The organism is Hydrogenophaga sp. PAMC20947 (genome assembly GCF_004795855.1).
Classification (GTDB): Bacteria; Pseudomonadota; Gammaproteobacteria; order Burkholderiales; family Burkholderiaceae_C; genus Hydrogenophaga.
The window spans coordinates 4,008,248-4,063,871 of sequence record NZ_CP039252.1; the positions used below are offsets into that span (position 1 = coordinate 4,008,248).

Consider the following 55,624-nt stretch of genomic DNA (forward strand, 5'->3'; position numbering starts at 1 on the left):
CGCAGTCCCAGTGGATGGGGTGCTTTTTGTCTTGACAATTCGCATTTGATTTTGCGCCCAAGCCCTTGATTAGGCAATGTTTATGGCATTTGGTGCGCACGCTCGGGGCCAAAAGTGGCGAAAATACCGACAAACCTGTCTGCTTGTCGCTTTCTGTCCTGCCCGCCAGGCCGAAGGCCATCAGGCGCGGCCGATCGCTCCGCGGTCTGCCTTGTGTGGGGATCGGCTGCTCATTCGGTTGTTCCCATGTGTCCTTTTTCCCGATCTGTTGATCTGTTGTTGTCTCTACTGCCATGACGTCTCCTGCACTGTTGCCCATTTTGTGTTTCCCGGACCCGCGTTTGCACACGGTCGCCAAGCCTGTTGTGGCGGTGGACGCGCGCATTCGCGAGCTGATCGAGGGCATGTTTGCGACCATGTACGAGGCCAGTGGCATTGGTCTGGCGGCCACGCAGGTGGATGTGCACGAGCGCCTGGTGGTCATTGACGTGAGCGAAACACGCGATCAGCGCCTGGTGCTGATCAATCCCGAGATCGAATGGGCCAGCCCGGAAACCCGCAAGGGTGAAGAGGGTTGCCTGTCGGTGCCGGGCATTTATGACGGGGTGGAGCGCTCTGTGGCGGTGCGGGTGCGGGCCCAGGATGCCAACGGCGTTGTGCGCACGATCGAGGCGGAAGACATGCTGGCCGTGTGTATTCAGCACGAAATGGACCACCTGATGGGCAAGGTGTTTGTGGAGTACCTGTCGCCGCTGAAGCGCAGCCGCATCAAGAGCAAGATGGTGAAGGCCCAGCGCGAAGCGGAGCGGGACTGATGCGCTTGGCGGTCCGCACCATGGGCCTTGGCATCGCCATGCTGCTGGCGGGCTGTTCCCTCATGCCCGAGCGTGTGCCGTTGGGAGCCACCCGCAGCGAGATCGAAAACCGGCTCGGGCAGCCGACGTCTGTGTATGCGCTGGCTGATGGCACCCGGCTGCAGTACTCGCGCCAGCCCGCTGGCCAACAGGTTTACAACCTGGACCTCGATGGCAGCGGACACCTGCGCCAGACCGAGCAGGTGATGGCCGCCGCCTGGCTGCAACGCATTGAAGTCGGCCGCTGGACGCGTGAAACCGCCGAGTTGTATCTGGGCCGGCCAGCGCTGGTCGAGCGCGTGGCAAGCTGGGACGGCGACATTTGGACCTACCGCTTTCAGGAGATCACCGGCCCGCGCCAGGTTCACCTTCATCTGGACGCCGCTGGCGTGGTGCGGCGCGTGATGTTCACCGACGAGCCCCTGCCCGAGGCTGCGGCTGACTTTGGGCGCTGAAGCACCCGCGCACCCCTTCTTCCCATTCCACCCCGACCACCGCGTTTTCGCTCCGCCTTTTCCATGAGAATCATCTTCGCCGGTACGCCCGAGTTCGCCCGAGTGGCTTTGGAGCGCCTGCACCGCGCCGGTTTTGACATTGTGCTGGTGCTGAGTCAGCCCGACCGACCCGCCGGGCGCGGGATGAAGCTGCAGGCTTCGCCCGTCAAACAATATGCGGTGGCCCACGGCATGCCGGTGGCGCAGCCGCGCAGCTTGCGCCTGGACGGCAAATACCCCGAAGAAGCGGCCGCCGCGCAGATAGCGATCCGAGACGCGCAGGCCGATGTCATGGTGGTGGCCGCCTACGGGCTGATCTTGCCCCAATGGGTGCTGGACACGCCGGCCCGGGGTTGCCTCAATATCCACGCGTCTTTGCTGCCGCGCTGGCGCGGCGCCGCGCCGATTCACCGGGCCATCGAGGCCGGCGATGCCGAAACCGGTGTGACCATCATGCAGATGGACGCGGGGCTGGACACGGGCGACATGCTGGTGTGTGAGCGCGTGGCCATTGCGCCTGAGGACACCACGGGTTTGTTGCACGACAAGCTCGCAGACCTGGGTGGGCGGCTGATGGTGGAGGCGCTGGAGATGGCGGCTTGTGGCGGCTTGACCGCAGAGCGGCAACCCGAGGCCGGTGTGACCTATGCCCACAAGATTGACAAGGCCGAAGCCGCGATCGACTGGAACGATCCTGCGCTGACCATCGCCCGGCGGGTGCGCGCGTTCAACCCGGCGCCAGGCGCTGCGGGTGTGCTGGGAGGCGAGCCGGTGAAGGTTTGGGCGGCCCACGCCGAGACAGGGGGCACCCACGCTGGTGCTGCGGGCGAGGTACTGGCGGTGGCCAGCGATGGCGTGCGTGTGGGCACGGGGGACGGTGTGTTGTGCCTGACCGAGTTGCAGCGGGCGGGCGGCAAGCGCCTGCCTGTGGCGGATTTCCTGCGGGGCCAGAGCATGGCCGTGGGTCAGCTGTTCACCGCAGCCCCACCGCGGGACGTGCGCTGATGTTTTTCCAGAAAGAATTGCGCCGCCAGCCCGAATTCTGGGAGGGCGTGCGCGAGCAGAGCAACGTGTCGGTGGGCATTGCTGCCTGGGGCCTGATGACCGGCGTGGCCATGGTGGAGTCGGGGCTCTCGGCGCTGGAAGCCGTGCTGATGACGTTGATCGTTTTTGCCGGTAGCGCTCAGCTGGCGGCGGTGCCGATGCTGGTCGGTGGTGCCCCGGTGTGGGTGATCGTGGCGGCCGCCTTCTGTGTGAACCTGCGTTTCGTGGTGTTTTCGGCCCATCTGCGGCCCTACATGATGCACCTGCCCTTGTGGCAGCGCCTGGTCAGTGGCTATGTGATGGTGGATCTGACTTACGTCTTTTTCACGCGGCGCTTTCCGGTGCCCGGCACCACGCCGCAAGAGCGGCTCAGCCAGCAGGCCTACATGATGGGCAACTGCGCCATCAATTACCTGGCCTGGATGGGCGCCAGTCTGGTCGGTATCGCCTTGTCCAGCGCTGTCCCCACCGCCTGGGGTCTGGGTTTTGCCGGCATTCTGGCGCTGGTGGGTGTGCTCGCGTCCATGGCCAGTTCGGGTCTGCGGGTGGTCTCGGCGGGGGTGGCTGGTACCGCCGCGGTGGCGGCCTGGGCGCTGCCTTTGAAGCTCAACATCGTGGTGGCGATCGCCAGCGCGGTCGCGGTGTGCCTGGTGATTGAAGCGATGCGCCCGCCGCGTGACCCATTGGGAGCGCACGGTGTTTGATCTGGACCCACGCACCCTCATCACCATCCTTGCACTGGGGGTGGTGAGCGTGCTCACACGCAGCCTGTTTTTTATCTCCAGCAGCCCGTGGACGCTGCCGCGCTGGGCCCAGCGCGGGCTGAATTACGCACCGATCGCCGCGCTGGCCGCGGTGGTGGTTCCCGAGATCGTGATGGCGCAAGGCGCATTGATCACCCCCTGGTCCGATGCCCGTGTGTACGCGACGATCGCGGGCTTGGGCTGGTTTTACTGGAAGCGCGGCGTGCTGGGCACCATCGTGACGGGCATGGCGGTGTACCTGCCACTGCACCTGGGCCTGGGGTGGTGAGCGGGCCGTGCGCGGAGGTGGGACAATGCCCAGTTGGTTCCACTGCGCGCCGCATTTCATGCGGCCTTAAGCTAGTGGCGCCAGACTGAAGGTTTTTTGCGTCTCGCTGGCGCGGCCTTGGTCCAATCCAATTTTCCCGAACCATGACTTCTTTTGCTGCCCATTCCGACGCTGCCGCGCCGCTGATCTCGGTGTTGATTCCGGCCAAAAATGAGGCGGGCAACATCGGCCAGCTGGTGGCCGAGGTGTCGGCTGCGTTGAAGCCGGTGTGTGCGTTTGAGGTGGTGCTGGTGGACGACGGCAGCACCGACGGAACCGCTGCCGAGTTCATTCAGAGCTGCCAGGAACTGGGCGCTCAGGGCCAGCTGTTGCAGCACCAGGCCAGCGTGGGCCAGAGCACCGCGGTGGCCACGGCGGCCCGCCATGCCTTGGGCCGCTTTCTGGTGACCATCGACGGTGATGGGCAAAACGACCCGGCCGATATTCCCGCTCTGCTGCGCGCGGCGCAAGAGGTGGAGCCGACGGCCGAACATTTCTGCATCGCGGGCTATCGCAAGAACCGGCAAGACACCGAGTGGAAAAAATTCCAGTCGCGCATTGCCAATGGTGTGCGCCAGCGCATCTTGAACGACCAGGTGCCTGATTCGGGTTGCGGCCTCAAGCTGATCCCCAAGCAAACCTGGGACGTGCTGCCGTATTTTGACCACATGCACCGCTTCATCCCCGCCCTGGTGTGCCGCATCGGCGGCACGATACGGGTGGTGCCGGTGAACCACCGCGCGCGCCATGTGGGCGTGTCCAAGTACACCGCCTGGAACCGCCTGTGGGTGGGGCTGGTGGACATGGCCGGCGTTGCCTGGCTGACGCGCCGGGCCAAGCACCCGGTGTTGGCGGGACACCAGCGGGTGGCGCCCGCCACCGCAGTTCATGAAAAGTCTTCTTAAGCCTTTGCTGCTGGCCCTGGTTCTGGGCCTGGCGTTTTTCTCTATCCACCTGGGCTGGTGGGGATCTGTCACGGAAGATGTGCTGCTGCAACGGCTGTTTGCCCAGCACTGGATGGTGGCCTGGCCGGTGTTCGTTCTGGGCTCCGTGGTGTACACCGCGCTGGGCGGACCGCGCCAGGTGCTGGCGCTGAGCTGTGGTGTCTTGTTTGGCGGATTCTATGGTGCGCTGCTCGGCACCCTGCTCACCGGCTTGGGGGCGTTGCTCACCATGGTGGCGGTGCAGCGTCTGAGCCTGGTCTGGGTGCGCGAACGCTATGCCAGCCGCATTGCGGTGGTGAGGGCGGTGCTGGCGGAAGACACCTGGGTGTGGGTGTGTGTGATCCGGCTCATGCCGGTGGGCAGCAACCTGGTCACCAACATCGCGGCGGCTTTGTCGGATCTGCGCCTGATTTCGGTCTTTTTTGGCAGCCTGCTGGGCTACCTGCCGCAGATGCTGATCTTCAGCTTCGCCGGCGCGGGCTTTGCGTTGCACGATGGCTCGCAGCTCTGGATCAGCCTGGGCATGCTGGTGTTTTCCACCGCGCTGGGGCTGTACCTGTACCACCACGGATTCAAACAGCGCCTGCGGCGCTTCAAGCTAGAACATGCCCATGACGCTCAGCAACCCGCTGTCTGAACCCTCGGCCCGCCGGCACACTTTCTGGTGGCTGCTGGCGCTGATCGTGGTCTTGTTGCTGGGCGTGGGCCTGCGCTACCCCTGGCCGGCGGATGAGCCGCGATTTGCCCAGATTGCGCGCGAAATGGTGGAGAGCGGTCAGTGGCTTTTCCCCACGCGCGGCGGGGAGTACTACCCCGACAAGCCCCCGGTGTTCATGTGGATCAGCGCGGCCTTCTTTGCGTTGATCGGTCACCTCAAGGTGTCTTTCCTGCTGCCCAGCATTTTTGCCGCCATTGGCACGCTGCTGCTGGTGCACGATCTGGGCAAGCGGCTGTGGAATGAGCAGGTGGCGTTCTGGGCGGTGCTGGTGCTGGCGTTCACGCCGCAGTTCTTGCTGCAGGGCAAGGCTGCGCAGATTGACGCCCTGGTCACGTTCTGGATCACGCTGGGTTGTTACGGATTGGTGCGCCATTTCATCACCGGGCCCCATTGGCGCTGGTATTTTGTGAGCTGGGTGGCAATGGGCCTGGGCATCATGACCAAGGGCGTGGGCTTTTTGCCTTTGCTGATGCTGTTGCCGTTGGCGCTGTGGGCGAAAAACCCGCTGGGCGCTTGCGGGGTCGACAAGGTCTGGCGCTGGCGGGCCGCTGCCGGGCTGCTGGTGTTGCTCCTGACCGTGGCCTGCTGGCTGGGCCCGATGCTGTGGCAGGTGCATGCGCAAGGGACAGACGACTTGCTCGCCTACCGCAACAACATCCTGTTTCGCCAGACCGCCGAACGCTACGCCAACGCGTGGGGCCACATCAAGCCCTGGCACTACTTCCTGACCCAGGCGATGCCACTGGTGTGGTTCCCGCTGCCCTTTGTGTTGCTGGCCCTGATCAAGCCGCTGGTGGCCTTGTTGCGCACCGATGCCAAGCTGCGTGTGCTGCTGGTGTGGGTGGCGCTGGTGGTGGTGTTTTTCTCCATCAGCAAGGGCAAGCGCGAGGTGTACATCTTCCCTGCGCTGCCGATGCTGGCGCTGGTGGTGGCGGTGTTGTGGAACAGCGCCCGCGCGTCCCGCCCGGCCCGGGTGCTGGCGGCGGTGCTGCCCTGGATCCTGGGGCTGGTCGCTGTGGGTATTTCGGCGCTGGGGGCGGTGATCCAGTGGGCGCCCCACAAGCTATCGGCGCGGTTGCAGGATTACAGCGAGTTGCTGGACACGCTGGGCCTGCCGCTGGTGGGTCTGGGCGTGGTGCTGCTGGTGTTGCTGGTGGCTTTGCGCCGGCGCGATCTGTTTGTGCGCATGGCGGTCAACAGCCTGGCGATCTGGGTGTTTGTGTCGCTGGTCGCCTGGCCTCGGGTAGACCCGCACCGCACGCCGCAGCAGATCATGGTGGATGTGGAAGAACACCTGCCCGCGGGCGCCGAGCTGGGTCTGTTGCAGTTCAAGGAGCAGTTTTTGCTGTTCAGCCAGCGCAAGCTGACCCATTTCAGCTACCTGTCGCCCTTGAGCGAGCAGGAACGGCGCGCCTGGGCCTGGGTGCATGAAGCGCCGAACCGGTTTGTGCTCACGCCCACCGATGCCGAGCTGGCGTGTTTTGATGTCACGCGGGCGATTTCACTGGGCGAGGCGCACCGCCGCGAGTGGGTGCTGTTGGGCACCGATTCGCTGAGCGCCACCTGTGCCCCTCCGTTGCGTGACAAGCGTTTTGTTTACCAACCCCGCCTTGAGGGGGTCTTGCCATGAGCGAACTGTCTACACCGCCTGCGTTGCAACGGGTGCTGGTCACCGGGGCGGCCGGGTTCATTGGTTTTCACCTGTGTTTGCGTCTGCTCGACCTCGGCTATGCGGTCGATGGGCTGGACAACATGAACACCTACTACGAGCCCGGGCTCAAGCGGGCGCGCCTGGCGCAGCTGCGCAACCGGCCGGGTTTTGGGTGGCATGAGATGGACATTGCCGACCGCGACGGCATGGCGCGGCTGTTCAAGCAGGGGCGGTACGACGGCGTGGTGCACCTGGCCGCCCAGGCCGGTGTGCGCTATTCGGTGGAAAACCCGATGGCTTACCTGGACAGCAACCTGGCGGGCATGCTGACGGTGCTGGAGGGCTGCCGCCACAACGGCGTTCAGCACCTGGTGTATGCCTCGTCGAGTTCGGTTTACGGCGCGGCCACGGAGATGCCGTTGCGCGAGTCGCAGAACACCGACCACCCGATTTCCCTGTACGCCGCCAGCAAAAAAGCCAATGAACTGATGGCGCACAGCTACAGCCACCTCTACCGATTCCCAGCCACAGGGCTGCGGTTTTTCACGGTGTACGGCCCCTGGGGCCGGCCGGATATGGCCATCTTCAAGTTTGTGCGCGCGGTGATCGATGGCCAGCCCATTGATGTGTACAACCACGGCGACATGCTGCGTGATTTCACCTATGTGGACGATGTGGTGGAGGCCGTGGTGCGGGTGTTGGGCAAGCCGCCGGTGGTGGTGGCGGACCGCGTGCCGCACCAGGTGCTGAATGTGGGCAACAACGGCCCGGTGCCGTTGCTGGAATTCATTGAGTGCATCGAAGCGGCCACGGGTTTGCCAGCCGTGAAAAACCTGCTGCCCATGCAGCCGGGCGATGTGCCCAAGACCTGGGCCGATACTTCGGCGCTGGAGCAGGGCTATGGCTTGCGGCCCCACACCGATTTGCGGGTGGGCGTGCAGCGCTTCGTCGACTGGTACCGCGATTACTACGGCTTGCCAGCGGCCAAAGCTTGACGCTTTGCAGCACCCCGCTGCAGCCAGGGCTGGCTGAGGCGCCAGCCGGCGATCGAGATGCCCGAGCAGATCAGCAGCGTCCACAGCGTGTGGCTGGGGTGGTGGGCCCCGCGCAAGGTCTGGGTGGCACCTGTGACCATACCCGCGAACAGGATGAGCGCCAGCCAGCGCCAGCCGGTGCTGCGCTGCCGCCGGGTGCCCGAGGGGGCGTGCAGCCAGGGCAGGCACAGCGCGAAGAAGGCGAGGGCGCTGGAGGCGTGGCCACCCGGGAAGCAGCGGCCGCCGCCGCCGTCGCCCACACCGAGCAGCCAGTGCGAGACGTAGCGGGCGTTGCCGCCAAAGGCTTGCAGATCCCAGGGGCAGCTGGTGCGGCTGTTGATCTTGACGAGGTTCACGGCGAGCAGGGACAGCAGCACCAGGCCCACCAGCAACAGCCGCTCGCGGCGGGGCAGGCCGCTGTTCTTTGAGGGCCAGACGGCCCAGACCACCATCACCAGAAACAGCATCTGCGCCACCAGGCGCAACTGGTCGTGCAGCACGGTGGAGAGCAGCCACTGATCTCTCAGGGGAAAACCTTCGTGTGTGCCGATGGCTTGCATGACCACCATGTCGAGCCCGGCGAAGTCCCAGAACAGCGTGAACGCCAGCAGCGCCAGCCAGGCCAGCGACAATGGGCGTGAGCTGTGGTGCGACAGGTGCAAAGCGCCCACGGCCGATGAGGCAGGCGTTGCGAGGGAAGGTGTTGGCATGCCCGCAGGTTAGGCGCGGTACTTTAAGGCAACCTTAACCACCGTCGGGATAATGGATCTTTTGAACTGGGGGGGCTGGTCAGGCCCGTTGTCGCCATGCGTGCACTTGTTGTGGAAGATGATCCGGGCATCGCCAGTGGGCTGAGCGACTCGCTGCGCCGCGCGGGCTATGCGGTGGATGTGTGTCCTACGCTGGACCAGGCCTGGGGCGCGTTGGTGGTGGAGCCTTTTGATGTGATGCTGCTGGATCTGGGCTTGCCCGATGGCGACGGCCTGGACTTGCTGGCCCGCGTGCGCCGCGCGGCCACCCGCAGCGGTGCACTGCCGCACCACGACATGCCGGTGCTGATCATGACGGCGCGCGATGGGGTGAGCGACCGCATTGACGGGCTCGACAGTGGCGCCGACGATTACATCGTCAAACCGTTTGATCCCAACGAGCTGCTGGCCCGTTTGCGCGCGATGTTGCGTCGGGCCGGGGGTCGCAGCAACCCGCTGATCGAGCATGGCGACTTGGTGATCGATCCCGCGGCCCACACGGTGGAGCGAGCGGGCGAGAGCGTGGTGCTGGGCGGGAAGGAGTTTTCCTTGCTGCTGGCTTTGCTGCAAGCCCGCCCCCAGGTGCTGTCGAAGTCGCGCCTGGAGTCTGCGCTGTACGGGTTTGGTGAATCGCTGGAGAGCAATGCGATCGAGGTGCATGTGCACCACCTGCGGCGCAAGCTGGGTGAAACGCTGATCAAGACGGTGCGGGGGGTCGGGTATTTCATCCCTCGTGAAGCGGGTATTGCTCCACCGCCGCCGGCTCGGGGCAAAGCGCCATGACGCGGAACAAGACCCCAGCCGCTCACCAACCCACTTTGCAGCACTATCTGCTGCGTTGGGCCATGAGCGCCGTGTTGCTCATCTGGGTGACGCTGCTGGCCGTGGCCTGGAGCACCGGGTTGCGGGAATCGCGCAAGTTTTCGGACGGCCAGCTGGTTTCAGTGGCCCGCCTGTGGTTGCAGACCGTACCCGCCTCGCAGGTGGAGCTGGACCCGGCCGTGCTGGACGCCATGCGGCACGAGTACCTGCAAGATGTGGCGGTGATGGACTGGCAGGACGGGCGGCTTGTCATCGACAGCCACCACATGGCCGATGGCCTCAAAACCAGCGATATCCCCGCGCACGGGTTTGCCACGGTGTTGCACCGATCGCCAGGGGGCGACAGCGAACGGCGGCTTTACACGGTGGCCATCGGGCAAGACGGCCATGAGCGCCGCATCGCGGTTTTCATGGACATCCAAAAGCGCGGCGAGCTGGGCAAGGACATCGCCGAGCATGTCGCCGCGCCGGCCTTGCTGATCTTTCCGCTGGTGGCCTTGTTGCTGTGGTGGGCGATTCGCCGGGGCTTGCGCCCGCTGGACCAACTTTCCAGCGAGGTGGCGACGCTGGACGCGTTTTCGGGCCAGCGCATGGACACAGCGCACCGCTTCCAAGAATTCAACAGCACGGTCGCGGCCATCAACACGCTGGTGGACAGCTTGCAGCGCCAGGCCGAGCGGGAGCGCGCTTTTGCGTCGGATGTGGCGCACGAATTGCGCACACCACTGGCGGCCATGACCTTGCAGGCCAGCGCGGCCCAGGTTGACCCCACCCCAGAGCGGCTGGCGCAGCTGGAGCAGGAGTCGTTGCGGGCCGGGCGCATACTGGCCCAGTTGCTGGATCTGGCCCGTGCCCAGCGTGTGGGGGCTCAAAGCCGTGTGAGCCACCAGCCGTTGTCTGCTGTGAATGTGGGTGAAGTGGCCCTGCAACTGGTGGCCGATCATGCGCAAAAGGCCTATGAGACCCGCCACGAGTTGTCCCTTTCGCAGCCCGATACCCCGGTGGAGCTGCCGGTTCCTTCCCTGCTGCTGGAGCTGGCTCTGCGCAATTTGATCGACAACGCCTTGCAACACACGCCGCCCGAGACGCAGGTCAACGTGGAGTTGTTGCAAAACGCTGGGGAAATCACCTTGTCGGTCTCGGACGACGGCCAGCGACCTGCGGCGCCCGGCGCGGCAGCGGATCGAGGGGGTCTGGGGCTGGGCTTGCGACTGGTCGAGCGCATTGCAGAGGAAATGGGTGCAACGCTGGTGCGTGACGAGGGCTTGGCGCCCATGACGACCCGCTTCACGCTGCGCTGGGCGGCGCAGGTGGCCAGCGGTTCCCCCGTGTAGTTCGGTTTCAGTGCGATTCGGGCCTGCGCATGCTGCGTTGCCGCGATGGGGCAGCGGTTTCTTAAGGCTGAGATAACCTGGCCCGCCTAAGCTGGCAGAGCCGGTGTGTGCTGGCGATTCCTTGTTTTGTTTTGCCATGCTCGCCTCTGACCATTCCTCCTTTCCCGCTGCCACGCCTTCCCGTCCTGCTCCTCGAGCCTGGGTGGCGGTGTGGGTACTGTCGCTCTGGCTGGCCAGCGCAGGCAATCTGCCGCTGTGGCAAAAACTGTTGGAGCTGGACCAGTCGCAGGGGCAGCGCTGGACCCTGGTGGGGCCCCTCGGGCTGATGGTGCTGGGCGGCACAGCTGCTTTGCTGTCCCTGCTTCGGTGGCCCCGCGTGTACCGCCCGTTGGCCACCGTCCTGGTGATCGTGACCGCCTTCAACAGCTACTTCATGTGGCAATACAAGGCGGTGATCGATTCCACCATGCTGGCCAATGTGATGCACACCGATGCCAACGAGGTGCGCGATCTGATGTCGTGGCGGCTGGTGGTCAGTGTGCTGCTGATCGCCGGCCCTGCGTTGTGGTGGATTTGGCGCAAGCCCATGGGCCAGCGCTCGGCATGGCAATACCTGTCGCGCAACGCCTTGGGCGCCGTCGTCGGTCTGGCGCTGGTGGTCGGGGCAGCGCTGGCGGGTTACCAGGGCCTCTCGTCGCTGATGCGCAACCAGAAGGATGTGCGCTTCATGATCAACCCGCTCAACAGCGTGTATGCCTCGAGCGTGCTGGTGGTGCAACAGGTGCCTCGCCAGGTGCTCGCGCTGCAAAAGATGGGCGAAGACGCCCAATTGGGCGCGAGTTATGCCTCGCAAACGCGTGGCCCTTTGTTGGTATTGGTGGTAGGGGAGACCGCCCGGGCCCAAAACTGGCAACTCAATGGCTACCCGCGTCCCACCACCCCCAAGCTTGCTCAGTGGCAAGCGCAGGGCGATCTGGTGAATTTCAGCCATGCGAGTTCCTGCGGCACGAACACCCAGGTTTCGGTGCCCTGCATGTTCTCGCCGCTCACCCGGGATGAGGGTGGCAACAAGCCGCCTCACGAAGAAAACCTGCTCGATGTGTTGCAACGCGCGGGCCTGGCTGTCTTGTGGCTCGACAACCAGTCGGGTTGCAAAGGCATTTGTGACCGCGTGCCCAGTGTGGACACGCGCACGCTGCAACTGCCCGGTCTGTGTGGCGATGGCGAATGCGCCGACACCGCCATGCTCGATGGGCTGGATGCGCGCATCGAAGCGCTTGACCCCGTGCGCCGTGCCAAAGGCGTGGTGCTGGTGATGCACCAGATGGGCAGCCATGGCCCAGCCTATTTCAAGCGCCGCCCGGCTGACTTGCGGCCCTTTCAGCCTGAGTGCACCAGTGCCACGTTCTCGGATTGCCAGCCCGATCAACTGGTCAATGCCTACGACAACACCATCGCCCAGACCGATGATTTTCTCGACAAAACGCTGCAATGGCTGCAGTTGCGGGCGGACCGTGGATCGAACGACACCGGTCTGATTTACATGTCTGACCACGGCGAATCACTGGGTGAAAAAGGCATTTACCTGCATGGTTTGCCCTATGCCTTTGCGCCTGAACAACAAACCCGTGTGCCCATGGTGAGCTGGCTCTCGCCGGGCTTGCAGAAGCGCCTGGGTGTATCCACCGAGTGCCTGCGCAAAGGCTCGGCAGAACCCGTCTCCCACGACAACCTCTTTCATACCGTGCTGGGCCTGATGGATGTGACGACCCAAGCCTATGCGCCGGCGCTCGATGCTTTCGCACCGTGTGGCAACGAGGCGGCGCCCGTCAAGCCGTCGCCGGCAGGCTGAGGCGCACCAGCAAACCCCCCATGGGGCTGGCCTCGAGGCTGAGCGTGCCGCCGTACAGCTGCACCAGGTCGGCGACGATGGCCAGCCCCAGCCCGCTGCCGGGCGTGCGCTCATCCAGGCGCTCGCCGCGCGCCAAAGCGGTCTCGCGCTGGGCTTGTGCAATACCGGGACCATCGTCTTCGATCACGAGGACGAGTTGGCCGTTGCTTCGGGTGGCGCTGACATGCACCGCCGAGCGGGCCCACTTGCAGGCGTTGTCGAGCAGGTTGCCGAGCATTTCCTGCAAGTCTTGTGCTTCGCCCCCAAAGGCCCATGCTTCGGGAATGGGCGTCGCTTGCAGTGCCAGTTCGCGCTCGGCATTGACCCGCTGCATCACGCGCAACAAGCCCTTCACCACGGGCGCCAAGGGTGTGCGCAGGCCGGGCAAGCGTTGGGCGGCGGCCATGCGTGAACGCGCAAGGTGCCAGTCGATGTGGCGGCGCGCAAGGGTTACCTGTTCCTGAACGAGCTGGGGCAACTCGTCGGCTTTTGCGTTGGAGTGCGACGCTTGCTCGGCCGCCTGGATCAGCACGGCCAGGGGTGTCTTTAACGCATGCGCCAAGTTGCCCGCGTGTGAGCGCGCGCGCTGCACCACGTCCGCATTGCGATCGAGCACGCCGTTGAAGTCGTCGATCAGCGGTTGCACCTCCACCGGAAATCGCCCTTGCAATCGGGCCTCTCGGCCTTCGCGTACGTCGCTCAAAGCGCCTTGTAAAGCGCGCAGAGGCGCCAGACCGACCGCCACCTGCGCCCATGCAGCCACTGCCAGCATGACACCCAGCGCGAGCAAAGCCAGGGCGAGCAGGCGGTTGAACCGCGTCGCTGCGGCCATGGTTTGCTCCAAATCGCCTGCGACGATCAGACGCCAACCCACGCCCGGGCTTTCGTCGCTTCGCACCGTGCGCTCCACCATCAAGACTTCAGCGCCTTTGGGGCCAACACCGTGGTGCACATGCAGCGATCCGGTGTTCAACGTGTCGGCTTGCAAAGTGAGCTGCGTGTCCCACAGTGAGCGCGAGCGCAGCACGCCGCTGCGCGATTGACCGCTGGCGCTCATGCGGTCAATTTGCCAATAGAGGCCGGAATAGGGCGTTTGCCAGCGGGGATCCGACAGGGCTTGGGTGTCGATCAGCGGTTGGCCCTGGGCATCGAACTCGAGCCGCGCCGTGAGTTGATCGAGTTGCAGTGTCAGCGAGGCTTCGAATTGCCGCGTGACATGGTCGCGAAACAAGCCTGAGAGAAACACGCCGGCCAGCGCCAGCGCCAGCACCAGCGCGGCGACTGTGGCGGCCAGCAGGCGGTGGCGCAATGAGGCGGCCCAGCGCCATTCATGCCTTGCCTTCGCGGCCGCCTGCGGGTTCATTTGGGCGAACGCAGACGGTAGCCCAAACCGCGCACGGTTTCGATCAGATCGGGCGCCAGTTTCTTGCGCAAACGGCCCACGAACACTTCGATGGTGTTGGAGTCGCGATCAAAGTCCTGGGCGTAGATATGTTCGGTGAGCTCGGTGCGCGAAACCACCTGCTCTGGCCGGTGCATCAGGTAGGCCAGCACCTTGTATTCGTGGCTGGTGAGTGTGATGGCCTGACCGTCCTGCGTGACGCGGCCACTGCGGGTGTCCAGCGCCAGCGGGCCGTTGTGCAACACCGGCGAGGCCAGGCCTTGCGCGCGCCGGATCAGGGCGCGCAACCGCGCCAGCAACTCTTCCATGTGGAAAGGTTTGGTCAGGTAATCGTCGGCGCCCGCATCGATGCCGGTCACCTTTTCATGCCAGTTGTCCCGTGCCGTGAGGATGAGCACGGGCATGGCCCGCCCCGCTGAGCGCCAGCGCTGCAGCACGCTGATGCCGTCGAGCACCGGCAAGCCCAGGTCAAGGATCACGGCGTCGAAGTCTTCCGTGTCACCCATGAAGTGGGCGTCGCGTCCGTTGTCCGCCTCGGCCACCGCGTAGCCGGCGGATTCCAGGCTTTCGCGCACCTGGGCGCGCAGTGTGGGTTCGTCTTCGATCAGGAGTATGCGCATGGGTCAGTGTCTGGATGCGGCGCGCACCCGCTTGCTCAACACGTCACCGGTGCGGGCGTCGACCTTGATTTTCACCAATTGGCCATCGCTTTGAAGCAACTTGATTTCATAGAGCCACTGCCCGTCGTCGTGCTCCAGCTCCACTTCGAGGACCTGGCCGGGGTGCTCGCGCGCCACCTGTTGCAGCAGACGGTCGAGCGGCATGACCTGCCCCGCGACAACGGCCGCTTGCGCGCGTTCGTGATCGTCTCGCTCTTTGGCTTGCGCCTGGGGGGCGCCGGCCAACAGCACGAACGCCAGCAGGACGCCTAGGGTCCATCGCGGTGAAAGGGAGTGGGCAGCATTCATAGCGCCATTGTCCTGCAGGATTTCTGAACGCCAGATGAACGCGGGCTTCAGCATGGATTCAAGCGCAGGGGCCAAAAATGGCTTCGTCCCTGCCCGTTTATTCCTGTTTTGAAGGCCGCACATCATGAAATTTTCTCCAAGAGTCCTGGTGCCAACAGGCTTGCTGTTTGGGCTGTTGTTCATGGCATTTTCCCCCGCTGTGTGGGCCGGTGACACCACACCCGGTGCACAGCTCCAACGCTGGAGCGCCGAAGCAGGCAAGCCCGGCAACGCAAACCAGGGGCAGGTGTTTTTCAACAGCAAACACGGCGCCGAATGGTCGTGCGCGTCTTGCCACGGCACACCGCCCACGCTTCAGGGGCAACACGCCAACACGGGCAAGTCCATTGCGCCCTTGGCGCCGGCCTTCAACCCCAAGGGATTCACAGACACCGCCAAGGTCGACAAATGGTTTCGCCGCAATTGCAAAGACGTGTTGAGCCGCGAATGCACTGCGGTGGAGAAAGCCGATGTGTTGGCCTACCTCACCGGGCTCAGGCCCTGAACCCCCGAATTTTTCGCCACAACCACATCCATTGGACTCTCAAATGAACGCAATCAAAACGACGTTTCGCACCCTCTTGCTGGTGGCAACAGGATTGTCTGCCTTGAGCCTGGCCCACGCCGATGGCGGGCGCATGATGCCGCGCCAGGTGTTGCCGGCCTATACCCAGGAATGCGCTGCCTGCCACACCGCCTATCCGCCCGGCATGCTGCCCGCCCCATCGTGGCAACGCATCATGGGCGGGCTGGAGAAGCATTACGGGACCGATGCCTCGCTCGATCCGGCCACGGTGAAACAACTCTCCGCCTGGCTGCAGACCCATGCCGGCACCTACAAGCGCGTGAGCGAAGCGCCGCCAGAAGACCGCATCACCCGGTCTGCCTGGTTTGCCCGCAAACACGACGACATTGCGCCACAGGTCTGGAAGCTGCCCAGCGTCAAAAGCGCGGCCAATTGCGCCGCTTGCCACACCGGTGCCGACAAAGGCAGTTTTGACGACGACAACCTGACCTATCCCGCAGGGCTCGACGCCCGCATGCGCCGGGCCTGGCGCGACTGATCGACACACGGAGTTCTGACATGCAAGCCCATCCCGCTATCGATGCAACCCCCTCGCGCACAGATCGTGTCGTGCAGGCGGCTCGCCGCCTGGTGACCGACGCGCCCACACGCATGTTTCATGGGCTGTTTGCGCTCAGCTTTCTGGGCGCTTATCTCACCGCCGACGGCGAGCGCTGGCGCATGCTCCATGTGACCTTGGGATACACCATGGCCGGCCTGCTGGTGTTCCGTGTTTTGTATGGCCTGCTGGGGCCTCGACAGTCGGGGCTGGGCTTGCTGTGGCGCAAGTTGTCCGGCGCCCCGGCGTGGCTGCGGTCGGCCACTGATTCGTTGCGCCAAGGTTCGTTGGCAGGCATCAACTGGCGCCAGGGACAGAACATGCTGATGGCATTGGCCGTGGCGTTGCTGATGGCGATGGTGGTCCCGATCACCCTCACCGGTTACGCCTCGTTCAACGATTGGGGTGACTTTCTGGGCGGTGACTGGCTGGGCGAGTTGCACGAATGGTTCGGCGAAGCGTACCTGTTCGTGGTGCTGGCGCACCTGGCGCTCATCGCGGGCCTGAGCTGGCTGCGTCGCCAGAACCAGGCCCTGCCGATGTTGACGGGCTGCGTGGCCGGTCGCGGTCCGGATCTGGTGAAAAGGAACCGGGTGTGGCTGGCCGTGTTGTTGCTGGTGGCGGTGCTCGCCTACGGCGCCTGGGAATGGCAGCAGTCGCCCAACGGCTTGATTCCCTCCAGCGCTTTCACTGGCGCATCCCGTGATCACGACGACCAAGACGATTGACGAGCCTTTTTGTTGAGATTTTTGTATACGCCAAGAAGGAGCAAGGCATGAACGTTTACATGTGTGTGGTGTGCGGCGTCGTGTACGACGAAGCCGCTGGCTGGCCGGAAGAGGGCATAGCGCCCGGTACGCGCTGGGCAGACGTGCCCGCCGATTGGCGTTGCCCGGAGTGCGGTGTGGGCAAGGCCGACTTCGTGATGAGCGAAATCTGAGTTTCGCATCGGGTGTTGACGCCACTTGTTGATGTAGCGCTTTGCTGACCCGCCAAGCGGGTTGTATAAACAAGTGGAGATTCCTCAACACACCGCTTGCGCATGAACCAAGACCCACCCGAAGGCCTGGACCCCGCCACCGCCGCGCAGCGCTTGCGCGATGAGGGGCCGAACGAGCTGGGGGTGAGCCAGCGGCGAACCGTGCTCGACATGGCCTGGGATGTGGTGCGCGAACCCATGTTCCTGTTGTTGATGGGGGCGGGCACGATCTACCTGGCCATGGGCGACGCCCACGAGGCCATGATTCTCCTGGGCTTTGTGGTCATCATCATGGCCATCACCGTGTTGCAGGAACGGCGCACCGACAACGCCCTGGAGGCCTTGCGCGATCTTTCGAGCCCGCGTGCACTGGTGTTGCGTGGCGGCGAGACGTTGCGCATTCCGGGGCGTGAAGTGGTGCGCGACGATGTGTTGCTGCTTGCCGAGGGCGATCGCGTACCGGCTGACGGGTTGCTGCTGCAGGCGCACGAGCTCGCCACCGATGAGTCCATGCTCACGGGCGAGTCGGTCGCCGTGGCCAAGCAACTGCCTGACGGGCAGGTCTTCGCTGGAACGATGGTGGTCAGTGGGCAGGGCATGGTGCGTGTCACCGCCACCGGTCGGGAGACGGAGCTGGGGCGCATCGGCCAATCGCTGCAGGCCATTGAACTGCAAGCCTCGCCATTGCGCGAGGAAATGGCGCGGCTCACGCGCCGCCTGGTGGTCATCGGGGTGGCGCTGTGCGTGTTGCTCGCTGCGCTGTTCTGGTGGCTGCGCGGGGGGTGGCTGGAAGCGGTGTTGGCGGGGATCACCCTGGCCATGGGCATCTTGCCGCAGGAGCTGCCCGTGATCATGATTGTGTTTCTCGCCTTGGCTGCGCGGCGGCTGGCCGTGCAACAGGTCCTCACGCGGCGCCTCAACGCCATCGAGACGCTGGGGCAAACCACCGTGCTCTGCGTGGACAAGACCGGCACGCTCACGCAAAACCGCATGGCGGTGGCGGCGCTGTGCGTGGCCGACCAGACCCTTGATACCCAGCAGCTGTTGAGCAACAGCTTGCCCGAGGCCTTTCACGAGCTGATTGAGTACGCCGTGCTGGCCAGCGAGATCGAACCGCACGATCCGATGGAGCAGGCGTTTCATCGCCTGGCGGGTGCCCACCTGGAAATCACCGAACACCTGCACCCGCAATGGACGCTGGCGCGGGAGTATGAGCTCTCGCCCGAGTTGCTGGCCATGAGCCACCTCTGGCGCGATGGCAAAAACGCCCACGATGTGGTCGCGGCCAAAGGCGCGCCGGAAGCGGTCATCGACTTGTGTCACTTGCCCGAGGCGCAGCGTGAGCAGATCGCGGCGAGTGCGGCGGCGATGGCCGATCGCGGGCTGCGCGTGCTGGGCGTGGCCAAGGCGCGCCACCGCGCGGCAAGCGGTTGGCCCGACATTCAGCACGACTTCGATTTTGAATGGGTGGGGCTGGTGGGCCTGGCCGATCCCCTTCGGCCCGAAGTGCCCGAGGTGGTGGCGCAATGTCAGCGCGCGGGCATCCGGGTGGTGATGATCACAGGCGACCATCCGCGCACCGCGGGCGCTATCGCAGTGCAGGCCGGCATCCAGACCGAGGGCGTGGTCACCGGGGACGAGATCGCGGCCATGGACGCGCCCAGCCTCGCGGCACATGTGGCCAGGACCAACGTGTTTGCGCGGGTCAAGCCCCAGCAAAAACTGGCGCTGGTGGAGGCCTTGAAGGCGCAAGGCGAGGTGGTGGCCATGACCGGCGATGGGGTGAACGATGCGCCGGCGCTGAAAGCGGCCCACATTGGCATCGCCATGGGGCAGCGGGGCACCGATGTGGCGCGGGAAGCTGCTTCGCTGGTGCTGTTGCAAGACGATTTCACCTCGATCGTGCGTGCCATTCACCGCGGTCGGCGCACCTTTGCCAACCTGCGCCAGGCCATGGTCTACACGCTGGCTGTGCACATCCCCATCATCGGTCTGGCCTTGCTGCCGGTGTTGCTCGGTTTGCCGCTGGTGCTGGCGCCGTTGCACATTGCCTTTCTCGAGCTGGTGATCGACCCGGCTTGCTCCCTGGTGTTCGAAGCCGAAGAAGGGGATGCGGATCTCATGGATCGACCGCCGCGCCGCACGTCAGAGCCCTTGCTGTCGGCCGCGCATGTGGCGCTCAGCTTGTTGCAAGGCGGGGGGGTCACCGCTGTGGTGGTGGGTCTCTATGTGTGGGTGCTGGCCCAAGGCGCGGCCACCAGTTTGGCCAGTACCGCCGCATTCGTGGTGCTTGTGGTGGGCAATGCGGCTTTGATTTTGCCCAGCCGCTCCAGCCGAACGGGCTGGGGGACCCTTTGGTCAGGCATGACCGCGGTGAGTGGATGGGTACTGGGTGGGACCGCGCTGGCCTTGCTCGCCATCACCAGTGTGCCGGTGCTGGCTGGGCCGTTTGGGTTCGAGCCGCTGGGCCCCGCCCAGTGGCTGTTGGCCCTGGCCTTGGGCGCTGGATTGTTGTTGCCTTTTCAAGCCAACAAATGGCTGCTCCGACGTCGCTAGGGGCCTTCTGCCGCGCAGGCCCCTGGTGCGGTGTTCTGGCCTGCCCGCAGGCAACCGCTCATCCCCGTTGTTTATTGGCTGGTGCTCGCGGGCGCTGAGCGTGCGGGCCGGTTTGGTTTGGGCGGTGGGATGCGGGTCAGGCGAACCACTTGGCCCGTGATGGGGTGTACATAGGCTTCCACCACGGTGCCATCGTGCTCTACCGCGTAGAACTCATGGCAGTTTTCGCTGGAGAGCTTAAAGCTCAGCAGCAGGTAGTTCTCTGCGTGAAATCGCTCGCGCGCTTCGGCTTCCGACATCCAGCTTGAACGGGGTTCGGTGGTGCAGATCACCCGCTCCTTGGGCTCGCTGGCCAGCGCGTGGCCTGGGAAGAGGACGGACAACGCGGCGGCAATGGGGCCCAGAAGCAGGATCCGGGTGTTGAATGGACGGCGGAAATTCATGGATTGCCTTGCTGGGTGTCGTCTGGGAGGGAGACTCCGATGGTGTTGGGCGTACCTGAAAGGCGCCTTAAAAGTTAGACCCCGTGATTTTTTGTTCGGTTTGTCTGCGCCATTTCCTACAATGTCGGGGTTCTAGCACCATCAACCGACTCCGCTCAGCCCATGTCCATGCCATTCATCCGCTTCTCTGATCTTTGCGCCAACGGCTCGGTCGCTGGCAAACGCGTTTTTATCCGCGCCGATCTCAACGTGCCGCAAGACGACGCGGGCCGCATCACCGAAGACACCCGCATCCGCGCCAGTATTCCGGCGATTCAGATGGCGTTGGACGCCGGTGCCGCCGTGATGGTCACTTCGCACCTGGGCCGTCCCACCGAAGGCGAATTCAAGCCCGCCGATTCTTTGGCCCCCGTGGCCGCCCGTCTGGGCGAGCTCATGGACCGCTCGGTGCGCGTGATCGCCAACTGGGTCGATGGCGATTTTTCCGTCGCGCCCGGTGAAGTGGTGATGCTGGAGAACTGCCGCCTCAACATTGGCGAGAAGAAAAACGCACCCGAGCTCGCCAAGAAGCTGGGCGCCCTGTGCGACATCTTTGTGCACGATGCGTTTGGCACCTCCCACCGCGCGGAAGGCACGACCTACGGTATCGCCGAGACCGCCCCCATCGCTTGCGCCGGCCCTTTGCTGGCAGCAGAGATGGACGCCATCGGTAAAGCGTTGGCTGCACCCAAGCGCCCGCTGATCGCTATCGTGGCCGGCAGCAAAGTCAGCACCAAGCTCACCATTCTGAAATCCCTGGCCAACAATGTGGACGGCCTGATCGTCGGCGGCGGTATCGCCAACACCTTCATGCTCGCTGCGGGTCTGAAGATTGGCAAGAGCCTGGCAGAGCCCGATTTGCTGGACGAAGCCAAAGCCGTGATCGAAGCCATGAAGGCACGCGGCGCGGCTGTGCCGATCCCGACCGACGTGGTCACGGCCAAGGAATTCAGCCCCACGGCCAAAGCCACGGTCAAGAAAGCCACCGAAGTGGAAGACGACGACCTGATTCTGGACATCGGCCCGGAGACGGCGAAGATGCTGGCAGAACAGTTGATGAAAGCCGGCACCATCGTCTGGAACGGCCCCGTGGGCGTGTTCGAGTTCGAGGCGTTCGAGAACGGCACCAAGGTCATCGCCCAGGCGATCGCAAAGTCCAGCGCTTTCTCCATTGCGGGCGGTGGCGACACGCTGGCCGCGATTGCCAAGTACGGCATTGAAAAAGATGTGGGCTACATCTCCACCGGCGGCGGCGCGTTCCTGGAAGTGCTGGAGGGCAAGACCTTGCCGGCGTTTGAGGTGTTGGCGCGCCGCGCCGCGGGTTGATTGCGCAAGCGGCGCCCTCTTTGGTGACTTCCCTGGCCTTGGTCTCTGATCGGCGGCAACAACCCCAGCTTCACTTCATGTGCGGGAAAGCGGGTGCCGGTAAAAGCGTGCTGGCCAAGGCCGTTGCTGAAGCGGCCGATGCCGTTGTGCTGTCGGAAGACGTTTGGCTTGCGAGGCTTTTCGGGGATGAATTGGTGACTTTTGACGATTACGTCAAATTTTCGCGGCGGACGCGCTTGGTCGTGGCGCCGCTGGTGATCGATGTGCTGCGCGACCGTTCTGTGGTGCTCGACTTTCCTGCCAATACGCTGGAATCCCGCACGTGGTTCCGGTCCATCTTCGAGTCGGCGAATCGACCCCACACGTTGCACTATCTGGTCGCGTCTGATGCGTTGTGCTTGCAGCGCATCGGTCGGCGCAATGTCGAGCGGCCCGAGGGCTCTCATGCGCTTTCGGAGGCGATGTTTCATCGCATCACTTCATTCTTCCAGCCGCCAGGCACAGAGGAACGGTTCAACGTGCAGCTCCATCCGCAGGGGTTGGAAGTCTTCTAGGGAAGCTCTTACATAACCCCCGCGATGCCCGTTTTGAGCCGAACCCTTGCGGGCCGTGGTTTTGCGGGCGATGCGCTTTGTTGCGAATTCAGGCCAGCCGTCCAGGCTCGCCTTGGAATTCGCGCCTCGCGCCTCATCCCGCAAAAGCCACGCCGCGCACGACGCGGGTTATGCAGCGCTTCCCTAGCGTTTCACGAACGTTTTTGCCAGTTGCAGCCACAGCACCGCCCAGGCCGATCCGAACGCCCAACCACCGATCACGTCGGTGGCCCAATGCACGCCCAGCGCAATGCGGCTGAGCCCGACCAGCAGTGTGATGAAGCCGGCGATCAGCAAGATGTAGAAACGCTCGCCGGTGCGTTTGTGGGTAGCGGCGATCAGGGCGCCGACGGTCAGGTAGGCGATGGCCGACATGCTGGCGTGGCCGCTGGGAAAGCTCAAGCCTGATGCCGCGAGTTCGGCGAACGTGAGATCGGGTCGGGTTCGGCCAAAAAAGGCTTTGAACACGCTGACCAGCAGGGTGCCCGAGATCATGGCCACCGCCACCAAGGCCGCCATGCGCCTTGAGCTGAACAGCGCCAGGTACACCACGGTGATCACTGTGAACAGGGTCAACACCGACACGCTGCCCAGCCCGGTGATGTCGCGCATCATGTCTGAGAGGATGGGGTATTGCTCGCGCAGGGCTTGAGCAAAGCGCAGGATGTGCTGGTCAAAGCCCTGGGTTTCGCCTTCCACCACTTCTGAGCCCAGCTTCAAAAAAACGAACACCATGGCCATCACGAACGAGCCGGCGAGCAAGGGGCGCCACAGGCTCCGAAAAGGGTCGCCATTCGGTGGGATGGGGCTGGGGCTTTTGGAGAGTGAGGTCATGGACACGAGGCGTTGGAGCGCGCGGAATTGATCTGCTTTTTTGAACATACAGCGAGAGAAATGCCCCGATCAAGGGGCAGAGCGGAACCGGATTCGCCAGGCCACCAGTGTGCCTTGCAGGCCGCGTCGGTGCCAGACGCACCGACTCTTCGGACGGTCCCAGGCCGAGCAGACAGGCTGGGAGCCGCGGTCCTCAACCCCCTTGAGGGGGTGACGGCGCGCAGCGCCGGCGCAGGGGTGTGTCAAAGCCTTCGGGTGGGGATGCGCAAGACCACAAAGGCCCCGATGGCGCCGGTGAGCAGCAACACCAGCTGCACAAGCAGCCGCCCGCGAAAGCTCCAGATCGAAAAACCCACCATGACCAGCATGGACAACACCGCGATGGTTTTGGTTCGCTGGGTCAAGCTGTGGTCGCGCTCCCAGTCGCGCAACATGGGACCGAACCAGCGGTGGTTGAGCAGCCAGGCGTGCAGTTTGGGCGAGGCTTTGGCGTAGCACGCGGCGGCGAGCAAGATGAAGGGGGTGGTGGGCAGGCCGGGCAGCACCACTCCGATCAGGCCCAGGGCCAGCGACACGCTGCCCGCGATCCACAACAGCACGCGCACGGTGCGCGAGCGGTGCAAGGTGGCGGTGCCGGGGGTGACGTCGGCGTGGTGGTTGGTGGGTGGTGTGGGGGGCATCAGGACCACCAGCCGAGCGGACTGTGGTGGATGGCGATGGACGCCATGAAAGCAACGCACAGCAGGGCCGCTGCGAAGAACGCCGCTTTGGCGATACGGGTGGGCGCACGCTTGAGCGCGTAGGAGCCGAGCAGGATATAGACCACCAGCAACACCAGCTTGGCCCCCAGCCAGTGGTCTTGCCAGGGGTTGAACTGGAACATGAACCAGAGTGTGCCGCCAGCGCTGAGCAGGCCCACGTCGATCCACACGCTCAGGCCCCGCCAGGCCTGGCGCATCGGCCATATCTGCCCCGCCAGCACACCGAGTCCCCGGGTTGTGAAGAGGCTGACGCTGGCAATCACCAGCGCAATGTGGGTCCAGAAAGCGAGCGGGTAGGCCCAGGCGATGGTTTCGGGTTGCATGGCCGAATGATAGGCAGGTTTCGGCGGGCCGATTCCCTGTACGGTTCGGGCGGGTCAAAACCGTGTTTGAGGCGGCTCAGCCCGTCAGCGTGGGGTAGTCGGTGTAGCCCTTGGCGCCGCCGCCGTAGAAGGTGGCCCGCTCGGCTTTGTTGAATGGACCACCGGCCATCAAGCGCGCGACCAGATCGGGGTTGGCGATGTAGGAGCGGCCATAGGCCACCAGATCATCGCCATCCTTGAGCGCCTGTTCGGACATTGGCAGGTCATAGCCGTTGTTCACCATCCAGGCCCCTTGGCCGCCGGCGCTGCGGTAGGCGGCTTTCATGGCGGCGTAGTCGAACGGGCGCTCGGGCAGGTCGCGCGGGCCACCGGTGGAGCCTTCGATGATGTGCAGGAAGGCCAGCTTGAGCGGAGCCAGCTCGCGCATCACGTATTCAAACAGCGGCTGGGGGGCGTCGTCGTCGGCATCGTTGGCGGGGGTCACTGGCGACAGGCGGATGCCCGTGCGGTCGCCACCGATGGCGTCGGTCACGGCGGCCAACACTTCGAGCAGGAAGCGGGCGCGGTTTTCGATGCTGCCACCGTAGTCGTCGGTGCGGCGGTTGCTGCCGGTTTTCAGGAACTGGTCGATCAGGTAGCCATTGGCGGCGTGGATTTCAACGCCGTCAAAGCCGGCCGCAATGGCGCTCAGGGCGGCGTGGCGGTAGTCCTGCACGATGCCGGGGATTTCTGCCGCGTCGAGTGCACGGGGCTCGGAGGTGTCAACAAAGGCGGGCAAGCCGTCTTTGAACAGCACGGTTTTGGCATTGGCGCGGATGGCCGAGGGCGCCACGGGCGCGCCGAAGTGGGGCTGCAGCTCGGTGTGGGAAATGCGGCCCACATGCCAGAGCTGGGTGACGATTTTGCCGCCCGCTGCGTGCACGGATTCCGTGACGGCTTTCCAGCCTTCGACGTGTTCCTGGGCATAGATCCCGGGCACATCGGAGTAGCCCTGGGCTTGCTGGGAGATGGCGGTGGCTTCGGTGATCAACAGGCCGGCGCTGGCGCGCTGGGTGTAGTACGTGGCCATCAGCGGGGTGGGGATGGCGTCGGGCGCGCGGTTGCGCGTGAGCGGCGCCATGACGATGCGGTTGGCCAGGTGGATGGCGCCGACTTGGATGGGATCAAACAAAGTGGTCATGGGTCGATTGGGTGCGTTCGTTGGCGGGAATGGCACAAGCCTATGCCTGTTGGCGTTTTGCCGCCAGCGCCTGGTTGACAGGGCCCGCCCTTTGTGGGGCATCTTCGCGAAGCTGGCTGCAAAGCGGCGCATAAAGTCTGACAATGCGCAGATGACATCCTTGAAATCCCTGAAAGACATCCGCCTGTCCATGCTCGATCTGGTGGCCGTGCGCGAAGGCGGCACCGTGGCCGACGCGCTGGCCATCGCTTTGCGCACCGCCCAACACGCCGAACGGCTCGGTTTCGAGCGCTACTGGCTGGCCGAACACCACAACATGAGTGGCATCGCCAGCTCGGCCACGGCCGTGCTGGTGGGGCACATCGCGGGCGGCACGGCCACCATGCGGGTGGGCTCGGGCGGCGTGATGTTGCCCAACCACGCGCCGCTGGTGGTGGCCGAAGCCTTTGGCACGCTGGCCGAGATGTACCCCGGGCGCATCGATCTGGGCCTGGGCCGCGCACCCGGCACCGACCCGATGACCATGCGGGCCCTGCGCCGCGACCGACACGAATCGGAAGATGACTTTCCACGCGACGTGGCCGAGCTGCAGCGCTTGCTGGGTGATGCGCAGCCGGGCCAGAAACTCATCGCCATGCCGGGCGCGGGCACGCATGTGCCGATCTGGTTGCTGGGCTCCAGCCTGTTTTCGGCGCAATTGGCGGCGGAGCGCGGCTTGCCGTATGCGTTTGCCTCGCATTTCGCGCCGCGCTATTTGATGCAGGCGCTGGAAATGTACCGCCACAATTTCAAGCCCTCGGCTCAGCTGGCCAAGCCCTATGTGATTGTGGGTGTGCCGTTCATTGGCGCGCCCACCGACGACGAAGCGCAGTACCTGGCGAGCAGCACCTACCAGCGTGTGCTCGGTATCCTGACCGGACGCCGTGGCCAGTTGCCCGCGCCGGTGGAAGGCTTCATGGACAACCTCGACGGCCAGGCCAAAGCCGCGATCGCCGATTTCCTGGCTTGCGCCGTGATCGGCGGACCGGAGACGGTGCGGGCCGGTTTTCAGCAACTGGCCGATGCCACACAGGCCGATGAGTTCATGATCGTGAGCGATCTGTTTGATCCGGCGTTGCGTCTGCGTTCGCTGGACATTGCGGCGGCATCGTTGCGCGACCCCGTCGCGAGCTGAGTCGCCTGCCGGCCTTTTTCGCCCCCTGTTTCTCACGCTGAAAGCCTTCATGCCACGCCCCATCCTGAACGAAGAACAATTGCACCCTGCCATTCGAGAGCGTGTGGCCCAAGACCATGCCGACATCGTGCAAGAGGTGAGCGCCGCAGTGGCGAAGAACGATGTGGTGGTGGTGGGCATGGCCATGAACCCTTTTTGCAAGAAGGCCCGCAAGCTGCTCGATGGCGCCGGTCAGACTTTTCAATATCTGGAATATGGCAGCTACACCAGCAGCTGGCGGCGGCGCAACGCGCTCAAGCTGTGGACCGGGTGGCCCACGTTTCCCATGGTGTTCGTGAAAGGCATGCTGGTGGGCGGCGCGCAGGAGCTTCAGGCGCTGGTGGAGCAAGGCGAGCTCAAGCGCTTGCTTGACCCAGCCACCTGATCTGATCCGCTTTCACCCTGGGGGGGTGAACGGTTGTCGGTGTGCGCCTTCTCAGGCATGACTTTGGGCACTGGTCTTGTGCCGCGCAAAGCGCTAGTCTCGGGTTTTGGTGAACAACCCTGGACGGGAGGTGCTGCATGTTTGATCGAACAACGCTGTTGGCCGCGGGCACGGTTTTGGCCACTTGCCTGGGGTTGCCGACGGCGGCCCTGGCTGGTGATGTGTTTGTTTGCGCGGAGTTGAAAGCGGCGGTGGCCGACGCTCAGCGGGGCTTTGCTTCGCACAAGGGCGCCTTGAACGCACGAGCCACCCCATCCAGCCCAGGCGGTGCACCCGACAAGACCTATCTGGCCAAAAAGACCATGGCCGGGGCAAAGGCTTGCAGCGTGGTGGACGTGAGCCTGGACGTGCCGAAGATGCGGGTCCGGCAAACGGGCTACAGCTGCCAGTTTGCGGCGCTGTCCAAACTCGACAAAGCACTGCGCGCCGAGTTGACGCGCTGCGTGGCCGGGGAGGTGGACGACCCTTCCGACCCCGATGACCTCACCATCTGGGTGGAGCGTGTGTCGTCGGGCGAGGGTTATCGCGGCACCGAGGTGCATGCGCAAGCGAACGCTGTGAACGGACTGACGCTGTGGGTGCGCCAGACGGTGTGCACCAACAAAGGCGACGGGCAGGCTTGCGAAGAGTGAACGAGTCGAGCCCAGCAGATCGCCAGTCTCAGTGCGTTCGAACCAGTTCAGCCGCAACAGCCATGGCGTTTTTCTGCTGTGCATCGGGTTGGTCATCGTCTTGCACTGCCACATGAAAGACATGGCCTTTGGCGATCCAGGACAGCTGGCGCCGCTTGGCTGACCATATGGCGTATTGGCCCAGCTCGGGCACGGGCGTGAGCTGTTGATTGGGGTAGCCCATCAAGACCCGTTCCCAATCCTTGGCTGCGACGCGCGAGGGCGCCCTGGTGATGGTCAACCGACCTTCTGAAGGAATCTGAACGTCGCGCCCGGCCATCTTCATGGTGTTTCTGGTTTTCGCTTTCCAGATGTAGGTGCACGACGGATAAGGCTTTTCCCGGCGTTTGAAAACCGCTTCGTTTGAGCTGTTGGGAAATAACTTTTGTACCAGGGTTGCCTCAAAAAATGGGCATGGTCCTGGTAGCGTGGCTGCGTGCGCTTGAACCCGCTCCATCATTTCCGCTGGCGTGGCCGAGTGTGCCAGCATGGGGGCACACAAGGCCAAGGCCAGCATGCCGAGTTGGTTGGGCCACCGCGTTGGGCGAGGGAATGCAGGCGTTGCCCCTGGCTCGGCAGGGAGGGTGTCGTGGTTCATTGGCAAGTGCCTCGGTGAAAGTGAAGGTCGTTGACGGCGATGTGCAAAACAAAGTCGTCTGGTTGGACCGACTTCACTTGGTAGAGCAAACTGTCCATACCGATCTTTCCCTGCGGCCTGTAGCGGTAAACCAGACCTGGCTTCATTTCCGATGCCGGGCCTGTTTGCGCCGCGAAGCTGCCGTCTGCAGCAAACCGGTAGTTGCGGTTTTCTGGAGAGCGTGTGTTGGGGAACTGGATATGGGTGTTGCACCAATCGCCTGCCAGGTAGGCCGGTGTGAGGCCCAGGTGCTCTGCAGTGGGCTCTGTGGCCGCCGCAACCATGCGCGGTTTGGCCGCTTTCGACACGGCAGGGTCCATCACGCTGTCTTTGCTTTCGCCGCAGCCGGACAGCAGCACCATGGCGGCCAGGTAAACCCCACCGATGGATAGCCAGCCTTTCTGATGGGCGGGGATTTGTGTCATTTGCAGGGACCTCTGCGAAAGTGCATGTCACCAAACACATCCAATACAAAGGCGTCTGGCTTGACCGACTTCACTTTGAAGAACCCGGCAATGGTGGCGAGCTTGATTTTTCCCTCGGGTTTGTAGAGGTAGAAGAAGCCTGACTGCATGGGCGCCGTCGCGGCTCCCCGGGTGGCGTAGGTGCCATCGGGATCCCATCGGTAGGGGGTGTTTTCTTCGGTGCGTTCCTTGGGGAACTGGATGTGGGTCTGGCACCATTCACCCTGCAGGTAGGCCGGTGTGAGGCCCAGGTGCTCCGCCGTGGGGGTGCCAGGGTCTTTGGCATGCGCGTTGCCCATGGCGAAGAAGGCCACCATGGCGATGGCCGATGCGAGCGCCAGGTCGACGACTCGACGATCAGGTGCGCTCCGGGTTGGCTGCTGGCCCATTTCGAACTTCATGTGCGGGATCCTCGTGTGTGACGGCTTCCCTAGGGTAGGTCGAAAGGCCTTGGCCCAACAGTGCCGAAAGTCATGTTTTGAGGCAGCCTGGTGTTTGCAGGGGCGCCTCAGACTTTTGCAATCAGCTTCGCCAGCGTCTGTAGCAGCACCTGCGCCACAACGGGTTTGAAGAGCACGGTGACCCCGGTGTCACGAACGCGCTGCAAGCGTTGCGGGGAAGTCTCGCCTGTCATCAACAGGAAGGGCAGGTCGGGGTTGAACGCGGCTCTCAATCGGTGAGCCGCCTCAAGTCCATCGGCGCCTTCGGCCAGACGGTAGTCACAAATCAAGGCGGCGAACGGCCGCCCTTCCTGGGCCGCCTGCCCGAATGCGTGCTCCGCAGCGGCTTCGTCGGTCACCACCTGGAGTTGCACGCCGTGCGAGCTCAACAAGGCGGCCATCGCATCGCCGATATCGACCTCGTCGTCCAGCAGCAACACCGGCGAAGGCAAGACCAGCGCCGGGGTTTGCTGGGCGGGTGCACGCGGGTGTATTCCCGACATGCTTGAGGCCGCGCCGGTGCGTGCCCCATCGGTCGCGGCAGCGATCAGGGCGGGAGGGCGGGCCTGGGCGAGCGGCAGGGTCAGGCGAAACCGCGTGCCCACGCCGGGCCGCGATGTCAGTTGCATAGGGTGGTGCAGCAAGTGGGACAGTCTGCGCACGATGGACAGCCCCATGCCAAGCCCTTGGCTGCGGTCGCGGCCGGGGTTGTGGACTTGATAAAACGCCTCAAAAACTTTTTCGCTGTTTTCGGGTGCGATGCCCCGCCCGGAGTCGATCACGTCAATCCAGACCTGGTCTTGCCTGGCCCGCACCCGCACCAAAACGCCGCCGTGGTCGGTGTATTTGATGGCGTTTTCCACCAGGTTGGCGAGCAGGCGCTGCAGCAAATGCGGGTCGGTCAGCACCCACAGCTCGGTGGTACGCAAACGCAGTTGCAGGCCTTTTTCTTCTGCCCGCGAAGCAAACAACTGGTTGAGCGCTTGCAGCATGGGCTTCAGGGGAACGGCGTTCAATTCGGGCTGCACCACGCCGGCGTCCAGGCGCGACATGTCGAGCATGGTGTCGAGCGAAGAGCCCATGACATGAACCGCTTGCATGAGCCGGTTGGCGTGTTGGCCTGCGTTGTGGTCTTGCAGCTCCCGTTCCAGAACGGCGCCAAACAGGGCGATGGCGTGCAGGGGCTGGCGAAGATCGTGGCTGGCCGAAGCAAAGAAGCGGGTCTTTTCGTCGCTCAGGCGTTGGGTCGCCGCCATCTGTTCGGCGATCTGTTCGGCCAGCGCTTCTTTTTCAAAGCGCGCCAACAGCGATTCGGTGAGCATCTTGTTGAGCGCCTGTGCGATTTGAAAAGTGGCCAGCAAATAGACCGCCACAAAAAATGCCAGAAACAGGTGGGTGTTGCTGCCGTGCCAGAGCAGGGCGCTGATCAGCCCGATGTTCATGGGCAGCACGAAGGCGAGCACCGACGGCCAGCGCGCGGCCACCGCCGGCAAACCTGTGCTGCACAGACCAACGATGACGAGCACGATCATCGACGTCATGGGCAGGTTGTCGGCGGGCATCATCATCCAGGGGAGCGCCCCCCAGATGCACGAGAAAAAGACCATTTCCTGCCAATGCCTGCGCGCCCAGAAGGCGCTGCGCTCGGCTGCGGCCGGATCGCGGTGGTAGGCCGCCTGGCTGGGGTAGCGCAACAACTCCAGGAAATGCAGGCCAACCCAAGCCAACACCCAGGGGCTGTGCAATTGCCAGTAGAAAAGCCCCCCGACCGTCCAGGCCAACAAGGCGTCGGCCACCGTGGCGCTGCCGAGCGTGGAAAAGAGCGATGCCACCTGCTCACGCAGCACCCGCTGTGCGGTGGCGGCGTCGACGACAACGGTGGTGGGGGCCTTGGGCGTCAACGCAATTGGCTGATGAGTTGGGCCCGTGAACGTGCGCCCAACATCAGCAGCAAGGTGGAGACGTGGTTCTTGACCGTGCCTTCGGTCAAATTCGCATGGTCGGCGATCTGGCGGTTGGACCACCCAGTCAGGATCCAGTCGAGCACCTGGGCCTGTCGCGCCGAGACTTGCACCCATTCCCCTGAGGCTGTGCGCACCGCTCGACCATCGGCCAATGGGGGTGTGTTCGCCGGCGTTGTTGCTGGCCGGGGCTGGCCGTTGGCCAGGAGGCTCGGGGAAGCTGCTGGGGGCAGGCTGATGAGATCCAGGGCTTCGATGTAGCGCACCACCTGATCGAGGTCGCCCGATTTGGTCAGGTAGGCGCTGGCACCCAGGGCCAGCGCGTCGCGCTGAAGGCCGGGGTCGCTGACGCCCGACAGCACGACCACATGGGCATTGGGGTAGCGGCTCATGAACGCGCTCACGCCCGACAGGCCGTGTGCATCGGGCAAGTGCAGATCAAGCAGCACCAGCTGGATGGCGGTGGCGTTTTCCGCAAACACCGCCAACGCCTCTTGCAGGCTGTGGGCTTCAAAGACATTCAACACCTGACCATGGGCCTGCGCATGGGATTGCACCAGTGTGCGAAGCCCGAGGCGGAGCAGCTCATGGTCATCGACCACCAGCAAACCCTTGATCAAGGGGGCATCGGGGTGGGGATTCGGTTCGGGGTCCATGGCTTTGCTGATATTAGATGAGTTCGCCGGCGTCACAAAGCCTCACATCTTTGGCGCCCTTGGTCGGGTCGCCCAGCGGTGACCCGCAGGTCGACTGCGTCACGCCGAGAGGTGGGGTGGTGTGCGCATTTGCTCGGGGGTGGTGAAGTAGGCCGCTGAAGCGCCCATGCGCGCCTTGGCCAGTGCCAGTTCGTGCCGCGCCACACTGCGCAGGTGCACTTCATCGGGCCCGTCCATCAAGTGCAGGGCCCGGCCCCAGGTCCAGAAATAGGCCAGCGGTGTGTCGGGCGACAGGCCCATGGCGCCGAAGATCTGCATGGCGCGGTCCATCACCCGCGTTTGCAGCCCGGCGGCCACCACCTTGATCGCAGCCACCTGCGCGCGCACGTTGGCCACGTCGGTGCGTTCGGGGAGGTCGAGCAACCAGGCGCAGCGCAACACCAGCAAGCGCGCCTGATCGATCTCGATGCGCGACTGCGCGATCCATTCCTGCACGTTGGCGTAGTCGGACAAGTGCCGCCCAAAGCTCTCGCGCTCCAGTGCGCGCTCGCTGGCCATTTCCAGCGCCAGCTCGCATTGTCCGATGGTGCGCATGCAGTGGTGCACGCGCCCGGGGCCAAGGCGCGCTTGCGCCATGGAAAAACCGTCGCCCCAGCCCCCGAGCAGGTGGTCGGCGGGCACGCGCACGTTGCGAAACACGATCTCGCAGTGCCCTTCGGGTGCGTGGTGGTGCACCACCGGAATGTTGCGCACCACCTCAACACCTGGCGTGTTCAAGGGCAGCAGCAGCATGCTGTGGCCATGGTGTTTGTCAGCTGCAGCGTCGCTGGTGCCGGTGCTTTCATCCGCGTTGCGGGCCATCACGATCAGCAGCCGGCAGTTCGGGTGTGCCACGCCGGTGATGAACCACTTGCGTCCGTTGAGCACCAGGGTGTCGCCGTCCCGCTTCACGGTGGTCTGCAGGTTGGTCGGGTCGGACGAGGCCACGTCGGGCTCCGACATGGCAAAGGCCGAGCGGATCTCGCCGTTCAGCAAAGGCTTAAGCCACTGCTTGCGTTGGGCCGGCGTGGCAAAGCGGTGCAGCAGCTCGGTGTTGCCGGTGTCGGGTGCGCTGCAGTTGAACACCTCGGCCGCCCAGGGCAAGCGGCCCATGGTCTCGGCCAACGGCGCGTAGTCGAGATTGCTCAGACGGGTGCCCGGCTCGTCATCGCGCAGACAGGGCAAGAACAGGTTCCAAAGACCCTCTTCACGCGCCAGGGATTTGAGGTCTTCCAGAAATGGAGGCGGGTAGATGCCTTGCTGAACCGACTGGTGCCAGGCCGCGTTGTGCGGCAGCACGTAGCGCTGCATGAAGGTGCCCAGGCGCTGTTGCAGTGTCTGGGCAAGGGGGCTGTGTTCAAAGTCCATGTGGCATTCTGGGCAACAGGCGGACGTGATCGTTTGCACGCCGGGGACAGTCCCAGGGGTTTGTGGCCCGGCGTTGATCTGGATCAAACCGACCTTGCCGGCAACCGCTTGCTCAGGCCTTGGGCATCGTCAACGTCAAAGGCCCAGCCGATTGGCCAGGTTGTTCATGCGCTGGCTCACCGCTGGGCTCATGCTCATCACGCGGCCCCATTCGCGTTGTGTTTCGCCCGGCCATTTGTTGGTCGCGTCCATGCCCATCTTGCTGCCCAGGCCGCTCACCGGCGAGGCGAAGTCGAGGTAGTCGATGGGGGTGTTCTCGATCATCATGCAGTCGCGCACCGGGTCCATGCGCGTGGTCATGGCCCAGATGACTTCCTTCCAGTCGCGCACGTCCACGTCTTCGTCCACCACCAGCACAAACTTGGTGTACATGAACTGGCGCAAGTGGCTCCACACACCCATCATCACCCGCCGCGCATGGCCGGGGTAGGCCTTGCGGATCTGCACCACGGCCATGCGGTAGCTGCAGGCTTCGGGGGGCAAATGAAAATCGGTGATCTCGGGGAACTGGCGCTGCAGGAGCGGGATGAACAGTTCGTTCATTGCCAGCCCGAGCACAGCGGGTTCGTCGGGCGGCTTGCCGGTGTAGGTCGAGTGGTAGATGGCGTCGCTTCGCATCGTGATGCGCTCCACCGTGAACACCGGGAATTCGGCGCGTTCGTTGTAGTAGCCGGTGTGGTCGCCGTAAGGGCCTTCCAGTGCGTGTTGCCAGCCGCTGGGGTGCGTGGCGTCGGGCAGGATGTGGCCTTCGAGCACGATCTCGGCCGAGGCCGGCACCTTGAGCGGCACGCCCAGGGCCGATGTCACTTCGGTGCGTGCACCCCGCAGCAAGCCGGCAAACTGGTATTCGGAGAGGCTGTCGGGCACGGGCGTGACCGCACCGAGGATGGTGGCCGGATCGGCGCCCAACGCGACGGCCACCGGGTAGGGCTGGCCGGGGTTCTGCTGGCAATGGTCGCGAAAGTCGAGCGCGCCGCCGCGGTGCGCCAGCCAGCGCACGATGAGCTGGTTGCGTGACAACACCTGCTGGCGGTAGATGCCGAGGTTTTGCCGCGTTTTGTGCGGGCCTTTGGTGATCACCAGGCCCCAGGTGATGAGGGGCGCCACGTCGTCGGGCCAGCAATGTTGAATGGGCAGGCGGGCGAGATCCACATCGGTGCCTTCCCAAACCACGTCCTGGCAGGGTGCGGACGATCGATCCTTGGGCGTCATGTGCCACAGGGTCTTGAGCATGCTGCTCAGACCCACCATGTCTTTCAGGCCCTTGGGCGCTTCAGGCTCTTTGAGGGCGGCCAGTACCTCGCCGAAGCGGCGCAGGTCGGCCAGTTTCCCCACGCCCATGGCGCGCGCCACGCGGGACGTGGTGCCAAACAGGTTGCCCAGCACGGGCAAGGTGTGGCCCGGCACATTTTCAAACAGCAGGGCCGGGCCCTCGGCCCGCAGCACGCGGTCGCACAGCGCCGTCATTTCCAGGTGCGGTGACACCGGTTCCCGCACACGCCGCAAATCGCCTGTGCTTTCGAGCAAGGTCATGAAGTCGCGCAGGTCTTTGTAAATCAAGGGGCTCACACTGTTTCGGAGGCCGCGTGCAAACCCGCCCAGCGGCTGCTCAGGATGTGCGGCACATCGAGGAGATCGAGCACGCGGGCCACGCTGGCGCTCACGATGTCGTCCACCGTCTGTGGCTTCAGATAGAACGCGGGCATGGGCGGACAGACGATAGCCCCCATTTCGGTCACGCTCACCATGTTGCGCAGGTGGCCCAGGTGCAATGGCGTCTCGCGCGCCATCAGCACCAGGCGGCGCCGTTCTTTGAGCATCACGTCGGCGGCTCGGGTGATCAGGTTGTCAGACAGGCCGTGGGCGATGGCCGCGAGTGTGCGCATGGAGCAGGGCGCCACCACCATGGACTGGCAGCGAAACGAGCCGCTGGCCGGGCCGGCGCCGATGTGAGCGGCGTCGTGCAGCGTGTGCACCAAAGGGCTCAGCGCGTCGGGGCCCATACCGAGTTCGTGGCGCAGCGTGAGCCAGCCTGCGTCGGACACCACCAGGTGGGGTTCGATGCCGGGTGCGCTGCCCAGGGCTTGCAGCAGGCGCAGGCCGTACACCGCGCCGCTGGCGCCGGTGATGGCGACCAGCACACGGCGGGGGACTGCCATGGGATCGATGGGGATACCCGGTTCACGCATGGGCTGAAGCGGTTCTCGCTGGGTCGGGTGCTTGCTGCAGCGGATGCTCACGCAGGTCGGCACTCACCTGGTCCAGCACGGCCGCCGCTTGCGTCGGGTCAAAGTCTTCATGCTGGCGCTTGCGCACGCCGTGGGTGTGCAACTGGTGGTAGCGGTCGGGCTGCAGACCATGGCGCGCCAGGCAGCTTTTGACGCAGGCCAGCGGGCAGCCGTCAAGCGCGACGATGGGGCGACCGGACTTTGCCGTTTTCACGAGGTGCGGCACGTCACCACCCACGCCGGCGATGCACGACATTTCGGCCAGGCCGCGCCGGTCCAGCTGCAAGGCCACATGGTTGGCGAGCTGGGCGGCGCTGGAGCAGCCCGAGCAGGCATACACGAGCGGGAGGGCTTCAGTGTCTTTCATGGAACGATGGCGCGCGGGTGGTCCGTGGGCCTTTGAATCGGGCCAGCACGGCCGAGGGTTTCCAGGCCGCCAGATCGAGCACGGGGAGCTCCATGGCGTCGAGTGCGTTCTTGACCACCAGACCCAGCTCGGTGTCCCCTTGCATGGACAGGCGGCGGTTGAAGAACAGCGTATCGGGGTCGTCCAGGCGCCGGGCCAGGCGCACAAAATCGTGGGCGTTGGCGCTCAGCGTGAGGTCGGGGGCGGTCGCCTCCGGCGACGCGGGGCGGAACCTGCCGCCGCGCCAGACAAAATCGAAATTCAGACGGGCGTCGCGCACCTCAATGCGAAAGCGCTTGTTCAGCAAGACCTGGGTGACGTCGCCAGGCAACTGCCGGGCCAGGACCAGATTCAAGCCAGTGACCAGCAGCAGAGAGCCCGGGAAGGCGGGCAGGCGGGCGAGAGCCGAGCCGATGGGTGCGGGCACCGTGGGGTGCGTGGTGTGAAGGGTCATCGGATGGATCCAGGGTAGGCGCGGGGGTTCAGGCCACGTACATCAACATCGTGAAAAAGTGGCAGGTGCTGCCGGCGAGCACGAACACATGCCACACGCCGTGGCCGTGGCGCAGTTTGTGGTCGGTGGCGTAGAAGGCGATGCCCAGCGTGTAAAAGGCGCCACCAGCGGCCAGCCAGGCGAATCCGCCGGGCGTGAGCGCCTGCCACAACGGCACCACGGCGACGACGGCCAGCCAGCCCATCAGCACATAGATCACCATCGACCACACGCGTGCGCCGCGCGCCAGCCAGACCTCTTGCGCGATGCCGAGCAGGGCCAGGCTCCAGACGACGCCCAGCAGTGTCCAGCCCCAGGGGCCGCGCAGCGAGACCAGCGCAATCGGCGTGTAGCTGCCCGCGATCAACAGGTAGATGCTGCAGTGGTCGAGCTTCTGGAACACTGCTTTGGCGCGCCCACGCAGGGCGTGGTAGAGCGTGGATGCGAGGTACAACAAGACCAGCGCCACCCCGTAGACACTGAAGCCGACGATCTTCCAGGGGTCGGCCAGCAGGGCGGCCAGGGTGATGAGCACGGTGGCGCCGATGAGGGCCAGCACCGCGCCCACCATGTGGCTGATGCTGTTGAAACGTTCGCCCACGATCATGTGTTTGTTCCCTCTTGCCGCTGGGTCAGGCAGCGACCGGCAAGCCGCCGGGCGCCACGCGGTTCAGCCCGGGTTGGCCGTGCCAGTAGCCGTTGCAATCTTCCGCTGGCAGGAGGGGCAGCAGCGCGTCCCGCGCCTGGGCGCCGCTCAGCGTCTGGCGTCGAACCGCGTCGTAAAGTGCGATCACCTCGGCGGTGTGCTGGGCTTGCGGGCTGATGCGCGCCATGTCCACACTCAGCGCCACCAGATCGTCCCAGGCGTCGATCAGGCTGTGCACCTTGGCCGACTGGGTCTGGATACCGTTGAGCACCAGGAACTCGGTGTCTTCGCGGGTTTTGAGCATCAAGCCGTCGGGGTGTTCGATGCAGCGGAACTGGCAATCGTCCTTGGGCAGATTGCAATGACGCGCGGTGAAACACCGGGCTGAGAAGGCCAGCGGCAGACGGCCGTGGGCGAACACCTCGGTCTGCAGACCCGCAGGGCGGGCGGCCTGCATCAGCGCGAGGTCGGACTTGGGCATCTCCAGCGGCGCCACCCAGCGTGTGGCCCCCATGCCGTGCATCCACTGCAGCGTCGGCTGGTTGTAGATGTTGAGGTGGGGCCCGGCGACAAAGCTGCGTGGGTGCGCATGCAAACTCTGCACCGCCCCCATGTCGTTGGCCTCGACGCCGTGCTCGGTTTGCGCGGTGATCTTGTGCATGGCACTCACGTCGGAGCCCGACTCCAGCAGCACCATGGTGGACAGCACCACCTCCTTGCCGGCCTCACGCAGCAGCGTGGCAATGTCGAACCAGTCAGACAGACGCAATTCGTGGCGTCGCGAGCAGGTCACTTCACCGAGGTAGACGGTGTCCACAGGCGTTGCCGCCATGGCCTCGTAAAAGTCGAAGGTGGTCAGACGCGGCCAGTAGTACTGCAAGGGTCCTAGCGCAAGTTTCATTTCAGTCATCCATCAAATGGCTCGAGTGCCAAATCGCGATCCGGAGCGCGTGTCCCAACCCAGCACACGCCGTGGAACCGGCTTTGCCGGGCCACAGGCGTGGTCCCCCTGGGGGGAAGCCGCGGAGCGGCGCAGGGGGGAATTCACTTCCAGGGCCGGTGGTAAGCGCCCAGCGTGTGCTGCTGGCCTTCGGCCACCTGATCGAGCGCCGACGTCCAGGCCCCCTTGGGGGCGTAGTGCTGCGGCTGGGCCAGACAGTGGTCGATGGCTTCGCGCCAGACCTTTGTCACCTGGGCCACATAGGCGGGGCTGCGCTGGCGGCCCTCGATCTTGATGGCGCGCACGCCGAACTGCAGCAGTTGCGGCAGCAGCGACAAAGTGTTGAGGCTGGTGGGCTCTTCGATGGCGTAGTAACTGTGGTCTTCTGCCACGTCAAAGCGGCCTTTGCACAGCGTGGGATATCCCGCGCTTTCGCCTGGGGCATAGCGGTCAATCAAAACGCCGTTGAGCCGCGACTCCAGCCCTTGGGGCGTTTCCTGCCAGCGCACCGCCTTGGGCGGCGAGCACACGCCGTGGGTGTTGGGGGATTCGCCGGTGACATATGAAGAGAGCGCACAGCGGCCCTCGACCATCACACACAGGCTGCCAAAGCCAAACACCTCGATCTCCACCGGCGTCTTCTGGATCACCTGGCGCACCTGGTCCAGCGAGAGCACGCGCGGCAACACCGCACGCGAAATGCCGAACTGCTGGTGGTACAGGTTGATGGCATCGAAATTGGTGGCCGAGCCCTGCACCGAGAGGTGCAAGCGCAGCTGCGGGTGGCGTTTGCAGGCATAGGCCATCAGGCCGGGATCGGCCAGGATGATGGCGTCTACGCCGAAGTTGGCCGCCTTGTCGACCGCGTGTTGCCAGCGTTCGGGCTGAGCCGCCTGCGGATACGTGTTGAGCGCCATGTAGACCTGACAGCCCCGGGCGTGGGCGTAGCTCACACCGCTGGCCATCGCTGCGTCGTCAAAATTCAGACCGGCGAAGTTGCGCGCGTTGGTGGCGTCGCGCAAGCCGAGGTAGACGCAGTTGGCGCCGTTGTCCACGGCCGCTTTGAGCGCGGGCAAACTGCCGGCCGGGCAGACGAGGTCGAGGGAGGGGGTGGGTGGGGTCGTGCGGTCTGAGGCCATGGCGGTTGCATCGTTGAGGGCGGACCTTGAGGGCCAGCCGGCGCGAAGGTAACAGGGCTGCAGCGGTTGAAGTTTGATTCAAGTCAAAGCGCGCCTGACTTGATCTGGCTCAAACCGGTGCACCTGCGGACGAATCACTCAAGCACAGCCGCAACCCGACCCACAGCCTTTTTGCACTTCAAACTGGGGGAACAACAGGTTGTTTTCCGTGTGGATGTGGCTGATCAGATCGTCTGAAAACTGGCCAATGCCGGCGTAGAGCGCGCGCCAGGTGTTGCAGGCGCCGGGGGGTGGATTGGCGTCGTTGGTCAGCGCCATCAGGCGCTCCAGTTGTGCTCCGTGGTCGGTGTGTTCGGCTCGCATCACCTGGATCGGCATATCGACGCCGCCCTGCACACCTTGCCGCAATGCCGGGAACAACACGGCCTCTTCTTTGGCCATGTGGTCCAGCAGCTCGGTCTCCATGGTCTCAAGGTGGTCGGCCAGGCCTTTGGGCACATGGGGGTTGTCGCGGTGCACCGCTTCAACACGGCGGGCCATGCGGATGAGCTCGGGCAGCTGCTCGCGGTGCACGGCGTGGAAGCGCGCCAGAATGTGATCGATCATGGCGCCGGGGGCCTGCGGCGGGGTGTCGATGTCGGGGCGGTCCAGGCGTGCCAGCTCTTCCAGCACGGCGGTTGTGTCCAGCTGCTTTTGTTCGCAAGCCTGTGCCAGCGGTATCTGGCCACCACAACAAAAATCGAGCTTCAGGCGGCGAAAGATGGCGGTGGCGCCGGGGAGCTCGACGGCGATCTGGCCGATGGCCTGCTGGGCGCGGTCGTTGTTTTCCTGGGTGGGATGTGCGGTGACTGGGTTCATGACGCTTCCTTAAACATGCATTTGAGATGAATATATTAAAAGATAAAATTCAACTCAAATGCATATTTCCTTGGAACTAGCCGGGCTATTCAAAAGAACGATGGGCGATGCCCTGGAGGGCCCCGCATGCGCTTGACCAACTGGAGTGACTACAGCCTGCGCGTGCTCATGTATTGCGCGGCTTGTGCTGCGCGTGAGCATCCCGCGACCGTGAGCGAAATCGCCAAAGCCCATGGGATTTCGCGCAGCCACCTCACCAAGATCGTGATGACACTCTCAGCCTTGGGCTGGCTGGAGACCACCCGGGGGCGGGGTGGTGGCTTGCGCCTGCTCAAGCCGGCCGGCGACATCGTGCTCGGTGAAGTGATTCGCCACACCGAGACCGATTTCACCCTGGTCGAGTGTTTTGATGCCGCCCACAACACCTGCCTGCTCGACGGTCACTGCCGTTTGAAGGGGGCGTTCAGAGAGGCCATGGATGCCTACCTGAAGGTGCTGGATGGCATCACACTGGCCGACCTGATCGCGCCCTTGTCTGCGGGCGGGCGGGGCACTCAACGGGTGCACTGGCTACCCGGTTTGCCCAGGCCCCTCGCACCCTGAGGAAAGACGGGGCGTTCAGCAAGGCACTCAGCGGGGCACCAGGAACGTGGACTTCAAGGTTTTGATCTCCGCCTGACTGTCTTCCATGGGCCGCACCACAATGCTCACCGGCAGGGTCTGGCCGGCCGCCGTCAACGCTTGTGCGGCGGGCAGCAAGAGGCGAACGGCGATCTTTCCGTCGCTGGTCGCGGCCACCGCCAGCTCATGCGCTGTGTCGAGCCGGATCCCGTCAGGTCCGGCCACCGAAATGGTGTACCGGTGGGGCTTTTCGTCGCTGTTGGTGATGTGCAGTGTGTAGGTGTTTTCAATATTGCCCGGGCCGGTCATGCGCGCGAGCGAGCCCCGGTCGCGGCTGAGATCAACCCGGAAGTCTGAGCGGTGTCCCAGGCTCCACAGGAAGCTGCTACCCAGCACCAGCAGCAGCGCGCCATAGATGAGCACACGCGGCCGAACCGCCCGCTTCAGCATTTGCGCCGCAGACCAGCCGTTTTCCATGGCGTTGCCCGAGGAGTAGCGGATCAACCCCGGTGCGTAACCCATCTTGCCCATGACGTCATCGCAGACATCGATGCAGGCTGCGCAGGCGATGCATTCGTTTTGCAGGCCGTCGCGAATATCGATACCGGTCGGGCAAACCTGCACGCACAGGGTGCAGTCAATGCAGTCGCCCAGTTCGAGGGCCTTGGGGTCGGCTTTGCGCGAGCGTGCCCCGCGGGCCTCACCACGCCCGGTGTCGTAAGCAATGACCAGCGAATCCATGTCGATCAGCGCACTCTGGAAGCGCGCGTACGGGCACATGTATTTGCACACCTGTTCGCGCAGGTAGCCCGCGTTGCCGTAGGTCGCGAAGCCGTAGAAAGCAATCCAGAAGGTGGCCCAGGGATCCACATGGAGTGCCAGCATCTGGGTGGCCAGGGCCTGAATGGGGATGAAGTAGCCGACAAAGGTGAAGCCTGTGAACAGGCCAATGAACAGCCATGCAATCTGTTTGCCGCCCTTGCGCGCGATCTTGTTCAGGCCCCAGGGCTGTGCGTCCAGGCGGATGCGCGCGCTCCGGTCGCCTTCCAGGCGCCGCTCGACCCACAGAAAAATTTCGGTGTAGACCGTTTGCGGACAGGTGTACCCGCACCAGAGCCGCCCGGCCAGGGCGGTGAAGAAAAACAGCGCCAGCGCGGAGAGCACCAGCAAAGCCGCGAGGTAGATGAAATCCTGGGGTTGCAGCACCAACCCAAACACGTAGAAATGGCGGGATTCCAGATCGAACAACAGCGCCTGACGGCCATTCCAGCTCAACCAGGGCATGCCGTAGAACACCAACTGCGTGAGCCAGACCATGGCCCAGCGCCAGCGCGCAAAGCGGCCGGTCACCGCACGCGGATAGATTTTCTCCTGCTTTTCATAGAGCGTGAGAAAGGCTGGTTGTTCGGTGGGTGGGGTGGCGTTGGACATGGTGGACTGCCGTTGGGCGTGGCGCTTAGCGGAGGCAGCGCGCCGGAGGAATCTTCGCTGGCTTGTTCTCCAGGGCGCAATGGTGGCCGGGGGGCAAACAGGTGGGCCCTGCGGGTACCCGGCTGCACATTGGGGCACCTTCAGGTGCCGGGAACCGCAGGATGATCATAGGCCAGCGCCCCCTGAGAGACACGTTGATGGTGTTGGGCTTGCCCTGGTCGCTGTGCAAGCCCATCGTTGCGGAAAACGGCCCAGGGAAACCCAGTACCAGGCGCTTCGCGGGGCTCCCAGTTTTCATCTGCCAGATTAAAGATTCATTCTAAATGAATGTATAAATCCCGCTGAAGAATAGGTCCTTTGCGCCCTGGTCGCGCGACTTCCGGCGCCGGTTTCCGATTCGGTCGAAAAACCACTACCCTAGCGCCATGTCGGCCAACGTATCCCTTTCCAACAAACTCATGCGCATTGGCGCAGGCTTGTTGCTGCTGGCGCTCACTTCCATCGGCCTGACTTTGTGGGTGACCTGGCAGCTGGAAGGCGGCGCTGCGGCCGTCAACGAAGCCGGGCGCATGCGCATGCAGACCTGGCGGCTGGCCAGTGCGGTTCAGGCCCAGGCGCCGCCCGACCGGATAGCCACCCTGGTGGCCGAGTTTGACCAGAGCCTGGCTTTGCTGCGCCGTGGCGATGCGTCCCGCCCTCTGTTTGTGCCCTGGGACGAGGCCGCGCGCCGCGAGTTCGCGGCGGTCCAAGCGCTCTGGATGGCCGAGCGGGAAGAGTGGTTGCAGCGCGGACGGCTGGATCCCGCGGACTCGCAAAGGCTGGCTGGTGATTTTGTGTTGGCCACCAACCGCTTTGTGTCCACCATCGAAAAGCAGCTGTCGGGTTACACCGCCATATTGAATCTGTTCCAGATGGTGATGATGGCCCTGGCCGTGCTGGGCGCCGTGGTGATGCTCTACACAGGCTACATGTACGTGATCAATCCGCTGGGGCAGCTCCACCGCGGCCTGGCGCGCCTGGAGGCGGGCGATTTCGGCACGCGCGTCGAAGTGGACACCAACGATGAGTTTGGCCAGGTGGCCGGTGGATTCAACCGCATGGCGGCCACCCTGCAATCGCTCTACACCGGGCTGGAATCCAAGGTGCAAAGCAAGACGCATCGCATTGAAGCGCAGCGCGCAAGGCTGGAGGCCCTGTACGAAGTCAGCGCTTTTCTGGCCAAGGCCAACTCCATCGAAGAACTCTCCAAAGGTTTCTCCAGCCGCGTGCGGGCGGTGATGAAGGCCGACGCGGTGGCGGTGCGCTGGTCGGACGAAGCCAACCAGCGCTACCTCATGCTGGCCACCGATGCCTTTCCGGCCGACATGCAAGAAGACGAGCGCTGCCTGATCGCCGGCGCCTGTGCCTGCGGCAACCTCAAGTTCGACGCCAGAACCCGCGTGATTCCCATCCGGAGCCATGAAGCCGCACCCATGCAGCATTGCGCCAAGGCCGGCTACACCAGCCTGGTGAGCGTGCCGGTGCGCTTGCAGGCGCGTCTGATCGGTGAGGTGGATCTGTTTTTCCGAGAAGAGGTCCAGCTCAATGCCGACGAGGTTGAGTTGCTCGATGCGTTGGCGAGCCACCTGGCCAGCGCGCTGGAGGGCTTGCGCGCAGCGGCGCTGGAGCGCGAAGCAGCGGTGGGCGAGGAGCGTTCCTTGCTGGCGCGCGAGCTCCACGATTCCATCGCGCAGTCGCTGGCGTTCCTCAAAATTCAGGCTCAGCTGTTGCGCACCGCTGTGAACCGGGACCAGCCGGACAAGGTGCAGGCTTCGCTGAACGAACTCGACGAAGGGCTGCGCGAAAGCATTGGCGATGTGCGTGAACTCCTGGTGCACTTTCGCACACGCACCAGTGCCGAAAACATTGAAGAAGCCCTCAACGAAACGTTGCAAAAATTCAAACACCAGACCGGTCTTGCCACCCGCCTGGACGTCCGCGGTGAAGGCCTGCCCCTGCCGCCCGATGTGCAGGTGCAGGTGTTGCATGTGGTGCAAGAGGCCCTGTCCAACGTGCGCAAACACGCCAAGGCCACGCGAGTCACCCTGTCGGTGGAAAAAGGCGAAGCGTGGCGTTTTGCGGTGGAAGACGATGGCGCAGGCTTTAACAGCAGCGTCACTTTGAACGAAACCCATGTGGGCCGAAAAATCATGCATGAACGTGCCGGGCGCATTGGCGCCACCGTGAGTTTGAAAACCTCGCCGGGCCATGGCACCCGGCTGGAGCTGACCTTGCCGCCCCATCCGGTGGCCGGCACCGCTGCGCCGCAGCCCGGGGCGCTGCGGCCGTCTAACCTGACCCTTGTTGCGCATGACTGAAGTTGCCTCGCACCGAATCCAGCTGCTGCTGGTGGATGACCACAACCTCTTTCGCCGGGGCCTGCGCGCGCTGCTGGAGCAAGATGACCGATTTGAAGTGAGCGCTGAAGCGGGTGATGTGGGGGAGGCGCTGCGAAGGCTCGCCGAGGTTCAACCCGATCTCATCTTGCTGGACAACCACCTGCCCGGTGTGCACGGTGTCAATGCCATCCCGGCCCTCAAGGAGGCCGCTCCCAATGCCCGGGTGCTCATGCTGACGGTGAGCGAAGACGCGAAAGACCTGGCCGAAGCCTTGCGGGCGGGTGCCGATGGCTACTTGCTCAAAACGGTGGAGTCCGACCACCTGTGCGATGCCATCGTCAAGGTACTGGACGGCGAATCCATCATCAGCCCCGAAATGATGACCAAGCTGGTTTCGGCGTTCCGGGCCAAGCCAGGGTCCAGCACGGTAGACCAGGCCCCAGCCTTGGTTTCCGGCGCAGGCCATACCCGTGCATCCGAAGCCTTGCTGTCACTGTCTCCCAGAGAGCGCGAAATTTTGTTGCTGATCGCGAGGGGCGACGCCAACAAGGTGATTGCCCGCGAACTGAACATCGCCGAGACCACGGTGAAGATCCACGTGCAGCACATTCTGCGCAAGCTGGGTCTGAGCTCGCGGGTTCAAGCGGCGGTATACGCCACTTCGCAAGGCCTCACATGATCCAGATCAAGTCCGGCGTCTATTGAGGCCCCGGTAGTTCCTCAGAACGATGGCCCCGAATGGGGCCATCGTTCTTTTGGACGGGCACAGACGGCCCATTGGTGGATGTTCAGTCAGGCCTGAACAGCGGACAGTCATGCCATGTCTTCTGGAGAAAGAACATGGCCTCTGAGTTGAGAAACCAAAAAATGCCTGGTCGGTGCTGATCGTCAGCACGTTGGCCTTCACCGTGTGCTTCATGGTGTGGATGATGTTTGCCGTTGTCGGCATTCCGCTGAAACAAACGCTGGGCCTGAACGCCACCGAATTCGGCTTGTTGATGGCGATGCCGGTCCTTTCGGGCTCGCTGGTGCGCGTGCCGTTGGGCATCTGGACCGACAAATACGGTGGCCGTATCGTGATGACGGCCCTGTTGGCCGCCACGGTACCCGCCATCTGGCTCATGGCCTATGCCACCGAGTACTGGCACTTCCTGACCATCGGTCTGGTGCTGGGGCTGGCGGGTGGCTCGTTCTCGGTCGGAACGCCCTATGTGGCCCGCTGGTTTCCCAAGAACCGCCAGGGTCTGGCCATGGGCATCTTTGGTGCCGGCAATGCCGGTGCGGCGCTCAACAAGTTTGTCGCGCCCGCCTTGCTGGTGGCTTTCGGCTGGACCATGGTGCCCAAGGTTTACGCCGCCATCATGCTCGGCACCGTGATCGTGTTCTGGTTGTTCAGTCACCAGGACCCCGCCCACCTGGTGCCGTCCAACACCAAGTTCACCGACCAGCTCAAGTCTCTGAAAGACCCCCGCGTGCTCAAGTACTGCCAGTACTACAGCATCGTGTTTGGCGGCTATGTGGCGTTGAGCCTGTGGATGGTGCAGTACTACGTGGGTGAATACGGGCTCGACATCCGTGTGGCCGCCTTGCTGGCCGCCTGCTTCTCTTTGCCTGGCGGCGTCTTGCGTGCCGTGGGTGGCGCCATGTCAGACAAATACGGGGCCCACAGCGTGACCTGGTGGGTGATGTGGGTGAGCTGGATCTGCCTGTTCCTGTTGTCGTACCCGCAGACCGATTTCACCGTGATGACCGTCAACGGTGCGGCCACCTTCCACCTGGGCCTGAACGTGTACGCGTTCACCTTCCTGATGTTCACCCTGGGCATCGCCTTCGCTTTCGGCAAGGCCAGTGTCTTCAAGTACATCGCCAACGACTACCCCGGCAACATCGGCGCCATCAGCGGCATCGTGGGCCTGGCCGGCGGCATGGGCGGGTTCATTCTCCCCATTCTTTTTGGCGTCCTGATGGACCTCACCGGCGTGCGCTCCAGCGCCTTCATGCTCATGTACGGCGTGGTCTGGGTTTCCCTGATCTGGATGTACTGGACCGAAGTGCGCAAGGCCAGTCCGATGGGCGATCCGTCCAAAACCCTTTCCACCCAAAACTGAGCCCCAGGGCCAGAAAACACCATGAATCAAAAGACCAACACCGGTCCCGACATCCAGGACTGGCGACCCGAGGACGAGCAGTTCTGGGAATCCACGGGCAAGAAGATTGCCTACCGCAACCTCTGGATCTCGATTCCGGCACTGCTCTGCGGCTTTGCGGTCTGGGGCATGTGGGGCATCATCACCGTGCAGATGATGAACCTGGGCTACCCCTTCAGCCAGGCCGAGTTGTTCACCCTGACCGCGATTGCGGGCCTGGCGGGCGCGACGATGCGCATCCCTGCTTCGTTCCTGATCCGGCTGGCCGGCGGGCGCAACACCATCTTTCTCACCACGGCCATGCTGCTGGCGCCAGCCATCGGCACGGGCATCGTGCTGCAGCACCCCGAGTGGCCGCTGTGGTCATTCCAGCTGATGGCCTTGTGGTGCGGCGTGGGCGGCGGCAACTTCGCCTCGTCGATGTCCAACATCTCCACCTTCTTCCCCAAGCGCCTGCAGGGCACCGGCCTGGGTCTGAACGCCGGCCTCGGCAACCTTGGCGTGACCACCATGCAGATCGTGATCCCGCTGGTGATGACCTTACCGCTGCTGGGCGCTCTGGGCGGCGAGCCGATGACACTGGCGAAAGACAGCGGCTGGATCTTCGGCAAGATTCCTGCGGGCACCGAAACATGGATTCAAAACGCAGGCTTTGCCTGGCTGCTGTCGTTGGTGCCGCTGGCTGTTCTGTGCTGGTTCGGCATGAACAACCTGAAGACGGTTTCGCCCGACACCGGTAGCCCCATCGTCGCATTTGCCAAGATCACCTGGCTCTACACCCTGTCGTTTATTCCCGCGGGTGTGGGCCTGTACCTGTATTTGCCCGCACCCAGTGGCCTGGGCGTGTTGAACATGTGGCTCGCCATGCCGCTGATCATCGTGAGCACGCTGATGGTGATGAAGCTCACCGCCTTTGGTGCGATGAAAGAAAACGTGGCCAAGCAGTTCGCGATCTTCAGCAACAAGCACACCTGGTCGCTGACCGTTTTGTACATCGTCACTTTCGGCTCGTTCATCGGCTTCGCGGGCGCGCTGCCGCTGGCGATGAAGGTGATTTTTGGTATCAGCCACGTGGTGGATGCCAATGGCGTCATGCAACACACCCTGGCGAATCCCAACGGGCCGTCGGTGCTGACCTACGCCTGGATCGGCCCGTTCGTGGGTGCCGCGATTCGTCCTGTCGGCGGCTGGCTTTCCGACAAGGTGGGTGGTTCCATCGTGACCCAATGGGTGTGCGCTGTGATGGCGGCCGCCGGTGTCGCGGTGGGTTATGTGATGCAACTGGCCTACCAGTCGGCCACGCCTGAAGAATACTTTTTTGTCTTCCTCGCGTTGTTCATGGTGCTGTTCGCCGCCAGCGGCATCGGCAACGGTTCCACCTTTCGCAGCATTGGCGTGATTTTTGACCGTCAGCAGGCAGGCCCCGTGCTGGGCTGGACATCGGCCGTGGCCGCCTATGGCGCCTTCATCGCCCCGGTGGTGATCGGCCAGCAAATCAAGTTGGGCACGCCCGAGATGGCGATGTACGGATTTGCGGTGTTCTATGCACTGTGCCTGATCCTGAACTGGTGGTTCTACCTGCGCGCGGGCGCAGAAATCAAAAACCCTTGAAGGAAATGGCTACCCCCCGCGTCACCTTCGGCGCCACCCCCCTGGAAGTGGGGCGACACCAGCCGTCTGGCAAAGCCAGCCCGGCGGTGTCCCTGGCTTCAACAACTTCACGCGCACCGGTTCTGCAACTTGCAGCAGCCCCTTTCATTTCTGGAGACCTCACATGAGCCACTTCCTCGATCGCCTCAGCCACTTTTCTGCCCCAACGGAGAGCTTCTCCGATGGCCACGGTACCGTCACCGGTGAAGACCGCACCTGGGAAGACGCCTACCGCAACCGCTGGGCCCACGACAAGATCGTGCGCTCCACCCACGGTGTGAACTGCACGGGCTCCTGCTCGTGGAAGATTTATGTCAAGGGCGGCATCGTTACCTGGGAAACCCAGCAGACCGACTACCCGCGAACGCGGCCCGATCTGCCCAACCACGAGCCACGTGGCTGTGCCCGTGGTGCCTCGTATTCCTGGTACCTGTACTCCGCCAACCGCGTGAAGTACCCCATGATCCGCGCGCGCCTGCTCAAGCACTGGCGCGCCGCATTGGCTGTGTCCAAGAGCCCGGTCGACGCCTGGGCCAGCATTGTTGAAAACGAATCGGCCCGCAAAGAATGGCAACAGCAACGTGGCCTGGGGGGCATGGTGCGCAGCACCTGGGATGAGGTCAACCAGCTCATCGCCAGCGCCAACGTGTACACCGCCAAAAAGTACGGACCGGACCGCGTGATCGGCTTCTCGCCCATTCCCGCCATGTCCATGATCAGCTACGCGGCCGGCTCGCGCTACCTGGGACTGATCGGTGGCGTGCCGCTGAGTTTTTACGACTGGTATTGCGATTTGCCGCCCGCCAGCCCGCAGGTGTGGGGCGAGCAAACCGACGTGCCCGAGTCGGCCGACTGGTACAACTCCACCTACATCATTGCGTGGGGCTCCAACGTGCCGCAAACGCGCACCCCCGACGCCCACTTCCTGACCGAGGTGCGCTACAAGGGCGCCAAGACGGTGGCCATCACGCCCGACTACGCCGAGATCAGCAAGCTCTGTGATTTGTGGATGCACCCCAAGCAGGGCACAGACGCGGCCATCGCCATGGCCATGGGCCATGTGATCCTGAAAGAGTTTTACTTCCCCGAAGGCGGCAAGCAGCGCAGCAGCTATTTCGACGACTACGTGCGCCGCTTCACCGACATGCCCATGCTGGTGCAACTGGAAGAGCGCACCTTGCCCGACGGCCGCACGGTGGTGGTGCCTGGCCGCTACCTGCGCGCCAGCGATTTCAACGGCAACCTCGGCCAGGACAACAACGCCGACTGGAAAACCCTCGCGTTCGACACGCAGGACAAGGTGGTTTTGCCCAATGGTTCCATTGGTTTCCGCTGGGGCGCCGAAGGCCGCGCAGACACCGGCAAGTGGAACCTGGAAAACAAGGAGGCGCGCCACGATACTGAAGTAAAGCTCAAGCTCAGCTTGATGGAAGGCGAGGGCAGCGAATACGACGTGGGCGAGGTGGGCTTCCCGTATTTCGGTGGCATCGACACGCCCAATTTCGACTCCAACAAGCAGGCCGGTGCGGTGGGCGACGTGATCGTTCGGCAGGTGCCGGTGCGCCGCATCAAGCTCGGCAAAGAAGGCGAAGAGCGCACCATGCTGGTCGCCACGGTGTTTGACCTGACCGTGGCCAACTACGGCGTCGGACGTGGCTTGCCGGGTGAAAACGCCGCCACCAGCTTCGACGATGACACCCCTTACACCCCCGCCTGGCAAGAAAAGATCACCGGCGTCAAGCGCGACCAGGTGATTGCCGTGGCGCGCCAGTTTGCCGACAACGCCGACAAGACCAAGGGCAAGTCCATGGTCATCATCGGTGCGGCCATGAACCACTGGTACCACAGCGACATGAACTACCGCGGCATCATCAACATGCTGATGATGTGCGGCTGTATCGGCAAGAGTGGCGGCGGCTGGGCGCACTATGTGGGCCAGGAAAAGCTCCGCCCACAAACCGGCTGGACGGCGCTCGCTTTTGCGCTCGACTGGATCCGCCCACCTCGCCAGATGAACGGCACCAGCTTCTTTTATGCCCACACCGATCAGTGGCGCTACGAGAAACTGGGTGTAGAAGAAATCCTCTCGCCGCTGGCCGACAAAGCCAAATTCGGTGGCAGCCTGATCGATTACAACGTGCGCTCCGAGCGCATGGGGTGGTTGCCCAGCGCACCGCAGTTGCAGACCAACCCGCTGCAGGTGGTGAAGGATGCTGCTGCCGCGGGCATGGACCCCAAAGACTACGTCGTCAAGTCGCTGAAAGATGGCTCGCTCACCATGAGCTGTGAAGACCCGGACCATCCTGACAACTGGCCGCGCAACCTGTTTGTCTGGCGCTCCAACTTGTTGGGCTCCAGCGGCAAGGGCCACGAGTATTTCCTGAAGCACCTTTTGGGCACGACCCACGGTGTGCAGGGTAAAGACCTGGGCCCTGAAGAGGCCAGGCCCACCGAAGTGAAATGGCACGACAAGGCACCTGAAGGCAAGCTTGATCTGTTGATCACGCTCGACTTCCGCATGAGCACCACCTGTCTGTATTCCGACATCGTGTTGCCCACGGCCACCTGGTACGAGAAGAACGATCTCAACACCAGCGATATGCACCCCTTCATCCACCCGCTGTCAACAGCGGTGGACCCCGCATGGCAGAGCCGCAGCGACTGGGAAATCTACAAAGGTTTCGCCAAGGCTTACAGCGAAGTCTGCGTGGGCCACCTGGGCGTGGAAAAAGAAGTGGTGCTCACGCCATTGATGCACGACACGCCCGCCGAACTGGCGCAGCCGTTTGGCGTGCAAGAGTGGAGCAAGGGAGAGTGCGAACTGATTCCTGGAAAGACCGCGCCGCAAATCACGGTGGTTGAACGCGATTTCCCCAACACGTTCAAGCGTTTCACGGCCCTGGGTCCACTGATGCAAAAGGTGGGCAACGGTGGCAAAGGCATTGCCTGGAACACCGACGTCGAAGTGCAGCAGCTGATAGAGCTCAACGGCAAGGTGCTGGCCGAAGGTGTCACCAAGGGCATGGCCAAGATCGAGTCCGATATCGACGCCTGCGAGGTGGTGTTGCAGCTGGCCCCCGAGACCAACGGCCATGTGGCTGTGAAAGCCTGGGATGCCCTGAGCAAAATCACCGGCCGGGACCACACCCATCTGGCCCTGCACCGCGAAGACGAAAAGATCCGCTTCCGCGATATTCAGGCCCAGCCGCGCAAAATCATCAGCTCGCCCACCTGGAGTGGCATTGAGAGCGAGACCGTCAGCTACAACGCCGGCTACACCAACGTGCACGAATACATCCCGTGGCGCACGCTCACGGGTCGCCAGCAGTTCTACCTTGACCACCCCTGGATGATCGCGTTCGGTGAAGGCATGACGACCTACCGCCCACCGGTCGATTTGAAGACGGTGAACGAGATGATCGACCGCAAGCCCAACGGCAACACGGAAATTTCGCTCAACTTCATCACGCCACACCAGAAGTGGGGCATTCACTCGACCTACACCGACAACCTGATGATGCTCACGCTGAACCGGGGCGGCCCGGTGATCTGGTTGAGCGAAGACGACGCCAAGAGCGCCGGCATTGTGGACAACGACTGGGTGGAACTGTTCAACACCAACGGCGCCATTGCGGCGCGTGCGGTGGTGAGCCAGCGGGTCAAAAACGGCATGGTGATGATGTACCACGCGCAGGAGAAGATCATCAACACCCCCGGTGCCGAGATCACCGGAACGCGCGGTGGAATTCACAACTCGGTGACCCGCATCGTCACCAAGCCCACGCACATGATCGGCGGCTACGCGCAGTTCAGCTACGGCTTCAACTACTACGGAACCATCGGCACCAACCGCGACGAGTTCGTCATCGTGCGCAAGATGCGAAAAATTGACTGGCATGACGGCCAGGGCACGGACACGGTTCAAGCCTAAGCACGCACAGGAGAAACAACATGAAAATTCGCGCTCAAATTGCCATGGTGCTGAACCTGGACAAGTGCATTGGTTGCCACACCTGCTCGGTGACCTGCAAAAACGTCTGGACCAGCCGCCCTGGCATGGAATACGCCTGGTTCAACAACGTTGAGACCAAGCCCGGTATTGGTTACCCCAAAGACTGGGAAAACCAGGACAAGTGGAACGGTGGCTGGGTCCGCAAAGCCGACGGCTCCATTCAGCCCAAGCAAGGGGGCAAGTGGTCGCTGTTGATGAAGATCTTCAGCAACCCCAACATGCCGCAGATCGACGATTACTACGAACCCTTCACCTTCGATTACGACCACCTGCAGTCGGCCAAGGAAACCAAGGCGCCGCCCACCGCGCGCCCACGTTCTTTGATCACCGGCAAGCGCATGGAGAAGATCGAGTGGGGCCCAAACTGGGAAGAAATTCTTGGCGGTGAGTTCAGCAAGCGCAGCAAGGACGCCAACCTGGCGAACTTCGAGCAGGCCCAGCGCGACATGGTGGGCCAGTTCGAAAACACTTTCATGATGTACTTGCCACGCCTGTGCGAGCACTGCTTGAACCCCGCTTGCGTGGCCTCATGCCCATCGGGTTCGATCTACAAGCGCGAAGACGACGGCATTGTGTTGATCGATCAAGACAAGTGCCGCGGCTGGCGCATGTGCGTGAGCGGTTGCCCTTACAAGAAGATTTATTACAACTGGCAAAGTGGCAAGGCCGAGAAGTGCATCTTCTGCTACCCGCGCATCGAAGCCGGCCAGCCAACGGTCTGTTCGGAAACCTGTGTGGGCCGCATCCGCTACCTGGGCGTGGTGCTGTACGACGCCGATCGCATTCTGGAAGCCGCCAGCGTGCCCGACGAGAAGGACCTGTACCAGGCCCAGCTCGACATTTTCATGAACCCCAACGATCCCAAGGTGATTGAGCAGGCGCGCCTGGATGGCATACCTGATGCCTGGATCACCGGCGCTCAAAACAGCCCGGTTTACAAAATGGCCATGGAGTGGAAAGTGGCCTTGCCGCTGCACCCCGAATACCGCACCCTGCCCATGGTCTGGTATGTGCCACCGCTCTCGCCCATCACCTCGGCGGTCAACGCGGGGCACATGACGTCGAATGGCGAGTTGCCCGATGTGTCGCAGATGCGCATCCCGGTGCAATACCTGGCCAACCTGCTGACCGCCGGCGACACCGGCCCGGTGGTGCGAGCGTTGGAGCGCATGCTGGCCATGCGTGCCTTCCAGCGCGCCAAGCACGTGGACGGGGTGCAAAACCTTGCTGTGCTGGAGCAAACCGGCTTGACGGTGGCGCAGGTGGAAGAGATGTACCAGATCATGGCCATCGCCGACTACGAAGACCGTTTCGTGATCCCTACCTCGCACCGCGAGTACGCCGAAAACACCTTTGACATGCGCGGTGGCTGCGGCTTCACGTTTGGCAATGGGTGCTCTGACGGCGCCAGCGAAACCAGTCTGTTCGGCGGCGAAAAGCGCCGCACGATTCCGATTCAATCCGTGGTCTGAAGGAGCTCGCCATGAAAGAAACCCGTTATTCCCTGCGCGCTCTGGCCCGTTTGCTGGCGTACCCCGATGCCGATCTGCGCGCCGATCTGGCCCCGCTGATTGCGGCCATCGACGAAGAAGAGGCTGTGCCTGCACCGCGGCGCGCAGAGTTGCGCGCGCTGGCCGCTGAGCTGAAGCGGCTGGACCCTCTGGAGGTAGAAGCCCGCTTCGTCGAGACCTTCGACCGCGGCCGCTCAACCTCGCTTCACCTGTTTGAACACGTGCACGGCGATTCGCGTGACCGCGGCCCGGCGATGGTCGATCTGGTGCAGACCTACGAAAAGGCCGGGCTGTTCCTGGGCCCTGAGGAATTGCCCGACCACCTGTGTGTGGTGCTGGAGTTCGCCTCCACCCAGCCGCCCGGGCTGGCCAAGGCTTTCCTGGGCGAAATGGCCCACATCTTGAACGCCATTTTCAGCGGTTTGCTCAAGCGTGAAAGCCCTTACGCGGCGGTGATCGCAGCGGTGCTGGAGCTGTCTGGGCAGAAGGCCCAGGCTGTGGCCATCCAGGCCGACGAAGCCATTGACGATGCCTGGGCCGAGCCCGAAGCGTTTGATGGCTGCAGCACCAAAGGCCAGGCCGGCCCTGGCGAGGCCCAGCCGATTCACATCGTTCGCAAGAAACCGGCTGGTGCGTCAGAACGCGCCACAGCCTGAACGGACACGGAGTATTCACCATGACCTACCTCAACCACCTTGTTTTTGGCGTGTATCCCTACATCGCCCTGGCCGTGTTTCTGCTCGGCAGCCTGATGCGCTTCGACCGCGATCAGTACACCTGGAAGAGCGACTCCTCGCAGCTGCTGCGCCATGGGCAATTGCGCTGGGGCAGCAACCTGTTCCACGTTGGCGTCTTGTTTCTGTTCTTCGGTCACACCTTCGGCATGCTCACGCCGCATTTTGTGTACGAAGCCTTCCTGACGGCGGGCAACAAACAGCTGCTCGCCATGATCTCGGGCGGCATCTTTGGCCTGTTCGGGTTTGTGGGCGTGAGCTTGCTCTTGCACCGCCGCCTGAGCGATGACCGCATCCGCGCCAATTCCAAGACGAGCGACATCGTGTTGTTGTGGTTGTTGTGGTTGCAGTTTGCGCTGGGCCTGGCCACCGTGCCGCTGTCGGGTCAACACCTGGACGGCTCGGTGATGATGATTCTGGCCGAGTGGGCTCAACGCATCGTGACCTTCCGTGGCGGTGCGGCCGAGCTGATGCTGGGCATGCACCCCATCTTCAAGGCCCACATGTTCCTGGGCATGAGCATTTTCTTCATCTTCCCCTTCACCCGACTGGTGCACGTGTGGAGTGGCTTTGGCACGCTGGCCTATGTGTTCCGCCCTTATCAGGTGGTGCGCAGCCGCCGCTTGGGCATGACGCCCAAAGCGCCCCTGAGCCAACGTGACCCTGCCGCCTGATCGTCGCGAGTTCACCCAAAGGATATTTGCCATGAACGCTTCTTCTACGACTTCTTCATCCACCGGTTGCGGCAGCGACAGCTGCGCCTGCGCCGGGTTGGCACAGCCCCAAATGGCGAGCGTCAATGGCATTGCCTTGCACGAACCGGGCGAAACGCTGGACCCCCAGGTGCTGCGCGAGCGCGCCTACACCGAGTTGCTGCGCCAGCAAGGGGTCAAGGCGGGCTTGCTGCCGCGTTACGGCGGCCTGAGCTACCGAGAGCCCGACGAGGCGCAGCGCCAGATCATGGAGGCCATGGTGGAGTCGGCGGTGGAAGTGCCAGAGCCCAGCGAATCGGAGTGCCAGCGCCACTATGAGGCGAAGAAGAACCGCTTCATCGTGGGGCAGGCCCTGCATGTGCGCCACATCCTGTTTGCGGTCACACCCGGTGTGAATGTGCACGCCCTTTCGCAGCGTGCCGAGGTGGCGCTTCTGGAGCTGACGCGCAAAGAAGTCGCGCCCGGCCATTTCGAGAAACTGGCGGCGGAGTTGTCCAACTGCCCATCCAGCACCCAGGGGGGTGACCTGGGCTGGCTCACGCCGGAAGACTGTGCGCCCGAGTTGGCCAACGAGCTGTTTTTCCAGAGCG

The 55,624-nt window shown here is 63.6% G+C and carries 56 protein-coding genes (1 of these 56 only partly in view); 32 read left to right on the top strand and 24 right to left on the bottom strand.

Annotated features, from left to right (window positions below):
- The first annotated feature begins 293 nt into the window (after window positions 1–293).
- The 9 genes from def (at window position 294) to E5678_RS18330 (ending at window position 7,771) form a co-directional block, all read left to right on the top strand.
- Window positions 294–815: a peptide deformylase gene (gene def, locus E5678_RS18290; RefSeq protein WP_136179857.1), complete on the top strand. Its 522-nt coding sequence runs from the start codon at window positions 294–296 to the stop codon at window positions 813–815.
- Entirely contained in the window at window positions 815–1,309 is a 495-nt protein-coding gene (locus E5678_RS18295) for a hypothetical protein (protein WP_136179858.1), read from the top strand. The genes def and E5678_RS18295 overlap by 1 nt, the downstream gene beginning before the upstream one ends.
- Window positions 1,310–1,372: 63 nt before the next feature.
- Entirely contained in the window at window positions 1,373–2,353 is a 981-nt protein-coding gene (gene fmt / locus E5678_RS18300) for a methionyl-tRNA formyltransferase (RefSeq protein WP_136179859.1), read from the top strand.
- Entirely contained in the window at window positions 2,353–3,096 is a 744-nt protein-coding gene (locus E5678_RS18305) for an AzlC family ABC transporter permease (protein WP_136179860.1), read from the top strand. The genes fmt and E5678_RS18305 overlap by 1 nt, the downstream gene beginning before the upstream one ends.
- Window positions 3,089–3,424 carry an AzlD domain-containing protein gene (locus E5678_RS18310; protein ID WP_136179861.1) on the top strand — a complete coding sequence of 112 codons (336 nt, stop codon included), beginning with the start codon at window positions 3,089–3,091 and terminating at the stop codon, window positions 3,422–3,424. The genes E5678_RS18305 and E5678_RS18310 overlap by 8 nt, the downstream gene beginning before the upstream one ends.
- A gap of 143 nt (window positions 3,425–3,567) precedes the next feature.
- The gene (locus tag E5678_RS18315) at window positions 3,568–4,368 is read left to right on the top strand and encodes a glycosyltransferase family 2 protein (protein WP_210731946.1); all 801 of its coding nucleotides are present in this window, start codon (window positions 3,568–3,570) and stop codon (window positions 4,366–4,368) included.
- Window positions 4,352–5,044 carry a VTT domain-containing protein gene (locus E5678_RS18320; RefSeq protein ID WP_136179862.1) on the top strand — a complete coding sequence of 231 codons (693 nt, stop codon included), beginning with the start codon at window positions 4,352–4,354 and terminating at the stop codon, window positions 5,042–5,044. Before E5678_RS18315 ends, E5678_RS18320 begins: the two co-directional genes overlap by 17 nt.
- Entirely contained in the window at window positions 5,019–6,755 is a 1,737-nt protein-coding gene (locus E5678_RS18325) for a glycosyltransferase family 39 protein (RefSeq protein ID WP_168708603.1), read from the top strand. Before E5678_RS18320 ends, E5678_RS18325 begins: the two co-directional genes overlap by 26 nt.
- Window positions 6,752–7,771 carry an NAD-dependent epimerase/dehydratase family protein gene (locus tag E5678_RS18330; RefSeq protein WP_136179864.1) on the top strand — a complete coding sequence of 340 codons (1,020 nt, stop codon included), beginning with the start codon at window positions 6,752–6,754 and terminating at the stop codon, window positions 7,769–7,771. Before E5678_RS18325 ends, E5678_RS18330 begins: the two co-directional genes overlap by 4 nt.
- Here the strand turns inward: E5678_RS18330 and E5678_RS18335 are convergent.
- Window positions 7,744–8,520, bottom strand: coding sequence for a phosphatase PAP2 family protein (locus E5678_RS18335; RefSeq protein WP_247596823.1), 777 nt, complete (start codon window positions 8,518–8,520; stop codon window positions 7,744–7,746). The two genes, E5678_RS18330 and E5678_RS18335, sit on opposite strands and share 28 nt — an antisense overlap.
- A 96-nt stretch (window positions 8,521–8,616) precedes the next feature.
- On the opposite strand from E5678_RS18335, the gene E5678_RS18340 reads away from it, so the two are divergent.
- From E5678_RS18340 to E5678_RS18350, 3 genes are all read left to right on the top strand, one after another.
- Entirely contained in the window at window positions 8,617–9,342 is a 726-nt protein-coding gene (locus E5678_RS18340) for a response regulator transcription factor (protein WP_136179865.1), read from the top strand.
- Complete coding sequence (locus E5678_RS18345; protein WP_136179866.1) at window positions 9,339–10,715, top strand: ATP-binding protein; 1,377 nt, start codon at window positions 9,339–9,341, stop codon at window positions 10,713–10,715. The genes E5678_RS18340 and E5678_RS18345 overlap by 4 nt, the downstream gene beginning before the upstream one ends.
- 136 nt (window positions 10,716–10,851) lie before the next feature.
- Window positions 10,852–12,567, top strand: a complete 1,716-nt coding sequence (locus E5678_RS18350; RefSeq protein WP_136179867.1) for a phosphoethanolamine--lipid A transferase — start codon at window positions 10,852–10,854, stop codon at window positions 12,565–12,567.
- On the opposite strand, the gene E5678_RS18355 is transcribed toward E5678_RS18350, so the two are convergent.
- The 3 genes from E5678_RS18355 to E5678_RS18365 are packed head-to-tail and all read right to left on the bottom strand — an operon-like array spanning window position 12,545 to window position 15,030.
- Window positions 12,545–13,969 carry a sensor histidine kinase gene (locus E5678_RS18355; RefSeq protein WP_136179868.1) on the bottom strand — a complete coding sequence of 475 codons (1,425 nt, stop codon included), beginning with the start codon at window positions 13,967–13,969 and terminating at the stop codon, window positions 12,545–12,547. The two genes, E5678_RS18350 and E5678_RS18355, sit on opposite strands and share 23 nt — an antisense overlap.
- Window positions 13,966–14,628 (bottom strand): response regulator transcription factor, encoded by a 663-nt coding sequence (locus E5678_RS18360; protein WP_136179869.1) that lies wholly within the window; start codon window positions 14,626–14,628, stop codon window positions 13,966–13,968. The genes E5678_RS18355 and E5678_RS18360 overlap by 4 nt, the downstream gene beginning before the upstream one ends.
- A 3-nt stretch (window positions 14,629–14,631) precedes the next feature.
- Complete coding sequence (locus E5678_RS18365; protein WP_247596824.1) at window positions 14,632–15,030, bottom strand: PepSY domain-containing protein; 399 nt, start codon at window positions 15,028–15,030, stop codon at window positions 14,632–14,634.
- 127 nt (window positions 15,031–15,157) lie between these two features.
- Here E5678_RS18365 and E5678_RS18370 point away from each other — a divergent pair, with 127 nt between their 5' ends.
- The 5 genes from E5678_RS18370 to E5678_RS18390 all read left to right on the top strand — a co-directional run bounded on the left by E5678_RS18370 (window position 15,158) and on the right by E5678_RS18390 (window position 19,674).
- Window positions 15,158–15,520, top strand: a complete 363-nt coding sequence (locus E5678_RS18370; protein ID WP_136179870.1) for a DUF1924 domain-containing protein — start codon at window positions 15,158–15,160, stop codon at window positions 15,518–15,520.
- Between the two features lie 43 nt (window positions 15,521–15,563).
- Window positions 15,564–16,079, top strand: a complete 516-nt coding sequence (locus E5678_RS18375; protein ID WP_136179871.1) for a diheme cytochrome c — start codon at window positions 15,564–15,566, stop codon at window positions 16,077–16,079.
- Between the two features lie 20 nt (window positions 16,080–16,099).
- Window positions 16,100–16,867, top strand: coding sequence for a cytochrome b/b6 domain-containing protein (locus E5678_RS18380; RefSeq protein ID WP_136179872.1), 768 nt, complete (start codon window positions 16,100–16,102; stop codon window positions 16,865–16,867).
- A 47-nt stretch (window positions 16,868–16,914) separates the two neighbouring features.
- Window positions 16,915–17,079, top strand: a complete 165-nt coding sequence (locus tag E5678_RS18385; RefSeq protein WP_136179873.1) for a rubredoxin — start codon at window positions 16,915–16,917, stop codon at window positions 17,077–17,079.
- Between the two features lie 102 nt (window positions 17,080–17,181).
- Window positions 17,182–19,674 carry a cation-translocating P-type ATPase gene (locus E5678_RS18390; RefSeq protein ID WP_136179874.1) on the top strand — a complete coding sequence of 831 codons (2,493 nt, stop codon included), beginning with the start codon at window positions 17,182–17,184 and terminating at the stop codon, window positions 19,672–19,674.
- Window positions 19,675–19,745: 71 nt separating this feature from the next.
- Here E5678_RS18390 and E5678_RS18395 read toward each other — a convergent pair whose 3' ends face one another.
- Window positions 19,746–20,117 carry a PepSY domain-containing protein gene (locus E5678_RS18395; protein ID WP_136179875.1) on the bottom strand — a complete coding sequence of 124 codons (372 nt, stop codon included), beginning with the start codon at window positions 20,115–20,117 and terminating at the stop codon, window positions 19,746–19,748.
- A gap of 168 nt (window positions 20,118–20,285) precedes the next feature.
- On the opposite strand from E5678_RS18395, the gene E5678_RS18400 reads away from it, so the two are divergent.
- Complete coding sequence (locus E5678_RS18400) at window positions 20,286–21,482, top strand: phosphoglycerate kinase (protein ID WP_136180859.1); 1,197 nt, start codon at window positions 20,286–20,288, stop codon at window positions 21,480–21,482.
- 23 nt (window positions 21,483–21,505) lie between these two features.
- Window positions 21,506–22,036, top strand: coding sequence for an ATP-binding protein (locus E5678_RS18405; protein ID WP_136179876.1), 531 nt, complete (start codon window positions 21,506–21,508; stop codon window positions 22,034–22,036).
- 183 nt (window positions 22,037–22,219) lie between these two features.
- Here E5678_RS18405 and E5678_RS18410 read toward each other — a convergent pair whose 3' ends face one another.
- The 4 genes from E5678_RS18410 to E5678_RS18425 all read right to left on the bottom strand — a co-directional run bounded on the left by E5678_RS18410 (window position 22,220) and on the right by E5678_RS18425 (window position 25,173).
- Window positions 22,220–22,909, bottom strand: a complete 690-nt coding sequence (locus E5678_RS18410; RefSeq protein WP_168708604.1) for a phosphatase PAP2 family protein — start codon at window positions 22,907–22,909, stop codon at window positions 22,220–22,222.
- Between the two features lie 242 nt (window positions 22,910–23,151).
- The gene (locus E5678_RS18415; RefSeq protein WP_136179878.1) at window positions 23,152–23,589 is read right to left on the bottom strand and encodes a YbaN family protein; all 438 of its coding nucleotides are present in this window, start codon (window positions 23,587–23,589) and stop codon (window positions 23,152–23,154) included.
- Window positions 23,589–23,993, bottom strand: a complete 405-nt coding sequence (locus E5678_RS18420) for a SirB2 family protein (RefSeq protein ID WP_136179879.1) — start codon at window positions 23,991–23,993, stop codon at window positions 23,589–23,591. The genes E5678_RS18415 and E5678_RS18420 overlap by 1 nt, the downstream gene beginning before the upstream one ends.
- Window positions 23,994–24,069: 76 nt before the next feature.
- Window positions 24,070–25,173, bottom strand: a complete 1,104-nt coding sequence (locus E5678_RS18425; RefSeq protein ID WP_136179880.1) for an alkene reductase — start codon at window positions 25,171–25,173, stop codon at window positions 24,070–24,072.
- Window positions 25,174–25,333: 160 nt separating this feature from the next.
- Between E5678_RS18425 and E5678_RS18430 the strand changes: the two genes are divergently transcribed.
- The 3 genes from E5678_RS18430 (at window position 25,334) to E5678_RS18440 (ending at window position 27,463) form a co-directional block, all read left to right on the top strand.
- On the top strand, window positions 25,334–26,347 hold the full coding sequence (locus E5678_RS18430; RefSeq protein ID WP_136180860.1) for an LLM class flavin-dependent oxidoreductase: 1,014 nt from the start codon (window positions 25,334–25,336) through the stop codon (window positions 26,345–26,347).
- Between the two features lie 49 nt (window positions 26,348–26,396).
- Complete coding sequence (locus E5678_RS18435; protein ID WP_136179881.1) at window positions 26,397–26,771, top strand: glutaredoxin; 375 nt, start codon at window positions 26,397–26,399, stop codon at window positions 26,769–26,771.
- 137 nt (window positions 26,772–26,908) lie between these two features.
- Window positions 26,909–27,463, top strand: coding sequence for a hypothetical protein (locus E5678_RS18440; protein ID WP_136179882.1), 555 nt, complete (start codon window positions 26,909–26,911; stop codon window positions 27,461–27,463).
- Window positions 27,464–27,491: 28 nt separating this feature from the next.
- Here E5678_RS18440 and E5678_RS18445 read toward each other — a convergent pair whose 3' ends face one another.
- The 14 genes from E5678_RS18445 to ytfE form a co-directional block, all read right to left on the bottom strand.
- Entirely contained in the window at window positions 27,492–28,100 is a 609-nt protein-coding gene (locus E5678_RS18445; protein ID WP_136179883.1) for a hypothetical protein, read from the bottom strand.
- Entirely contained in the window at window positions 28,097–28,564 is a 468-nt protein-coding gene (locus tag E5678_RS18450; RefSeq protein ID WP_136179884.1) for a hypothetical protein, read from the bottom strand. Before E5678_RS18450 ends, E5678_RS18445 begins: the two co-directional genes overlap by 4 nt.
- Window positions 28,561–29,004: a hypothetical protein gene (locus tag E5678_RS18455; RefSeq protein WP_136179885.1), complete on the bottom strand. Its 444-nt coding sequence runs from the start codon at window positions 29,002–29,004 to the stop codon at window positions 28,561–28,563. Before E5678_RS18455 ends, E5678_RS18450 begins: the two co-directional genes overlap by 4 nt.
- 107 nt (window positions 29,005–29,111) lie before the next feature.
- Window positions 29,112–30,944 carry a hybrid sensor histidine kinase/response regulator gene (locus E5678_RS18460; RefSeq protein WP_136179886.1) on the bottom strand — a complete coding sequence of 611 codons (1,833 nt, stop codon included), beginning with the start codon at window positions 30,942–30,944 and terminating at the stop codon, window positions 29,112–29,114.
- Window positions 30,941–31,660: a response regulator transcription factor gene (locus E5678_RS18465; protein ID WP_136179887.1), complete on the bottom strand. Its 720-nt coding sequence runs from the start codon at window positions 31,658–31,660 to the stop codon at window positions 30,941–30,943. The genes E5678_RS18460 and E5678_RS18465 overlap by 4 nt, the downstream gene beginning before the upstream one ends.
- A 99-nt stretch (window positions 31,661–31,759) precedes the next feature.
- A complete protein-coding gene (locus E5678_RS18470) occupies window positions 31,760–33,067 on the bottom strand; it encodes an acyl-CoA dehydrogenase family protein (protein WP_136179888.1) in 1,308 nt (435 codons plus the stop codon).
- Window positions 33,068–33,202: 135 nt separating this feature from the next.
- Window positions 33,203–34,687 carry a 4-hydroxy-3-polyprenylbenzoate decarboxylase gene (ubiD, locus tag E5678_RS18475; protein WP_136180861.1) on the bottom strand — a complete coding sequence of 495 codons (1,485 nt, stop codon included), beginning with the start codon at window positions 34,685–34,687 and terminating at the stop codon, window positions 33,203–33,205.
- 5 nt (window positions 34,688–34,692) lie between these two features.
- Window positions 34,693–35,286: a UbiX family flavin prenyltransferase gene (locus E5678_RS18480; protein WP_136179889.1), complete on the bottom strand. Its 594-nt coding sequence runs from the start codon at window positions 35,284–35,286 to the stop codon at window positions 34,693–34,695.
- 22 nt (window positions 35,287–35,308) lie between these two features.
- Window positions 35,309–35,722, bottom strand: a complete 414-nt coding sequence (locus E5678_RS18485) for a putative zinc-binding protein (protein ID WP_136179890.1) — start codon at window positions 35,720–35,722, stop codon at window positions 35,309–35,311.
- Window positions 35,709–36,215, bottom strand: coding sequence for an SCP2 sterol-binding domain-containing protein (locus E5678_RS18490; protein WP_136179891.1), 507 nt, complete (start codon window positions 36,213–36,215; stop codon window positions 35,709–35,711). Before E5678_RS18490 ends, E5678_RS18485 begins: the two co-directional genes overlap by 14 nt.
- Window positions 36,216–36,243: 28 nt before the next feature.
- Complete coding sequence (locus E5678_RS18495) at window positions 36,244–36,861, bottom strand: hemolysin III family protein (RefSeq protein WP_136179892.1); 618 nt, start codon at window positions 36,859–36,861, stop codon at window positions 36,244–36,246.
- Window positions 36,862–36,886: 25 nt separating this feature from the next.
- Window positions 36,887–37,801 (bottom strand): U32 family peptidase, encoded by a 915-nt coding sequence (locus E5678_RS18500; protein ID WP_136179893.1) that lies wholly within the window; start codon window positions 37,799–37,801, stop codon window positions 36,887–36,889.
- A 143-nt stretch (window positions 37,802–37,944) separates the two neighbouring features.
- Entirely contained in the window at window positions 37,945–38,979 is a 1,035-nt protein-coding gene (locus E5678_RS18505) for a peptidase U32 family protein (protein WP_136179894.1), read from the bottom strand.
- Window positions 38,980–39,117: 138 nt separating this feature from the next.
- Window positions 39,118–39,837: an iron-sulfur cluster repair protein YtfE gene (ytfE, locus tag E5678_RS18510; RefSeq protein WP_136179895.1), complete on the bottom strand. Its 720-nt coding sequence runs from the start codon at window positions 39,835–39,837 to the stop codon at window positions 39,118–39,120.
- Between the two features lie 126 nt (window positions 39,838–39,963).
- Between ytfE and E5678_RS18515 the strand changes: the two genes are divergently transcribed.
- On the top strand, window positions 39,964–40,440 hold the full coding sequence (locus tag E5678_RS18515; protein ID WP_136179896.1) for an Rrf2 family transcriptional regulator: 477 nt from the start codon (window positions 39,964–39,966) through the stop codon (window positions 40,438–40,440).
- A gap of 27 nt (window positions 40,441–40,467) precedes the next feature.
- Here E5678_RS18515 and ccoG read toward each other — a convergent pair whose 3' ends face one another.
- Window positions 40,468–41,889 carry a cytochrome c oxidase accessory protein CcoG gene (gene ccoG / locus E5678_RS18520; RefSeq protein ID WP_136179897.1) on the bottom strand — a complete coding sequence of 474 codons (1,422 nt, stop codon included), beginning with the start codon at window positions 41,887–41,889 and terminating at the stop codon, window positions 40,468–40,470.
- A 425-nt stretch (window positions 41,890–42,314) separates the two neighbouring features.
- Between ccoG and E5678_RS18525 the strand changes: the two genes are divergently transcribed.
- The 9 genes from E5678_RS18525 to E5678_RS18565 all read left to right on the top strand — a co-directional run.
- Window positions 42,315–44,246, top strand: coding sequence for a type IV pili methyl-accepting chemotaxis transducer N-terminal domain-containing protein (locus tag E5678_RS18525; protein ID WP_136179898.1), 1,932 nt, complete (start codon window positions 42,315–42,317; stop codon window positions 44,244–44,246).
- Window positions 44,239–44,946 (top strand): response regulator transcription factor, encoded by a 708-nt coding sequence (locus E5678_RS18530; RefSeq protein ID WP_136179899.1) that lies wholly within the window; start codon window positions 44,239–44,241, stop codon window positions 44,944–44,946. The genes E5678_RS18525 and E5678_RS18530 overlap by 8 nt, the downstream gene beginning before the upstream one ends.
- Before the next feature lie 238 nt (window positions 44,947–45,184).
- Window positions 45,185–46,375, top strand: a complete 1,191-nt coding sequence (locus tag E5678_RS22920) for a nitrate/nitrite transporter (RefSeq protein ID WP_348770381.1) — start codon at window positions 45,185–45,187, stop codon at window positions 46,373–46,375.
- Window positions 46,376–46,396: 21 nt separating this feature from the next.
- A complete protein-coding gene (locus tag E5678_RS18540) occupies window positions 46,397–48,025 on the top strand; it encodes an MFS transporter (protein WP_136179901.1) in 1,629 nt (542 codons plus the stop codon).
- A 163-nt stretch (window positions 48,026–48,188) separates the two neighbouring features.
- Complete coding sequence (locus tag E5678_RS18545) at window positions 48,189–51,995, top strand: nitrate reductase subunit alpha (RefSeq protein WP_136179902.1); 3,807 nt, start codon at window positions 48,189–48,191, stop codon at window positions 51,993–51,995.
- A gap of 20 nt (window positions 51,996–52,015) precedes the next feature.
- Window positions 52,016–53,548, top strand: a complete 1,533-nt coding sequence (narH, locus tag E5678_RS18550; protein ID WP_136179903.1) for a nitrate reductase subunit beta — start codon at window positions 52,016–52,018, stop codon at window positions 53,546–53,548.
- Window positions 53,549–53,559: 11 nt separating this feature from the next.
- Window positions 53,560–54,243: a nitrate reductase molybdenum cofactor assembly chaperone gene (gene narJ, locus E5678_RS18555; RefSeq protein WP_136179904.1), complete on the top strand. Its 684-nt coding sequence runs from the start codon at window positions 53,560–53,562 to the stop codon at window positions 54,241–54,243.
- A gap of 20 nt (window positions 54,244–54,263) precedes the next feature.
- Window positions 54,264–54,995, top strand: coding sequence for a respiratory nitrate reductase subunit gamma (narI, locus tag E5678_RS18560; RefSeq protein ID WP_136179905.1), 732 nt, complete (start codon window positions 54,264–54,266; stop codon window positions 54,993–54,995).
- A gap of 31 nt (window positions 54,996–55,026) precedes the next feature.
- Window positions 55,027–55,624: the 5' portion of a peptidylprolyl isomerase gene (locus tag E5678_RS18565; protein WP_136179906.1), read on the top strand. The gene runs 248 nt beyond the window's last position; 598 of the gene's 846 nt are visible here — the first part of the coding sequence; it begins with the start codon at window positions 55,027–55,029; its stop codon lies beyond the right edge, outside the window.

Coding starts and splice junctions, on each gene's coding strand:
- narH (WP_136179903.1), top strand. CDS start 52,016: ATGAAAATTCGCGCTCAAATTGCCATGGTGCTGAACCTGGACAAGTGC.
- E5678_RS18445 (WP_136179883.1), bottom strand. CDS start 28,100: ATGAACCACGACACCCTCCCTGCCGAGCCAGGGGCAACGCCTGCATTC.
- E5678_RS18350 (WP_136179867.1), top strand. CDS start 10,852: ATGCTCGCCTCTGACCATTCCTCCTTTCCCGCTGCCACGCCTTCCCGT.
- E5678_RS18485 (WP_136179890.1), bottom strand. CDS start 35,722: ATGAAAGACACTGAAGCCCTCCCGCTCGTGTATGCCTGCTCGGGCTGC.
- E5678_RS18395 (WP_136179875.1), bottom strand. CDS start 20,117: ATGAATTTCCGCCGTCCATTCAACACCCGGATCCTGCTTCTGGGCCCC.
- E5678_RS18545 (WP_136179902.1), top strand. CDS start 48,189: ATGAGCCACTTCCTCGATCGCCTCAGCCACTTTTCTGCCCCAACGGAG.
- E5678_RS18340 (WP_136179865.1), top strand. CDS start 8,617: ATGCGTGCACTTGTTGTGGAAGATGATCCGGGCATCGCCAGTGGGCTG.
- E5678_RS18385 (WP_136179873.1), top strand. CDS start 16,915: ATGAACGTTTACATGTGTGTGGTGTGCGGCGTCGTGTACGACGAAGCC.
- E5678_RS18480 (WP_136179889.1), bottom strand. CDS start 35,286: ATGGCAGTCCCCCGCCGTGTGCTGGTCGCCATCACCGGCGCCAGCGGC.
- E5678_RS18400 (WP_136180859.1), top strand. CDS start 20,286: ATGCCATTCATCCGCTTCTCTGATCTTTGCGCCAACGGCTCGGTCGCT.
- E5678_RS18500 (WP_136179893.1), bottom strand. CDS start 37,801: ATGAAACTTGCGCTAGGACCCTTGCAGTACTACTGGCCGCGTCTGACC.
- E5678_RS18375 (WP_136179871.1), top strand. CDS start 15,564: ATGAACGCAATCAAAACGACGTTTCGCACCCTCTTGCTGGTGGCAACA.
- E5678_RS18515 (WP_136179896.1), top strand. CDS start 39,964: ATGCGCTTGACCAACTGGAGTGACTACAGCCTGCGCGTGCTCATGTAT.
- E5678_RS18335 (WP_247596823.1), bottom strand. CDS start 8,520: ATGCCAACACCTTCCCTCGCAACGCCTGCCTCATCGGCCGTGGGCGCT.
- E5678_RS22920 (WP_348770381.1), top strand. CDS start 45,185: ATGGTGTGGATGATGTTTGCCGTTGTCGGCATTCCGCTGAAACAAACG.
- E5678_RS18345 (WP_136179866.1), top strand. CDS start 9,339: ATGACGCGGAACAAGACCCCAGCCGCTCACCAACCCACTTTGCAGCAC.
- E5678_RS18450 (WP_136179884.1), bottom strand. CDS start 28,564: ATGACACAAATCCCCGCCCATCAGAAAGGCTGGCTATCCATCGGTGGG.
- E5678_RS18410 (WP_168708604.1), bottom strand. CDS start 22,909: ATGACCTCACTCTCCAAAAGCCCCAGCCCCATCCCACCGAATGGCGAC.
- E5678_RS18420 (WP_136179879.1), bottom strand. CDS start 23,993: ATGCAACCCGAAACCATCGCCTGGGCCTACCCGCTCGCTTTCTGGACC.
- E5678_RS18355 (WP_136179868.1), bottom strand. CDS start 13,969: ATGAACCCGCAGGCGGCCGCGAAGGCAAGGCATGAATGGCGCTGGGCC.
- E5678_RS18455 (WP_136179885.1), bottom strand. CDS start 29,004: ATGAAGTTCGAAATGGGCCAGCAGCCAACCCGGAGCGCACCTGATCGT.
- E5678_RS18435 (WP_136179881.1), top strand. CDS start 26,397: ATGCCACGCCCCATCCTGAACGAAGAACAATTGCACCCTGCCATTCGA.
- E5678_RS18365 (WP_247596824.1), bottom strand. CDS start 15,030: ATGCTGAAGCCCGCGTTCATCTGGCGTTCAGAAATCCTGCAGGACAAT.
- fmt (WP_136179859.1), top strand. CDS start 1,373: ATGAGAATCATCTTCGCCGGTACGCCCGAGTTCGCCCGAGTGGCTTTG.
- E5678_RS18505 (WP_136179894.1), bottom strand. CDS start 38,979: ATGGCCTCAGACCGCACGACCCCACCCACCCCCTCCCTCGACCTCGTC.
- E5678_RS18425 (WP_136179880.1), bottom strand. CDS start 25,173: ATGACCACTTTGTTTGATCCCATCCAAGTCGGCGCCATCCACCTGGCC.
- ccoG (WP_136179897.1), bottom strand. CDS start 41,889: ATGTCCAACGCCACCCCACCCACCGAACAACCAGCCTTTCTCACGCTC.
- E5678_RS18470 (WP_136179888.1), bottom strand. CDS start 33,067: ATGGACTTTGAACACAGCCCCCTTGCCCAGACACTGCAACAGCGCCTG.
- E5678_RS18525 (WP_136179898.1), top strand. CDS start 42,315: ATGTCGGCCAACGTATCCCTTTCCAACAAACTCATGCGCATTGGCGCA.
- narJ (WP_136179904.1), top strand. CDS start 53,560: ATGAAAGAAACCCGTTATTCCCTGCGCGCTCTGGCCCGTTTGCTGGCG.
- E5678_RS18325 (WP_168708603.1), top strand. CDS start 5,019: ATGACGCTCAGCAACCCGCTGTCTGAACCCTCGGCCCGCCGGCACACT.
- E5678_RS18530 (WP_136179899.1), top strand. CDS start 44,239: ATGACTGAAGTTGCCTCGCACCGAATCCAGCTGCTGCTGGTGGATGAC.
- E5678_RS18540 (WP_136179901.1), top strand. CDS start 46,397: ATGAATCAAAAGACCAACACCGGTCCCGACATCCAGGACTGGCGACCC.
- def (WP_136179857.1), top strand. CDS start 294: ATGACGTCTCCTGCACTGTTGCCCATTTTGTGTTTCCCGGACCCGCGT.
- E5678_RS18330 (WP_136179864.1), top strand. CDS start 6,752: ATGAGCGAACTGTCTACACCGCCTGCGTTGCAACGGGTGCTGGTCACC.
- E5678_RS18380 (WP_136179872.1), top strand. CDS start 16,100: ATGCAAGCCCATCCCGCTATCGATGCAACCCCCTCGCGCACAGATCGT.
- E5678_RS18370 (WP_136179870.1), top strand. CDS start 15,158: ATGGCATTTTCCCCCGCTGTGTGGGCCGGTGACACCACACCCGGTGCA.
- E5678_RS18440 (WP_136179882.1), top strand. CDS start 26,909: ATGTTTGATCGAACAACGCTGTTGGCCGCGGGCACGGTTTTGGCCACT.
- E5678_RS18465 (WP_136179887.1), bottom strand. CDS start 31,660: ATGGACCCCGAACCGAATCCCCACCCCGATGCCCCCTTGATCAAGGGT.
- E5678_RS18295 (WP_136179858.1), top strand. CDS start 815: ATGCGCTTGGCGGTCCGCACCATGGGCCTTGGCATCGCCATGCTGCTG.
- E5678_RS18490 (WP_136179891.1), bottom strand. CDS start 36,215: ATGACCCTTCACACCACGCACCCCACGGTGCCCGCACCCATCGGCTCG.
- E5678_RS18305 (WP_136179860.1), top strand. CDS start 2,353: ATGTTTTTCCAGAAAGAATTGCGCCGCCAGCCCGAATTCTGGGAGGGC.
- E5678_RS18495 (WP_136179892.1), bottom strand. CDS start 36,861: ATGATCGTGGGCGAACGTTTCAACAGCATCAGCCACATGGTGGGCGCG.
- ytfE (WP_136179895.1), bottom strand. CDS start 39,837: ATGAACCCAGTCACCGCACATCCCACCCAGGAAAACAACGACCGCGCC.
- E5678_RS18390 (WP_136179874.1), top strand. CDS start 17,182: ATGAACCAAGACCCACCCGAAGGCCTGGACCCCGCCACCGCCGCGCAG.
- E5678_RS18315 (WP_210731946.1), top strand. CDS start 3,568: ATGACTTCTTTTGCTGCCCATTCCGACGCTGCCGCGCCGCTGATCTCG.
- E5678_RS18320 (WP_136179862.1), top strand. CDS start 4,352: ATGAAAAGTCTTCTTAAGCCTTTGCTGCTGGCCCTGGTTCTGGGCCTG.
- E5678_RS18360 (WP_136179869.1), bottom strand. CDS start 14,628: ATGCGCATACTCCTGATCGAAGACGAACCCACACTGCGCGCCCAGGTG.
- narI (WP_136179905.1), top strand. CDS start 54,264: ATGACCTACCTCAACCACCTTGTTTTTGGCGTGTATCCCTACATCGCC.
- E5678_RS18415 (WP_136179878.1), bottom strand. CDS start 23,589: ATGCCCCCCACACCACCCACCAACCACCACGCCGACGTCACCCCCGGC.